The organism is Pseudomonas sp. Z4-20 (genome assembly GCF_051131955.1).
Lineage (GTDB): Bacteria > Pseudomonadota > Gammaproteobacteria > Pseudomonadales > Pseudomonadaceae > Aquipseudomonas > Aquipseudomonas marvdashtae.
In genome coordinates, this window is the sequence record NZ_CP071641.1 from 4,694,462 (window position 1) to 4,750,794 (window position 56,333).

The 56,333-nt window shown below is 61.2% G+C and carries 53 protein-coding genes, 2 tRNA genes, 1 pseudogene and 1 riboswitch (2 of these 57 running past the window's edge); of the genes and pseudogenes, 29 read left to right on the forward strand and 27 right to left on the reverse strand.

Features of this window, described 5'->3' with window-relative positions; genetic code table 11:
* From J3P82_RS21530 to J3P82_RS21550, 5 genes are all read right to left on the reverse strand, one after another.
* Positions 1–2,298, reverse strand: the 5' portion of a protein-coding gene (locus J3P82_RS21530) for a LuxR C-terminal-related transcriptional regulator (RefSeq protein WP_434558592.1). 438 nt of this gene lie to the left of the window's left edge; 2,298 of the gene's 2,736 nt are visible here — the first part of the coding sequence; the start codon lies at positions 2,296–2,298; the stop codon falls past the left edge of the window.
* Between the two features lie 198 nt (positions 2,299–2,496).
* Positions 2,497–3,861 carry a DUF1329 domain-containing protein gene (locus tag J3P82_RS21535; RefSeq protein WP_434558593.1) on the reverse strand — a complete coding sequence of 455 codons (1,365 nt, stop codon included), beginning with the start codon at positions 3,859–3,861 and terminating at the stop codon, positions 2,497–2,499.
* 24 nt (positions 3,862–3,885) lie between these two features.
* Positions 3,886–5,742: a DUF1302 domain-containing protein gene (locus tag J3P82_RS21540; protein ID WP_434558594.1), complete on the reverse strand. Its 1,857-nt coding sequence runs from the start codon at positions 5,740–5,742 to the stop codon at positions 3,886–3,888.
* Positions 5,743–6,029: 287 nt separating this feature from the next.
* Positions 6,030–7,712, reverse strand: coding sequence for a fatty acid--CoA ligase (locus tag J3P82_RS21545; RefSeq protein WP_434558595.1), 1,683 nt, complete (start codon positions 7,710–7,712; stop codon positions 6,030–6,032).
* Positions 7,713–7,857: 145 nt separating this feature from the next.
* Entirely contained in the window at positions 7,858–8,487 is a 630-nt protein-coding gene (locus J3P82_RS21550; protein WP_434558596.1) for a LysE family transporter, read from the reverse strand.
* Positions 8,488–8,612: 125 nt separating this feature from the next.
* On the opposite strand from J3P82_RS21550, the gene J3P82_RS21555 reads away from it, so the two are divergent.
* From J3P82_RS21555 to J3P82_RS21565, 3 genes are all read left to right on the forward strand, one after another.
* Positions 8,613–9,578: a 2-hydroxyacid dehydrogenase gene (locus J3P82_RS21555; RefSeq protein ID WP_434558597.1), complete on the forward strand. Its 966-nt coding sequence runs from the start codon at positions 8,613–8,615 to the stop codon at positions 9,576–9,578.
* A 33-nt stretch (positions 9,579–9,611) separates the two neighbouring features.
* Positions 9,612–10,610, forward strand: coding sequence for a methyltransferase (locus tag J3P82_RS21560; protein WP_434558598.1), 999 nt, complete (start codon positions 9,612–9,614; stop codon positions 10,608–10,610).
* Between the two features lie 51 nt (positions 10,611–10,661).
* Positions 10,662–10,783: riboswitch (yybP-ykoY riboswitch) on the forward strand.
* Positions 10,784–10,873: 90 nt separating this feature from the next.
* Positions 10,874–11,440: a TMEM165/GDT1 family protein gene (locus J3P82_RS21565; protein ID WP_434558599.1), complete on the forward strand. Its 567-nt coding sequence runs from the start codon at positions 10,874–10,876 to the stop codon at positions 11,438–11,440.
* 128 nt (positions 11,441–11,568) lie between these two features.
* On the opposite strand, the gene J3P82_RS21570 is transcribed toward J3P82_RS21565, so the two are convergent.
* The gene (locus tag J3P82_RS21570) at positions 11,569–12,384 is read right to left on the reverse strand and encodes a M48 family metallopeptidase (protein WP_186634598.1); all 816 of its coding nucleotides are present in this window, start codon (positions 12,382–12,384) and stop codon (positions 11,569–11,571) included.
* A 1,394-nt stretch (positions 12,385–13,778) separates the two neighbouring features.
* Between J3P82_RS21570 and J3P82_RS21575 the strand changes: the two are divergent.
* Both J3P82_RS21575 and J3P82_RS21580 read left to right on the forward strand, forming a co-directional pair.
* Positions 13,779–13,835: pseudogene (locus J3P82_RS21575) on the forward strand (hypothetical protein); the annotation flags it as partial.
* 201 nt (positions 13,836–14,036) lie between these two features.
* Entirely contained in the window at positions 14,037–14,741 is a 705-nt protein-coding gene (locus tag J3P82_RS21580) for a methyl-accepting chemotaxis protein (protein WP_434563927.1), read from the forward strand.
* Positions 14,742–14,757: 16 nt separating this feature from the next.
* Here J3P82_RS21580 and J3P82_RS21585 read toward each other — a convergent pair whose 3' ends face one another.
* Genes J3P82_RS21585 through J3P82_RS21595 form a run of 3 tightly spaced genes read right to left on the reverse strand, consistent with a single transcriptional unit; the run spans position 14,758 to position 15,871 of the window.
* Positions 14,758–15,381 (reverse strand): SOS response-associated peptidase, encoded by a 624-nt coding sequence (locus tag J3P82_RS21585; protein ID WP_434558600.1) that lies wholly within the window; start codon positions 15,379–15,381, stop codon positions 14,758–14,760.
* 35 nt (positions 15,382–15,416) lie between these two features.
* Positions 15,417–15,677: a putative signal transducing protein gene (locus J3P82_RS21590; RefSeq protein WP_434558601.1), complete on the reverse strand. Its 261-nt coding sequence runs from the start codon at positions 15,675–15,677 to the stop codon at positions 15,417–15,419.
* Between the two features lie 11 nt (positions 15,678–15,688).
* The gene (locus J3P82_RS21595) at positions 15,689–15,871 is read right to left on the reverse strand and encodes a CPXCG motif-containing cysteine-rich protein (protein ID WP_434558602.1); all 183 of its coding nucleotides are present in this window, start codon (positions 15,869–15,871) and stop codon (positions 15,689–15,691) included.
* A 139-nt stretch (positions 15,872–16,010) separates the two neighbouring features.
* On the opposite strand from J3P82_RS21595, the gene J3P82_RS21600 reads away from it, so the two are divergent.
* Entirely contained in the window at positions 16,011–17,177 is a 1,167-nt protein-coding gene (locus tag J3P82_RS21600; protein WP_434558603.1) for a 1-acyl-sn-glycerol-3-phosphate acyltransferase, read from the forward strand.
* 4 nt (positions 17,178–17,181) lie between these two features.
* Here the strand turns inward: J3P82_RS21600 and J3P82_RS21605 are convergent, their stop codons facing one another.
* Positions 17,182–17,463: a hypothetical protein gene (locus J3P82_RS21605; RefSeq protein ID WP_434558604.1), complete on the reverse strand. Its 282-nt coding sequence runs from the start codon at positions 17,461–17,463 to the stop codon at positions 17,182–17,184.
* A gap of 217 nt (positions 17,464–17,680) precedes the next feature.
* Here J3P82_RS21605 and J3P82_RS21610 point away from each other — a divergent pair, with 217 nt between their 5' ends.
* Positions 17,681–17,887: a hypothetical protein gene (locus tag J3P82_RS21610; protein WP_046063543.1), complete on the forward strand. Its 207-nt coding sequence runs from the start codon at positions 17,681–17,683 to the stop codon at positions 17,885–17,887.
* A 55-nt stretch (positions 17,888–17,942) separates the two neighbouring features.
* Here J3P82_RS21610 and J3P82_RS21615 read toward each other — a convergent pair whose 3' ends face one another.
* The gene (locus J3P82_RS21615) at positions 17,943–18,527 is read right to left on the reverse strand and encodes a YajG family lipoprotein (protein ID WP_186612372.1); all 585 of its coding nucleotides are present in this window, start codon (positions 18,525–18,527) and stop codon (positions 17,943–17,945) included.
* Between the two features lie 206 nt (positions 18,528–18,733).
* Between J3P82_RS21615 and J3P82_RS21620 the strand changes: the two genes are divergently transcribed.
* The gene (locus J3P82_RS21620) at positions 18,734–18,967 is read left to right on the forward strand and encodes a hypothetical protein (RefSeq protein ID WP_434558605.1); all 234 of its coding nucleotides are present in this window, start codon (positions 18,734–18,736) and stop codon (positions 18,965–18,967) included.
* Positions 18,968–19,701: 734 nt separating this feature from the next.
* Positions 19,702–21,210 carry a malate dehydrogenase (quinone) gene (mqo, locus tag J3P82_RS21625; RefSeq protein WP_434558606.1) on the forward strand — a complete coding sequence of 503 codons (1,509 nt, stop codon included), beginning with the start codon at positions 19,702–19,704 and terminating at the stop codon, positions 21,208–21,210.
* A 113-nt stretch (positions 21,211–21,323) separates the two neighbouring features.
* Here the strand turns inward: mqo and J3P82_RS21630 are convergent, their stop codons facing one another.
* Together J3P82_RS21630 and J3P82_RS21635 are read right to left on the reverse strand one after the other, a co-directional pair.
* Entirely contained in the window at positions 21,324–21,611 is a 288-nt protein-coding gene (locus tag J3P82_RS21630; RefSeq protein WP_434558607.1) for a PA4642 family protein, read from the reverse strand.
* A 61-nt stretch (positions 21,612–21,672) separates the two neighbouring features.
* Positions 21,673–22,158: a hypothetical protein gene (locus J3P82_RS21635; protein ID WP_434558608.1), complete on the reverse strand. Its 486-nt coding sequence runs from the start codon at positions 22,156–22,158 to the stop codon at positions 21,673–21,675.
* A 301-nt stretch (positions 22,159–22,459) separates the two neighbouring features.
* Between J3P82_RS21635 and dauA the strand changes: the two genes are divergently transcribed.
* Positions 22,460–24,175 carry a C4-dicarboxylic acid transporter DauA gene (dauA, locus tag J3P82_RS21640; protein WP_434558609.1) on the forward strand — a complete coding sequence of 572 codons (1,716 nt, stop codon included), beginning with the start codon at positions 22,460–22,462 and terminating at the stop codon, positions 24,173–24,175.
* Here the strand turns inward: dauA and J3P82_RS21645 are convergent.
* Positions 24,172–24,645: a WbuC family cupin fold metalloprotein gene (locus J3P82_RS21645; RefSeq protein WP_434558610.1), complete on the reverse strand. Its 474-nt coding sequence runs from the start codon at positions 24,643–24,645 to the stop codon at positions 24,172–24,174. The genes dauA and J3P82_RS21645 overlap by 4 nt on opposite strands.
* 5 nt (positions 24,646–24,650) lie before the next feature.
* Positions 24,651–25,208: a hypoxanthine-guanine phosphoribosyltransferase gene (locus J3P82_RS21650; RefSeq protein ID WP_434558611.1), complete on the reverse strand. Its 558-nt coding sequence runs from the start codon at positions 25,206–25,208 to the stop codon at positions 24,651–24,653.
* 162 nt (positions 25,209–25,370) lie between these two features.
* Between J3P82_RS21650 and upp the strand changes: the two genes are divergently transcribed.
* The gene (upp, locus tag J3P82_RS21655; RefSeq protein WP_186612399.1) at positions 25,371–26,009 is read left to right on the forward strand and encodes a uracil phosphoribosyltransferase; all 639 of its coding nucleotides are present in this window, start codon (positions 25,371–25,373) and stop codon (positions 26,007–26,009) included.
* Positions 26,010–26,011: 2 nt separating this feature from the next.
* Positions 26,012–27,286, forward strand: a complete 1,275-nt coding sequence (locus J3P82_RS21660; RefSeq protein WP_434558612.1) for a uracil-xanthine permease family protein — start codon at positions 26,012–26,014, stop codon at positions 27,284–27,286.
* A gap of 54 nt (positions 27,287–27,340) precedes the next feature.
* Here J3P82_RS21660 and hemH read toward each other — a convergent pair whose 3' ends face one another.
* Positions 27,341–28,366, reverse strand: a complete 1,026-nt coding sequence (gene hemH, locus J3P82_RS21665) for a ferrochelatase (RefSeq protein WP_434558613.1) — start codon at positions 28,364–28,366, stop codon at positions 27,341–27,343.
* A 13-nt stretch (positions 28,367–28,379) separates the two neighbouring features.
* On the reverse strand, positions 28,380–29,279 hold the full coding sequence (locus tag J3P82_RS21670) for a TIGR01777 family oxidoreductase (RefSeq protein WP_434558614.1): 900 nt from the start codon (positions 29,277–29,279) through the stop codon (positions 28,380–28,382).
* Between the two features lie 197 nt (positions 29,280–29,476).
* On the opposite strand from J3P82_RS21670, the gene J3P82_RS21675 reads away from it, so the two are divergent.
* The 6 genes from J3P82_RS21675 (at position 29,477) to J3P82_RS21700 (ending at position 35,214) form a co-directional block, all read left to right on the forward strand.
* On the forward strand, positions 29,477–30,463 hold the full coding sequence (locus J3P82_RS21675) for an NAD(P)/FAD-dependent oxidoreductase (RefSeq protein WP_434558615.1): 987 nt from the start codon (positions 29,477–29,479) through the stop codon (positions 30,461–30,463).
* Positions 30,464–30,636: 173 nt separating this feature from the next.
* A complete protein-coding gene (locus tag J3P82_RS21680; RefSeq protein WP_434558616.1) occupies positions 30,637–31,599 on the forward strand; it encodes a YbgA family protein in 963 nt (320 codons plus the stop codon).
* The gene (locus J3P82_RS21685; RefSeq protein ID WP_434558617.1) at positions 31,599–32,537 is read left to right on the forward strand and encodes a MerR family transcriptional regulator; all 939 of its coding nucleotides are present in this window, start codon (positions 31,599–31,601) and stop codon (positions 32,535–32,537) included. Before J3P82_RS21680 ends, J3P82_RS21685 begins: the two co-directional genes overlap by 1 nt.
* Positions 32,538–32,545: 8 nt before the next feature.
* Positions 32,546–33,976 carry a deoxyribodipyrimidine photo-lyase gene (gene phrB, locus J3P82_RS21690; protein WP_434558618.1) on the forward strand — a complete coding sequence of 477 codons (1,431 nt, stop codon included), beginning with the start codon at positions 32,546–32,548 and terminating at the stop codon, positions 33,974–33,976.
* A gap of 148 nt (positions 33,977–34,124) precedes the next feature.
* On the forward strand, positions 34,125–34,880 hold the full coding sequence (locus J3P82_RS21695; protein ID WP_434558619.1) for an SDR family NAD(P)-dependent oxidoreductase: 756 nt from the start codon (positions 34,125–34,127) through the stop codon (positions 34,878–34,880).
* A 28-nt stretch (positions 34,881–34,908) separates the two neighbouring features.
* Positions 34,909–35,214, forward strand: a complete 306-nt coding sequence (locus J3P82_RS21700; RefSeq protein ID WP_186634544.1) for a YkgJ family cysteine cluster protein — start codon at positions 34,909–34,911, stop codon at positions 35,212–35,214.
* Between the two features lie 46 nt (positions 35,215–35,260).
* Here J3P82_RS21700 and J3P82_RS21705 read toward each other — a convergent pair whose 3' ends face one another.
* From J3P82_RS21705 to hemA, 6 genes are all read right to left on the reverse strand, one after another.
* Complete coding sequence (locus J3P82_RS21705; protein WP_434558620.1) at positions 35,261–35,779, reverse strand: acyloxyacyl hydrolase; 519 nt, start codon at positions 35,777–35,779, stop codon at positions 35,261–35,263.
* Positions 35,780–35,894: 115 nt separating this feature from the next.
* A complete protein-coding gene (murI, locus tag J3P82_RS21710) occupies positions 35,895–36,686 on the reverse strand; it encodes a glutamate racemase (protein ID WP_434558621.1) in 792 nt (263 codons plus the stop codon).
* A complete protein-coding gene (locus J3P82_RS21715; RefSeq protein ID WP_434558622.1) occupies positions 36,679–37,434 on the reverse strand; it encodes a molybdopterin-synthase adenylyltransferase MoeB in 756 nt (251 codons plus the stop codon). Before J3P82_RS21715 ends, murI begins: the two co-directional genes overlap by 8 nt.
* On the reverse strand, positions 37,428–38,258 hold the full coding sequence (gene prmC, locus J3P82_RS21720) for a peptide chain release factor N(5)-glutamine methyltransferase (protein WP_434558623.1): 831 nt from the start codon (positions 38,256–38,258) through the stop codon (positions 37,428–37,430). The genes J3P82_RS21715 and prmC overlap by 7 nt, the downstream gene beginning before the upstream one ends.
* A 14-nt stretch (positions 38,259–38,272) precedes the next feature.
* Positions 38,273–39,355 (reverse strand): peptide chain release factor 1, encoded by a 1,083-nt coding sequence (gene prfA, locus J3P82_RS21725; RefSeq protein WP_186612423.1) that lies wholly within the window; start codon positions 39,353–39,355, stop codon positions 38,273–38,275.
* Positions 39,352–40,641, reverse strand: a complete 1,290-nt coding sequence (hemA, locus tag J3P82_RS21730) for a glutamyl-tRNA reductase (RefSeq protein WP_434558624.1) — start codon at positions 40,639–40,641, stop codon at positions 39,352–39,354. The genes prfA and hemA overlap by 4 nt, the downstream gene beginning before the upstream one ends.
* A 181-nt stretch (positions 40,642–40,822) precedes the next feature.
* Here hemA and J3P82_RS21735 point away from each other — a divergent pair, with 181 nt between their 5' ends.
* The 8 genes from J3P82_RS21735 (at position 40,823) to ychF (ending at position 47,743) form a co-directional block, all read left to right on the forward strand.
* Entirely contained in the window at positions 40,823–42,547 is a 1,725-nt protein-coding gene (locus tag J3P82_RS21735) for a tetratricopeptide repeat protein (protein WP_434558625.1), read from the forward strand.
* 4 nt (positions 42,548–42,551) lie between these two features.
* Complete coding sequence (gene lolB / locus J3P82_RS21740; protein WP_434558626.1) at positions 42,552–43,169, forward strand: lipoprotein insertase outer membrane protein LolB; 618 nt, start codon at positions 42,552–42,554, stop codon at positions 43,167–43,169.
* 1 nt (position 43,170) lies between these two features.
* Positions 43,171–44,022 (forward strand): 4-(cytidine 5'-diphospho)-2-C-methyl-D-erythritol kinase, encoded by an 852-nt coding sequence (gene ispE / locus J3P82_RS21745; RefSeq protein WP_434558627.1) that lies wholly within the window; start codon positions 43,171–43,173, stop codon positions 44,020–44,022.
* Between the two features lie 37 nt (positions 44,023–44,059).
* Positions 44,060–44,134 (forward strand) — tRNA-Gln (locus J3P82_RS21750).
* Positions 44,135–44,181: 47 nt separating this feature from the next.
* Positions 44,182–45,123 carry a ribose-phosphate pyrophosphokinase gene (locus J3P82_RS21755; protein ID WP_003171603.1) on the forward strand — a complete coding sequence of 314 codons (942 nt, stop codon included), beginning with the start codon at positions 44,182–44,184 and terminating at the stop codon, positions 45,121–45,123.
* Between the two features lie 140 nt (positions 45,124–45,263).
* The gene (locus J3P82_RS21760; RefSeq protein ID WP_434558628.1) at positions 45,264–45,869 is read left to right on the forward strand and encodes a 50S ribosomal protein L25/general stress protein Ctc; all 606 of its coding nucleotides are present in this window, start codon (positions 45,264–45,266) and stop codon (positions 45,867–45,869) included.
* Between the two features lie 167 nt (positions 45,870–46,036).
* Positions 46,037–46,621 (forward strand): aminoacyl-tRNA hydrolase, encoded by a 585-nt coding sequence (pth, locus tag J3P82_RS21765; protein ID WP_003185374.1) that lies wholly within the window; start codon positions 46,037–46,039, stop codon positions 46,619–46,621.
* A 21-nt stretch (positions 46,622–46,642) separates the two neighbouring features.
* Positions 46,643–47,743, forward strand: coding sequence for a redox-regulated ATPase YchF (gene ychF, locus J3P82_RS21770; RefSeq protein ID WP_434558629.1), 1,101 nt, complete (start codon positions 46,643–46,645; stop codon positions 47,741–47,743).
* A gap of 49 nt (positions 47,744–47,792) precedes the next feature.
* Here ychF and J3P82_RS21775 read toward each other — a convergent pair whose 3' ends face one another.
* Both J3P82_RS21775 and J3P82_RS21780 read right to left on the reverse strand, forming a co-directional pair.
* Positions 47,793–49,862, reverse strand: a complete 2,070-nt coding sequence (locus tag J3P82_RS21775) for a calcium-binding protein (protein ID WP_434558630.1) — start codon at positions 49,860–49,862, stop codon at positions 47,793–47,795.
* Positions 49,863–50,031: 169 nt separating this feature from the next.
* On the reverse strand, positions 50,032–51,249 hold the full coding sequence (locus tag J3P82_RS21780) for an MFS transporter (protein WP_434558631.1): 1,218 nt from the start codon (positions 51,247–51,249) through the stop codon (positions 50,032–50,034).
* Between the two features lie 332 nt (positions 51,250–51,581).
* On the opposite strand from J3P82_RS21780, the gene J3P82_RS21785 reads away from it, so the two are divergent.
* From J3P82_RS21785 to ggt, 3 genes are all read left to right on the forward strand, one after another.
* Complete coding sequence (locus J3P82_RS21785) at positions 51,582–53,639, forward strand: methyl-accepting chemotaxis protein (protein ID WP_434558632.1); 2,058 nt, start codon at positions 51,582–51,584, stop codon at positions 53,637–53,639.
* Positions 53,640–53,742: 103 nt separating this feature from the next.
* Positions 53,743–53,819, forward strand: a tRNA-Met gene (locus J3P82_RS21790).
* A 189-nt stretch (positions 53,820–54,008) separates the two neighbouring features.
* Entirely contained in the window at positions 54,009–55,862 is a 1,854-nt protein-coding gene (ggt, locus tag J3P82_RS21795; RefSeq protein WP_434558633.1) for a gamma-glutamyltransferase, read from the forward strand.
* Here the strand turns inward: ggt and J3P82_RS21800 are convergent.
* Positions 55,844–56,077, reverse strand: a complete 234-nt coding sequence (locus tag J3P82_RS21800; RefSeq protein WP_434558634.1) for a helix-turn-helix domain-containing protein — start codon at positions 56,075–56,077, stop codon at positions 55,844–55,846. The two genes, ggt and J3P82_RS21800, sit on opposite strands and share 19 nt — an antisense overlap.
* Positions 56,078–56,084: 7 nt before the next feature.
* Positions 56,085–56,333, reverse strand: partial view of a DUF2975 domain-containing protein gene (locus J3P82_RS21805; protein WP_434558635.1) — the 3' portion only. The gene runs 234 nt beyond the window's last position; the window shows 249 of its 483 coding nt (coding positions 235–483); the start codon falls outside the window, past its right edge; the stop codon is at positions 56,085–56,087.

Below are 56,333 nucleotides of genomic sequence, written 5' to 3' on the forward strand. Positions count from 1 at the left end.
CACCATCACGCTGAGCATCTGCCGCCCGGTCTGCTGCGAATGTTCGAGCAACGCATTGAGCCGTCCTTCGGCCTGCATCGGTTGGCCGCGGATCGACTCGAGCAGTGCCTGTTGCAGTTCGACGTGCAGCGGCAGTTGCGGATGGAATTCCGGCGGGGCGGCAGCCCGTTCGCCCGTGTAGGTCTGCCCCAGCCGCACCAGCCAGGCTTCGGCCAGTTCGGTGCGCCCCTGGGCCAGCCAGAGCTCGCATTTGACCAAGGTAATCATCGCCAGGTAATAAACCGGCGGGACGTCCCAGATATGCATCAAGCGCTCGGCTTCGGCCAGTTCGGCAAAAGCCCGGGCGAACTCGCCGCCCTGGCCTTCGACGCGGGCAATCACACAATGGCCGATCAACACGCTGATATCGCGGCAGGCCCGGGCTTCGGTCAGCCCCGCCTGCAACCGCGCCAGCCCGGTCTGGTTTTGCATGCGCAACGTCAGCAAAAATCCCTCATACAAGACCAACCGTGCCCGCACCGCGTACAGCCGTTGGGGTGGCAGTGGGTGCAAGCGTTGCAGTCCCTGCTTGACCTCCTCAAGTGCCCGCAGGATCTCTCCTCGCGCCTGCAAGACCCGGGCGCGATCGTAATGGGCCAGGGCTTCGAAAAGTGGGTTGCCAACCCGCTGCGCCAACTCCAGGGACTCGCGGTTCAAAGTCCGGGCGCGCCAGAGGTCCCCGTCGGCAATCGCCAGGTTCGACAAGGTGGACAAACACATCAGGCGCTGGCCGTAGCGTTTTTGCGGCAGGCTTTCCAGCGCCTCGGTGCAATAGCGCAGCGTGGCCTCACGATCACCACGACCGCGGGCAACAATGCCGCTCAGCGCCAGCCACTGGGCGAGCATGGATTTATGCGCGGTGGCTGACGGCGCCGGCAGGAAGCGGCTCAAATGGGCGGCCAGCTCTTCGGCGGCATCCAATTGACAGGCCAGCCCCAGCGCCCAGCTGTACAGCACGATCAGCCGTGGGCTGCTGATGAGCAGGCTGTCGGGCAAGTCCATTTTCCAGCGCAGCAACATGCCGACGTTCTGTTCGGCCAGCAGTTGCTCCTCCGAGAGGTTCTGTACCAAATTCGCCGCCACGTCCAGATGCCCGGCGCGCAGGGCCTGCTCCACGGCTTCGTCGATCAGGCCCTGGGCGTTGAACCAGCGGCAGGCACGCAAATGCAGGGTCCCGGCCGGCACCATGGCCGGCGCGCTCGGGCGACTGCGCAGCAGGTCGGAAAACAGATGATGGAAGCGATGCCAATGCCCATGTTCATCCAGCGGCACCAGGAACACTTGGTGGGCGGCGAGAAATTTGAGGATTTCGTGACTGTCATGGGCGTCGCGCACCGCATCGCACAGCTCGCTGCAAAAGCGATCCTGGGGGGCGATGTCGTAGAGAAACGCCTGCACCTCGGCGGGCAGGCAGTCGATGACTTCCTCCAGTAGATAGTCGCGGATCAGCCCTTCACCGCCGTGCAACGCTTGGGGCAGTCGCCCTTCGCTACCGGCTTCGGAAGCGGCCAGCAACCAGAAGCGCAGCCCGGCGACCCAGCCTTCGCTGCGCTGGATCAGGCTTTCCAACGCCTCGCCACGCAACGCGCTGCTGTGATGCTGGAGCAAGGTCAACGCTTCGTCGTGGGTCAGACGCAAGTCCTGCTCGTTGAGTTCGAGCAATTGGCGCGACAGGCGCAGGCGCGCCAAGTGCCAGTCAGGCCGCTGACGGCTGGTGACCAGCACCAGCAACCCCTCGGGCAGGTGATTGAGGAAAAATTGCAGGCAGCGATCCAGCACCGGGCTCTGGGCAAGGTGGTAATCGTCGAGCACCAGCAGCAAGGGCGCGCTAGCTGATAAATGCGCGGACAGCTCATCCAGCAAGCCGTCGAGCCATTCTTCGAACGCGAAGGGTTGGTGGCGCTGGCGCATTTTCAGCAAGCCCAAAGCGCGGCCACCCAACTGGGGATAAAACGCCTGGAGTCCTTCGAGCAGCCGCTCCAGGAAACGCCCCGGATCGTTGTCCCTGGCACTGAGTCCCAACCAGAGGCTTCGCCAATGGGCCGGCAACCCCTGGCAGAACTCCACCGCCAGCGAACTTTTACCGAACCCCGCCGGCGCGCTCACCAGCAGCAACCGCCCACCCAGCCCGGCGCTCAGACGCTCGCACAACCGCGGCCGCACGACATGCCCGTCGGGCAGAGGTGGGCGGTAGAAACGCCCTTCCTGTACCGCGATGGCTGCACGGGAAGAATCCGGGGGTGAAGACAAATCAGTCATGGCCGGCTCTTGTTTGAAATGCGGATGGCGGCGTTGCAGATGTCCGCAGACTAGCCGTAAACGGAGAGGTATTGAAGCGAGTGCTACAAATGGCTACAAAAAGGCTACAAGTGGTCAATCTCTGTTGTAGTTTCCAAAAAAAAACGCCCCGAACCAGTCGGGGCGTTTTTTCGAGGATGCGGCCTCGGGTAGCGCTGCTTAGCGAACGCCTTCCTGGCGCAATGCCGCCGGGGTGAAGTCGCTGGTGGACGCGGTGAAGCCGAAGTCGTAGGCCGATTTCTCTTCGTTCTTCATGCCCAGGGCCAGGTAGCGTCCAGACTGCAAGTCGTAGAGGGTCTCCAGGGCGTACCACGGCACTTGCTTGTCGTAGTAGTTCTCGGCATGGGCCTCGGCGACGCGCCACAGTTGGCCACGACCGTCGTAGTGATCGATGACCGCCGCTTGCCAGGTGTCTTCGTCGATGTAGAAGTCACGCTTGGCGTAGATGTGACGCTGGCCTTCCTTCAGGGTCGCGGTCACGTGCCAGACACGACGCAGTTCATAGCGCGCCAGGTCCTGGTTGATGTGGCCGGCCTTGAGGATGTCGGCGTACTTGAGCTGCGGCGAATCGATCTTGTGGCTGTTGGCGGCAATATAGAGTTCTTTCTTGCCTTCAAGCTTCCAGTCGTAACGGTCCGGCGCGCCGTTGTACATGTCCAGGTTGTCGGATGTACGCAAGCCGTCGGCGGCAGTACCCGGGCCGTCGTAGGCGACTTGCGGTGCCTGGCGCACACGACGCTGGCCGGCGTTGTAGATCCAGGCCTTGCGCGGCTCCTTCACCTGGTCGAGGGTCTCGTGCACCAGCAGCACGGTACCGGCCAGACGCGCCGGTGCGGTCACTTGTTGCTTGAAGTAGAACAGCACGTTGCCTGGGTTGGCCGGATCGAAGCCCTTGATCTTGTCGCGGAACACGAACTGGTCCTGGAAGTACACCAGGTTGTACGAACCGTTGGGCTGCGGCGTGGCCTGGGTCACCAGGCGGGTCACGCTGCCGCCGCGATAGCGGGTGATGTGGTTCCAGATCACTTCCAGCCCGCTCTGGGGAATCGGGAACGGCACGGCCGTCTCGAAATTCTCCAGGCCGTTGCCGGCACCCACCAGCTTGGTGTTCACGGCGTTTTTCTTGATGGAGGCCAAGACTTCATCCGGCACGGTGGCGCCGCGATGGGTCGGGTAGACCGGCATCTTGAAGGTTTCCGGGTAGCGTTTGAACATCGCGTACTGGCCTGGGGCGAGCTTGGCCTTGTACTGGTCGACGTTCTGCGAGGTGATGGTGAATACAGGTTTCTCACTGGCGTACGGGTCGGCGAGGAACCCCTTGCCGTCCACGCTGCCGGCGTTCTTGGCCATGGGTTTCCAGGCGGAAATCGACCCATCGGCATTGCCAGCCATCTCGGCGCCCATCGGCGTCAGGCTTTTGCCCAGCTTGTCGGCCTCGGCGGCAGGCACGGCGGCCATGATGCTGGTCGCCAGCAGGGATAATCCCAGCGCACCGACTTGCAACAGATTTTTTGTTATTTTCATAGTGTTCGTCCTGAAATACGGTGCTTAGAAGGTCACGCCGACGCTGAGCGCCAGGAAGTCGCGATCGTCCACGGTGCTGAAGTCACCACCAAAGAAGTTGGTGTAGGCCAGGCTCGCGTTGTAGGTGTTCTGGTACTCGGCATCCAGCCCGAGGCTGACAGCCTTGCGACCTTCCTCGAAGTTGGCGCCAGGGCCTGGCGAGTAGCCTTTTACGTCATGGGACCAAGCCACGTTGGGCTTGAGATTCACGCCGGCGAAAACGTCCGGGTATTCCCAGATGGCACGGGTGCGATAGCCCCAGGAAGTGGAAGTGGTGAAGCCGTCGTTGTTGCAGTTGCTGTTCACGCCACTGATGGTCTGGCCGCCACCGGCCGCCGTCGACGTGTTGAGGGTGTTGCAGAAGCCGCCGGGCAGTTCGCCTGGCCCGAACACGGGGTCACGGCCATAGCGCGCCTCGGAACGGCTTTCCAGGCCGCCCACGTGAGTCACGCCGATTTCGCCGACGAGGGTCAGGCGGCTGGCGCCCATGACTTGATCGAGGAAGTGGGTGAACGTGGTCTGGAACTGGGTGATTTCCTTGCGGCGATAGCCGTGCAGGTCCTGGCCCGGCGCGCCGTCCAGCACGGAGGCGTTGCCAAAGCCCGGGATTGGCGTCACACCGGCGAACAGAATATCGGTGGTGCTCAGTTGAACCGGAGCGTTCGGACGGTAGCTCAGCTCACCGCTCCACGCGGTGCCGGTGGGCAGTGTGGTGGAAAAGCTCAGGCCGTAGAGCCGGATGTCTTCCGGGTATTCGACGAAGTAGTTGGAATTGCCCGCCACGATCACGGGACGCAATGCAGCCAGTGGACCCAGCGGCTGGTTATAGAAACGTGCCGCCGCGCCCGTGGCGCTGAAGATCGGCGCACGGCTGTGGTAGTTCATGAAATAGGCACCGAACTCGGTGTCCAGCGGCTCGAACATGTACTTCAGGGAAGCGCCCCACTGGCCGCTGTCACGGGCATCACGGTCGGGACCACGACGAACCAGGACGCCTTCCTCGTTTACGTTCACGCCCAGGGCGGTCAAGGTTGGCAAGGCGGCGGCTGGAATGCGCGAACGTTTGTTCAGCACGCGCAGGTTGTCGTCACAACCGTCGGCAATCACATCCGGCTGGGAGAAGAACGTCCCGCAGTTATCCACAACCGTCTGGTCCCACTCAATCTGGTAGAACGCTTCGGCCGACAGGTTATCGGTCAGGCTCTGGGACACGTAGAACATGTTGACCGGGATCAGACCTTCCTTGACCTCGGCGCCTGGACGACGGAACGCGGACACATCGACCGGGTTGATGGAGTTGATGCCCCCCTGGATGAAGGTGCTCTCACCCCAGCTGACCACCTGCTTGCCCAGGCGGACCGAGCCCGGTTGATCGGCGATGGCGTAGTTGTGGTAGACGAACGCATCGAGGAGCTGTACGCCGGACGACTTCGCGCCTTCCTTGCGGTTGCTGTCGCTGATGTCCTTGTACAGGCGGTCTTCGTCCTTGAGCTCGAAGTCATACCAGTACTTGCCTCGTACAAACACACCGGTGTCGCCGTACTTCAGTTCCAGGTCATGGATGCCCTTGAAGATCTTCGAGAACGTCTCCCCACGCTTGAAGTTCAGGTGGCCGTCATCGGAGGTCTGGGACAGGCCCTCGCCGCCGTTGTTCACCCCGATCAGGTCGCGGTTGGCCTTGGACGTGGACCAGCTCGCGCCCACCGACAGGGACGAATCGAACTGGCCCTCGATTTCACCGATGTTGAAGCTGACGCCGAATGCCGGGCCGGCGAGCGAGGAGGCAAGACTGACGGCCAGAGGCAGTTTTGCCCGGCGCCAGAAAGTGTTTGCTGAGGTCATCGACGCAACTCCATGTGTTTTATTGTTATGGCAGTGGGCGTTTCCGGAAACCCTTCGCCGTGCTGGCACGCGCGTCCCATTCCGAAAATCCTTGAGCGGACTATAGCCAGCAGGTAGTACGGCTTGATCCCTCTAAAGTGTGATTTGCAGCCTTTGACCACTCTGGAACAGTCCTTTGCCAGGCCGACGGTTGTCGGCACGGCAAGGATGGCTGAATTTTCGGTTTTGACAAGACAAGCGCTTGCTTGGCGGGGCTGCCGTGCCCTTTTCGGGCACGGCGGGGACGCTTAGAGCGTCGAGAGGAAGGTGCTGTTGTTGCTCTGCCATTCGGTGACGTCGGCCCGGATGCGCTTCTTGTCGAGCTTGCCGACGCTGGTCTTGGGAATTTCCGTAACAAGGGCGATCTGACTCGGAATCGCCCACTTGCTCAGGTGCCCCAGTTCGACAAACGGCTTGAGGTGTTCCTTGAGCTCGCGAGCCCCGATCTGATGCCCTTCGCGAATGACCAGCAAGGCAAACGGCCGCTCGCCCCACTGCGGATCGGGGATGCCGACCACTGCTACCTCGCGTACCGCTGCATGCCGGCTGATGAGGTCTTCCAGGTCCAGGGACGAGATCCATTCGCCGCCAGTCTTGATCACGTCCTTGATGCGGTCGCGGATGTCGATGAAACCCATGCCGTCGAGCGTGGCGACGTCGCCGGTGTGCAGCCAGCCGCCCTTCCAGAGCTCGGCGCCTTTCTGCGGTTCGTTGAAGTAACCTTCGGTGAGCCACGGCGCGCGCAGCACCAGTTCGCCCTGGGTCTCGCCGTCCGCCGGCAGGAAACGCCCTTCGCCGTCGACGATCGCCGCTTCCACCAGCGGCCCCGGCACGCCGGCCTTGATCCGGTAAGTGATGCGCTCGTCTTCGCTGCCGGCCATCAGCTCATCGTTGAGATGGGCGCACGACACCAGCGGGCCGGTTTCCGACATGCCGTAGGCGGCGGTGAGCTGGATCCCCTTGGTCTTCGCCGCCTCGTACAGGCTGCGATTGAGCGCGCTGCCGCCGATGACGATTTTCCAACCGTCAAAATCGGTGTCCTGGGCGCCCTTGGCGTTGAGGACCATTTGCAGGATGGTCGGCACGCAATGGGAGAAAGTGACCTTTTCCTTGCGCCACAGCTCGATCAGCAACTCCGGGTCGTAACGGCCCGGGTAGACCTGCTTGAGCCCGAGCATGGTCGCTACATATGGCAAGCCCCACGCGTGGACATGGAACATCGGCGTGATCGGCATGTACACATCGTTGGTGCCCAGCAGCCGCACGCTGTCGATGGACCCCATGATGGTCGACACGCCCATGGTGTGCAGCACCAGTTGCCGATGGGTGAAGTACACGCCCTTGGGGTTGCCCGTGGTGCCGGTGGTATAGAACGTGGTGGCGACGGAGTTCTCGTCGAAGTCTTGGAAGTCGTAGGTGGGAGCGGCGGCGGCCAGCAATTGTTCGTACTCGCCCACGAGGTTCGGCAGGTCGGCGGTCTTGTCCGGCAGGTCGGTCAGCAACAACGTTTTCTTTACCGTGCTCAGCTGGCCGGCGATCGCCTGGTACAGGCCGATAAACTCGCTGTTGACCAGCACGAAGCGGTCCTCGGCGTGGTTCATGGTGTAGAGGATCTGCTCCGGTGACAGGCGCACGTTGATGGTGTGGATCACCGCGCCGATCATCGGGATCGCGAACATGCATTCCAGGTAGCGATGGCTGTCCCAGTCCATCACCGCTACCGTGTCACCGGCCTTCACCCCCGCCTCGGTCAGCACATTGGCCAGGCGCGCGACACGCTCGATCAGCGTCGGATAGCTGTAGCGTATCTGGTCGCGGTAGATGATCTCGCGAGTCTTCTCATAGCGCGCCCCGGACATCAGCAGCCGCTTGATCAGCAACGGGTATTGATAAGCGCCCTCGGCTGGCGGAATAACGCGAGTCTGCAACATAGGAGTCCCTTTTCTGACTGCACGGTCTTGGCTGGAAGGTAAGCACTCTAGAGGGGTTATATGACGATCAAATCAGCCAAAGGAATGATTTGATCCACCCGTAAATACTAGCCTTGAGCCATCCCAGGGACGCTGTCCTACCCGGTCAATGCGCCTCGGTAAACGCCAACTTCACGCCAATGGCAATCAGCACCGCGCCCATGGTCCGGTCGAACCAATGGCCCATGCGGGCGAAACCGGCGCGCACCCGCGCCTGGCTAAACAGCATCGCCACCATGCAGAACCAGGCCGCCGTGGCGACGGCCAGGTAAACACCGTAGCCGGCTTGGACCGCCAGCGGCGTATGGGGATTGATCACCACGGTGAACAGGGACAGGAAGAACAACGTCGCCTTGGGGTTCAGGCCGTTGGTGATGAAGCCCGCCGTGAACGCGCCGCGCGCGGTACGTTTGCCCGCTTCCTTGTGCAGGTTTTCCTCGGTGGCCTTGGCCGGTTGCGCTCGCAATGCCTTGAAGCCGATGTACAACAGGTACGCGGCGGCGGCCCACTTCAGTGCGTTGAACAGTACGATCGATTGGGACACGATCAGGCCGATGCCCAGCAGCGAATAGCCCACGTGCAGGAAAATCGCCGTCCCCACGCCCAGCGCCGTCCATGTCCCGGCACGACGACCGTGGGTCACGCTTTCCCGTACCACCACGGCAAAGTCCGGACCGGGACTGGCAACCGCCAACAGGTGGATCAGGGCGACGGTGAGAAATTCGGCGAGGTACATGATGGGGCTCCTTGCGACAGTCTTGTGTTAAATGCAATCCCACAGGTATGCGGCGCCACGGCCGCAACGCATCTGATAGGCTCGCCACATTACGCCTTCGGTCTTTTAGATAACAGGTACAGCTGATGACGAACACCGCCCGCGCCGTTTTCCTCGACCATCCTTCCCTGGACCTCGGCGACCTTGACTTGAGCCCGTTGCGCCAATGTTTCAGTGAGCTGCAACTGTTCGCCCGGACCACCCAGGATCAAGTGACGGAGCGGCTCAAGGGCGCCACGGTGGCAATCACTAACAAAGTGGTGATCGATGCCGCCGCCATGGCCGCCAGCCCGGAACTCAAACTGATCCTGATCAGCGCCACCGGCACTAACAACGTCGACCTGGCCGCCGCCCGCCAGCATGGCATCACCGTGTGCAACTGCCAGGGCTATGGCACGCCATCGGTGGCACAGCACACGATCATGTTGTTGCTGAACCTGGCGACGCGGTTGGCCGACTACCAAAAAGCCGTTGGCGAAGGCCGTTGGCAACAGGCTCCGCAGTTCTGCCTGTTGGATTTCCCAATTGTCGAACTTATGGGCAAGACCCTCGGCTTGCTGGGTCATGGCGAGCTGGGCGGTGCCGTCGCGCGGCTGGCCGAAGCCTTTGGCATGCGCGTGCTGCTGGGGCAGATTCCAGGTCGCCCTGCCCGCCCCGACCGCGTGCCGCTAGACGAGCTCCTGCCGCAAGTTGACGCCCTGACTCTGCACTGCCCGCTCACCGAGCACACCCGCCATTTCATCGGCGCCCGCGAACTCGCATTGCTCAAGCCCGGCGCGTTCCTGGTCAACACCGCACGCGGCGGACTGGTGGACGAACAGGCCCTCGCCGCGGCCTTGCGCAGCGGTCACTTGGGAGGCGCCGCCACCGACGTGCTGAGCGTCGAGCCGCCGACCCAGGGCAATCCGCTGTTGGCCGGCGACATCCCCAGGTTGATCGTCACGCCCCACAATGCCTGGGGCAGCCGCGAGGCACGCCAGCGGATCGTCGGCCAACTGACGGAAAACGCCCAAGGGTTCTTCAGCGGTACAGCACGACGTGTCGTCAGTTGATAAACTGCCGCACTTTTTTTCAAGGAGCAGCCCATGGATCCGCGCAGTGAAGTACTGCTTCGTCAGGCCGAGTTATTCCAAGGTTCGGTCCTGCTGGCCGGCCTGCCCGCCGATGATCTGCTCGGCCGCTTGCCCGAGGCTCATGGCTGGTGCTGGCACGCCGGCGACCAGGCGGCGCTGGACGCGCGGTTCCCGGAACGCAGCCAGTTTGGCGTGAACGTTCCGGAGCGCGAATTCGACACCGCCGTGGTGTTCCTGCCCAAGGCCAAGGACCTCACCGACTACGTTCTCAATGCCGTGGCGTCACGCTTGGCCGGTCGCGAAGTGTACCTGGTGGGCGAAAAGCGCAGCGGCATCGAAGGCGCCTCCAAGCAGCTAAACCCGTTTGGCAAGCCTCGCAAGCTCGACAGCGCGCGCCATTGCCAACTCTGGCAGGTCACGGTCGCCAATGCGCCCGAAGCCAAGCCCCTGGAAAGTTTGGCCCAAAGTTACGAATTGCCGCTCGCCGAGGGCCCGCTGACGGTGATCAGCCTGCCGGGCGTGTTCAGTCACGGTCGCCTGGATCGCGGCAGTGCGCTGCTGCTGGAACACCTGGACAAACTACCCAGCGGCCATTTGCTGGATTTCGGCTGCGGCGCCGGGGTGCTGGGAGCAGCAGTCAAGCGCCGCTACCCGCACAACACGGTGACGCTGCTCGACGTCGACGCTTTTGCGGCCGCCAGCAGTCGCCTGACCCTGGCCGCCAACGGCCTGGAAGCCGAGGTTTTGACCGGCGATGGCATCGATGCCGCGCCCATGGGCTTGAGCGCGATCCTGAGCAATCCGCCGTTCCATGTCGGCGTCCACACCGATTACCACGCTACGGAAAACCTGCTGCGAAAAGCAGCCAAACATCTGAAAAACGGCGGCGAACTGCGCTTGGTGGCGAACAGTTTCCTCAAGTACCAGCCACTGATCGAAGAGCATCTGGGCATCTGCGCAATCAAAGCCGAAGGCCAGGGTTTTCGCATCTACTGGGCCAAGCGCGGCTGATGCGTTTGTGAAAAACATCGCTTGCCCATTCGGATTTGCCTAGGCAGAATCCGCACCGTCCTAGGGGAGTAGTCTCCCGCGAGCGCCACGCTCGCCCGGCATACGTCAACATACTTGGTCAGCAGACCATGGCGTATGCGGCCCAAGCGTCCCCATAGAGGGTCGCTGGGTTTGACAAGACCTATGACACGCACACCTTACCCGGGGCGGGGAGGCTGTACGTGTCATAGCCGTGTCGACCCGCCCCTCTTAGGAATCCCCTGATGCTGGACTCTTTCCTCGTACCGACCGCTATCGTTGCGCTGGCCGAAATCGGCGACAAGACGCAACTGCTCGCGCTGATCCTTGCCGCTCGTTTTCGTAAACCCTGGCCGATCATCGCCGGCATCGTCGCCGCGACCCTGGCCAACCATGCGGCGGCTGGCGCGGTCGGCGCCTGGGTCGGCGGGTTCTTCTCGGACTCGGTGTTGCACTGGATATTGGCGGCCAGCTTCGCGGCCACGGCGCTGTGGACCCTGGTGCCGGACAAGCTGGACGACGAAGAAGCCAATACCGCCCGCAAGTTCGGCCCTTTCCTGACCACGCTGATCGCCTTCTTCCTCGCGGAAATCGGCGACAAGACCCAGATCGCCACAGTCATGCTCGCTGCGCAATACCCTGAACTCTGGCTGGTGATCATTGGTACCACCGTGGGCATGTTGATTGCCAACGTTCCGGTGGTACTGGCCGGCAACTTCGCTGCCGAGAAACTGCCGCTTACCCTCATCCGCCGCCTGGCCGCCTCGGCGTTCTTCATCCTGGCGATCGTGGCGGTGTATAGGGCGTTGTAGCAGCGGCAAGCTTCAAGCTGCGAGCTGCAAGCAAAGGCGGTTCTACTTCGCTTGTAGCTTGTAGCTTGTAGCTTGTAGCTTGTAGCTTGTAGCTTGTAGCTTGTAGCTTGTAGCTTGCAGCTCGAAGCTTATTTCTTGGCCTGCTGATAAAGCGGCATAACCTTCGGAATCGCCGCCTGCAACGAAGCGATCCGGCTGCTCGACGCAGGGTGGGTGCTCATGAACTCTGGTGGCGCCCCCTCCGAAGCCTTGGCCATCTTATTCCACAGGGTGATTGCGGCGTTCGGGTCGTAGCCGGCCCGGGCGGCCAGTTCGAGGCCGATCAGGTCGGCTTCGTTCTCGTTGCCACGACTGTTGGGCAAGGTCATGCCGTAGTTGGCCACGGTATCGGCCAGCGCCAGGCTGTCCTGGCCCAGGCCGAATATGGCACCGGCACCCTGCTTGGCCATTTCGATGCCATAGGCCTTGGACATCGCTTCACGGCCGTGTTCGCGCAAGGCATGGGCGATTTCATGGCCGATGATCGCGGCGATTTCATCGTCGTTGAGCTTCAGCTTTTCGATCAAGCCGGTGTAGAAAATGATTTTCCCACCAGGGCCGCAGCTGGCGTTGAGCTCGTCGCTCTTGATCAGGTTCACTTCCCAGTTCCATTGCGCCGAATCCGGACGGAACACCGGTGCCTGGGCGATCAACCGGCTGGAGATGGCCTGGACGCGCTTGGCATCGCTGCTGGTCTTGTCCAACACGCCCTGGGCTTTCGCTTCGCCCATGCTTTTCTGATAGGACTGCGCATACATCTGGTTGACCTCAGCGGTCGACAACATGCTGAACATGTACTGCTTGCGCTCCACGCCCACGGCTCCGCCGCTGGTGGTGTTGACCGACTGGCAACCGGCGAGCAGCAGGCCCGCGCTCAAGGCACTCACGATCAAAGTCTTGTTCATACAAAAGAAGCTCCATGGAATCGTGGGCGTATCCTAGGCGTTGATTGGTATCCGCGCCAGATACACAGAGGCGGATTACAAATTTTTCAGTCAGTTTCCAACGCGGCCATTTGCGACACCGACGAAGCCAAAACAGTCATCCGACGAACAGCGCCTCATGTCCGGCCCGGGAAACGCCGATAAAAATTCCAGACGTCATTTCCGCGTCCGGAGCCTTTATGAAATTCAAATCGATCCAGTTTTCCGTCGCCGCCCTGGCCGGAGCCATTGTGCTCAGCGTGGTCGGCGCCCTGGTGCTGTATGCATTGTTCGCCGGCGCCCGTACTCAGGAGATGGTGCAACAGCGGACCAAGGCGCAGTTTGAACAACTCATCGAGCAACGCCTCAGCGCCCTCGCCCATACCCAGGCCAGCTTGATCCAACGGGAGCTCGAAGCGCCACTGTTGCTTGCCCGGGGCCTGGCAACTTCCAACGCCTTGATGGGCATGAGCGGCGCGGATGGCAGCCCGCAGTTGAAGATCCCTCGTGAACAAATGATCAGCCTGCTGCGGGAAAGCGTGGTGCGCAACCCGAAAATCCTCGGTGCCTACATCGCCTGGGAACCGAACGCCATCGACCACGACGACGCCAACTACGTGAACAGCCAAGTGCTGGGCATGGAAACCAACGGGCGCTTCCTGCCGTGGTGGTTTCGCAATCAGGACGGCACCCTGGGCCTGGAAAAGCTCGCCGACGTGACCGACCAAAAGCTGCTGTCCACGGGTATTCGCGCCAGTGAGTACTACCTGTGCTCCCGGGACAGCAAGAAAGCCTGCGTGATCGACCCGGCGCCCTACCGCGTCGGCAATACCATGACCATGCTCGCCTCGTTCATCGAACCGATCCTGGTCGATGGCAAGTTCCAGGGCATCGTCGGCGCCGACCTGTCGGTGAACTTCATCCAGGACATGCTCGTTGCCGCCGACGCCAAGCTGTATGACGGCGCCGGGGAAATGGCCTTGCTCTCTAGCAACAACCGGTTGGTGGCCTTCACCAAAGACCCGAGCAAGCTCGGCGAGAAAGCCAGCGACCTGCTGGACGCCAGCGAGTTGGACAACCTGACCAAGCTCGGCATTGGCGAAGTGCGTTACGACATCGATGAAGAGCACGGCCACATTGAGGTGTACATGCCCTTCGGCATCGGCCAGGCCGAAGCGCGCTGGACGCTGATGATGCAACTGCCGCTGAGTGCGGTCATGGCTGACTTGCAAGCCTTGCAGAAGGACTTGGACGATCAGCGCGAGACCGATATTTTCGGCATGGCGATGGTCGGGCTGGCGATTGCCGCGCTCGGCCTGCTGGTGATTTGGCTGGTGGGCCACGGCATCGCCCGACCGCTCAAGCAAATGGTGGCAATGCTCGATGACATCGCCCAGGGCGAAGGCGACCTGACCCGCCGCCTGACCAGCGACCGCGCCGATGAACTGGGGGCCATCGCCAAGGGCTTCAATACGTTCCTGAGCAAGTTGCAGGGGATGATCACCCAAGTGGTGACGTCGGTGCAGAGCGTCAGTGACTCATCGGAGCACACGGCCGACATCGCGATCCGCACCAACCAAGGTGTGCACAAGCAAATGTCGGAGATCGACCAGGTCGCCACCGCCGTGCAGGAAATGACTGCCACTGCGCAGGATGTGGCGCGCAACGCAACCCAGGCCGCCCAAGCCGCCAGTCACGCCGACCAGGCTGCCAGCCAGGGCATGCAAATTGTCCGGGATACCTCGACGTCCATCGGCGCACTGGCCGTGGAAATCGGCAAGGCGGTGGGCGTGGTGCAGACCCTGGCCAAGGACAGCGAGAACATCAACGCAATCCTCACCGCCATTCGCGGGATCGCCGAGCAGACCAACCTGTTGGCGCTCAACGCGGCCATCGAAGCCGCCCGTGCCGGTGAACAGGGCCGTGGTTTTGCGGTGGTCGCCGATGAAGTGCGCAACCTGGCACAAAAGACGCAGCAGGCCACTGAAGAGATTCAGTCGATGATCCAGCAATTGCAGCAAGGCACACGGGACGTGGTGCGCGTGATGGAGGACAGCCAGCACCGTACCGATGAAAGCGTGCAGCACGCGGCGAAAGCAGCCCAGGCCTTGGAGACGATTACCCAGGCCGTATCGGTGATCAACGACATGAACACCCAGATCGCCAGCGCCGCCGAGGAGCAAAGCGCCGTGGCCGATGACATCAACCGTAACGTGATCAACATCGGGCAGGTGGCGAACGAGGTGGCTAGCGGCGCCGACGAATCCAGCGCGGCCAGCGCCGGGCTGACCAAGCTGGCGGAGCAGCAGCGGCGGTTGATCAATCAGTTCAAGGTCTGATGGGCAGTTGCAGGGCTCAAGCCGGAGTCAGGCACTCCGGCCCATTGAGTTTCGGGTCGTTGACCATGTTCGCCAGCACCCGTTCGCGCAGTTGCCCCGGCTCGCTCGCCAGCAGTCCTTGCAAGACATGCAGCGGTGTCTCGGGGTCGAGCCACTGGCGCTGGCCCTCTTCATCGAGAGTCAGTGGCCGGCGTTGACCGGCCGCCGGTTGAGTGATGACAGCGGTGCTCAGCCACACTTGCTCCTGCACCGGATAGGCTTCCCAGATCGCCGCGAAAAACAGCGACGAACCCTCGCCTGGCGTCAGCCAGTACGGACGCTTGCGGGTGCCGCCGCGCCATTCATAAAACCCGTTGGCGGGCAGCAGGCAACGCCGCAAACGCAAGGCTTCGCGGAACATGGGCTGCTCGGCGACGGTTTCGGCCCGGGCGTGAGCCGGCGTGCGGGACAGATCGGTCAGCCACGGCGGCGTCAGCCCCCAACGTGCCCGGGCCAATTCGCGCTGGCCATCGGCGCCGGCGCGCAGCATCAGCACCGAGTCATTGGGCGAAATGTTCCATTGGGCCTTCTGGTCGGCGGGGAAGCCGGGCAAGGCCGCAAAGGCGGGGTTCCAACGAAACAGGGCATAACGTCCACACATGGGGCAAAACGACTCTTGATCAAACTGCGGCCAGCCTAACAGACCAGCGTACCGGGGTAACTGTCGGGTTCATCGCCGGGCACCGGCAGCGCGGCATTGTAGGCGCTGATCAATTCCCGGGCGTATTGTGCCTGATCGTCCTCAACCGCCAGCCCCAGCAGGCCGTACATCGGCAACTCACCCGCGCCACCCACCAGGTCGCGGCCGACCAGGTGCGCCGTGATGCCTTCGCTGGCAAGCATGCCTTGGAGCAACTCGCCTTCCATCAGGTTTTCCAACTCGTAGATTCGCTGCATGGTCGCCCCAATCACTCGTTTTCGCTGAAGACCTCAAGGTGCCATTCGTCTTCGTGGACCTGCAGGACGAAGGTAATCGGTCGGCAGCAGACCTGGCAGTCTTCGATGTAGGTCTGGTCGCCGCCGGACAAATCCACGGAAGACTCCACCTCTTCCCCACAATACGGACATTCATAATGAGCAGCTTCCAGCATCGCGGTCTCCCAAGTGACTTGTGCGTATAATCGCCGGTCTATTTGCAGGGCTATTTTTGCCTGGACTATCTTCCAGGTCGTGCCCCGTCGGTTTTTCGATCGAACCTTTACTTACCCTAGCCGTTTCCAACAAGAGAGCATGATGGGCGAATTCGATGCCATCCGACCTTACAACGACAGCGAAGTCCCAGCGGTGCTGGCACGGCTGCTCAGCGACAAGGCGTTTCTAGATATCCTCACCCACTTCCGCTTCCCGCGCCTGGCCGGCGCTTTCGGCTGGATGCTCAAACCTCTTATAGCGCAGAAGTTGCGTCGAGAGTTCGCCGGTGTGACATCGGTCGCCACCTTGCAGGACAAAGTGGAGTTCTATGTCGACCACACCATCGAACGCGCCACCGATGGCGTGACATACACCGGGGTGGAGCAATTCAAGTCCGGCAACGCCTACCTGTTCATCGCCAACCACCGCGACATCGTGATGGACCCGGCCTTCGTCAATTACGCCGTGTACCACGCCGGCCTGCCGACCCCGCGCATCGCCATTGGCGACAACCTGCTGCAGAAGCCGTTTGTCAGCGACCTGATGCGCCTGAACAAGAGCTTCATCGTGCACCGCTCCATCACCGGGCGCCGGGAAAAAATGGCGGCGTACCAATTGCTGTCGGCGTACATCAACCACTCGATTCGCAACGATTGCGCGTCGATCTGGATCGCCCAGGCCGAGGGCCGCGCCAAGGACGGTGATGACCGGACCGAGTCGGCGATCCTGAAGATGTTCCACATGAGCCGCAAGGACGAGCCATTCGGCGAAGTCATCCGCTCGCTGAACCTCACTCCGGTGTCGATCAGCTACGAATATGACCCGTGCGACCAGGCCAAGGCCCGCGAGCTGTACATCCGCGCCACCACCGGCACATACACCAAGGCGCCGGGCGAGGATGACGTCAGCATTGCCAAGGGCATCACCGGCTACAAGGGCCGGGTCCACGTGAATTTCGCCCCGCCGATCAGCGAGTTGTTCGAGGACACCAAGCAGCTGGCCTTGGAGATGGACCGGCAGATTCTCGGCGGCTATCGCCTGTTTCCGGCGCACTACCTGGCCTACGCCCAATGGGCCGATGCCGACCCACAATTGCAGGTGCCGACGGCGGCCGAGGTATTCGGCGCCGAGGAACTGGCCAAGGCTGAAGAAGAATGGCAGCGCCGATTGGACGCTTGCCCGGAGGAACACCGACCGTTCCTGGTGCTGCAATACGCGACGCCGGTGCGCAATCAGTATCGGGTCAAGGCGGGGTTGGCGCTTTAGGGAGTCAGAGCTGAGTGCTGATCCACGACATCAGCAGTGCCAACCCCAGGCAGGCAAAACCGAACCGATAGAAAAACCGGTTCATGCGCTGGGTGGCCAGGTCCAGCAGCGCTTCGAATCGTTCATTGCTTTCGCTGCTACGCGCTTGGAGACAGGCCCGCGCCCGCTGTTCGCGGCGACGCGTTGCATGCAGCACCCAGCCACCCGGGCAGGCAAACAGCAGCGCAAGCAGGTTGATCAGTTTGGCGGGGTGGGCAGCGAACAACGAGAACAGTTGCAACGACATCACAAACCTCAAGGGAAAAACGGACGCCTGGCGCCCGGGGACCTACGAACAGGGCGCGGATTCTACCGAAAGCCCGCCGCCCTGCGCCGTTTTTTCCGACCAATAACGATCCCCGCCACGCCCCAGGGGTCGGGCTCATTTTTCTAATTTCAGCCGTCACGGTTTCGTCATATGGATAGGCCACCCTGTCGCCCTCCAAACCCACACGGAATCCGTCATGCTGCACGCCGAAAACCAGGACCGCCTCTACCTCATCAGCCCGAGCGATGAGCAACAAAACCTCGTCGGCAGTCTGTCCTTCAACGTACAGGATCGGCACTGGCTGGTGTATTGCGCCCTCGGCGGTCATCAACATGCCGATCTTCCCGAGACCGACCTGTTGACCGGGATCAGCGTGCTCGAATTCTATTCCCAGGCGGCGTGAAGATCGCGCCGACAAAAAAGCCCGCGTAAGCGGGCTTTTTCATGAGGCCAGAACCTTACTCAGCCAGCACCTGACCGATGGTCGGGTCCTTGAACAGACGGGTCAGGGCGTCGCTCAATACATCGCTGACCAACTTGGTGTTGGTGTCCTGGTTGGGCGCCATGCCGAAGCGCTGGTCCAGCGAAGCACCGTAGCGACCGCTGTAGCGGCGGCTCGCGTTCTGCACGTCGGAGCGGAAGGTCGCACCGATCGTCGCTTCGGTCACGTACATGCCTTCCTTGGGCGACTGATATTTCAGCTCGGCCAGGGTCACGGTCAGTTGCGGCGCGTTCATTGCGTTGGCGGTCGGGGTGAAGCCCAGCAAACGCACGGCCGCCTCGGCCTGGGCCTGCAACTTGGGCAGGATCTGCGCGCCCTGCACCGTGATCACGCTGGTTTCCGGGTACAACCCGCCACGGGTACCCAGGGTCGGCGACGGACGACCGTCGACAACCCGCACCACCACCGGCTGACCACGACCCACCGGTGCCAGCTGGGCGTTGAGCTTGGGTTCCGGGTTAAGTTGTTGCGGGCTGTGGGCACAGCCGACAAGGGTCAGACTGGTCACGGCGATCAAACCGAACAACAGGCGTTGCAACATGCTTTTCTCTCCAGAATCGGGCACAGACAGGCCGGCAGTATAGCGGTGCGCCATCGCGGCGAACTAGCGTCGCCGCATGAATACTGCAAAGTCTGACATGGGCCGCGCCGGGCGGTTCCTGTCACCCGGTTGTCATGGTCCTTACACCGGTGTGTCATGGCCGGCTGTCAGGCTGTCCTCAAGCTCCTTCGACACGGTATCCGACCATGCGCTATCTCATCTCCCTGTTCACCCCACGCCCACATCACCGCTGCTTTGCCCTGCTGGACCGCAGCGGTCGTTGCCAGGCATTCAAGCAATGCAGCTTGCAGCCCATGGGCGATGGCTGGGTGGAAATCGAAGAGATCCGTCTCAACTGGCTGCATCAACCATTGCCCGCCAGCGCCTTGGTACAAGCCCCCCGCGCTCGTTCGCGCAGCCGGCAACTGTTGGCCGTCTGACCGCAAGGCTAATAAAAGTCATAAAACCCGACCATTTCCGCGCGTTTCTTCGTTACAATCTCCCCCCGATTATAAGGACGTCTCCTGATCGGGCCCCGCAACGCCGCTGATGCGCTTGTATTGGCACCCCGCACCGCCCACAGAGAGCCGCCCACACAGATCGAGTGAAGCTGGCGCGCTTGCTGTTTCCCTGGCAAATCACCACTTTTCGCGAATCTGCAGAGCTGTCATTACGCTCGGTCACTGAGCTGTCTGCCCGTTTTGCCTGTCATGTACTTCATGGGGGCAACCAAACCGGGCACGGTGCCAGGCTGGGACAGCCCTTTTTTGAGGTTCACGTCTTCAAAAGAGCGTGAAAAAACGGGTTTTCACAACTTCACAAGAGTGTGGCGAGCAAATGAAGAGTTTTGCGTCTGAACAAGCACCATTGGCGTCTGGAACAGCCCAACGACACAGGACCGGATATCGCTCAAGAACCGGCGCCTGAAGCCTGTCCGCTACGGATTTGGTTGCACGAACGGATGTCTCGGCCATAAGTCGAATTGCCTGCCCGGCGCTTAAATGAGTTCATGGGACTCTTGAGGCCAGGCTGCATGCATCCGCAGTGTTGCGAAGAATTGCGAAGATTCGGACATGGCGATCCTGGCCATGGATACCTGGGGCGCAACTGACCTGCCCCGCTTCCTGGCCGCTATGCCGACAATTTGGTGCTGCAGATTTTGGAGACGCGTTAAATGGCGCATAACGAAGCAGTCGATGTAGTTCTGGTAGGGGCCGGCATCATGAGTGCCACCCTGGCCGTGCTGCTCAAGGAGCTCGACCCCGCGATTTCGCTGGAAGTCGTCGAGCTGATGGACTCGGGTGCCGCGGAGAGTTCCAATCCCTGGAACAACGCCGGTACCGGCCACGCCGGGCTGTGTGAGCTCAATTACACGCCCCAGGCCGCCGATGGCAGTGTCGACATCAAGAAAGCCGTGCACATCAACACCCAGTTTGAAGTGTCGAAGCAGTTCTGGACGTACTTGACCAGGAAAGGCACGTTCGGCTCCTCGAAATCCTTCATTGCCCCGGTGCCGCACCTGAGCTTCGTGCAGGGCGAAAAAGGCGTTGAGTTCCTGAAGAAGCGCTTCGAGCTGATGAGCCAGCATCACGCCTTCGCCGACATGGAATACACCGAAGACCGCGACCAGATGGCCGAGTGGATGCCGCTGATGATGCCAGGCCGCCCGGCTGACGAAGTCATCGCCGCCACACGCGTCATGAACGGCACCGACGTCAACTTCGGCGCCCTGACCAATCAGTTGCTCCAGCACCTGGGTAGCGCACCGGACACCCAGATCAAATACTGCAAGCGCGTTACCGGCCTCAAGCGCAACGGCAGCGGTTGGACCGTCAGCATCAAGGACGTCAACAGCGGCAACACCCGGGAAGTGGACGCCAAGTTCGTGTTCCTCGGCGCCGGTGGGGCGGCATTGCCGCTGCTGCAAGCCTCGGGCATTGAAGAAAGCAAGGGCTTCGGCGGCTTCCCGGTCAGCGGCCAGTGGCTGCGTTGCGACAATCCGGAAGTGGTCAAGCACCACCAGGCCAAGGTCTACAGCCAAGCCGCGGTAGGCTCGCCGCCGATGTCGGTGCCGCACCTGGACACCCGCGTGGTCGACGGCAAGAAATCCCTGCTGTTCGGGCCATACGCCGGTTTCACCACCAAGTTCCTCAAGCACGGCTCGATCATGGACCTGCCATTGTCGGTACGCGCCGGCAACATCGGCCCGATGCTGGCCGTGGCCCGGGACAATATGGACCTGACCAAGTACCTGATCAGCGAAGTGATGCAGTCGATGGAGCAACGCCTGGAATCCCTGCGTCGCTTCTACCCCGAGGCGAAAGCCGAAGACTGGCGCCTGGAAGTGGCCGGCCAGCGGGTACAGATCATCAAGAAAGACCCGAAGAAAGGCGGCGTCTTGCAATTCGGTACCGAACTGGTCGCGGCCAAGGACGGCAGCCTCGCCGCCCTGCTCGGCGCCTCGCCAGGCGCTTCGGTCACCGTTTCGATCATGCTGGAACTGATCGAGCGCTGCTTCCCGGACAAAGCCAAGGGTGAGTGGGCGGCCAAGCTCGCGGAGATCTTCCCGGCCCGGGAAAAAGTGCTGGAAACCGATGCGGCGCTGTATCGCAAGGTCAGCGCGCAAAACAACGTTGCGCTGGAACTGGTTGAAGAAAGTAGCGAGACCCAAAGCTACGCTTGATTCGACTGGATAAAAAAACGCCCCGTTCTCCTTGAGAGCGGGGCGTTTTTTTTAGACGCTTTCGTGGCGAGGGAGCTTGCTCCCGCTGGCCTGCGAAGCAGGCCCTGAATCAATCAGCCACGCGCCTTCTTGATCAACTCGATGTATTCCTCGGCATTACGCTGGTCCTGGGTCAACGCAACGAAATCATTACCGTGCTCATCCTTGCCGTTGAGGTCGTGACCGGCCTCGACGAAGAACGTCAGGAAGCGCTCGAAGTCGTCGACACGCAGCCCACGGTAGGCCTTGATCAGTTTGTGCAGCGACGGCGAAGTGGCATCGACCGGCTCGAAATTGAGGAACAGCTTGATCTGTTCGTCGCCAATCTCGTCACCAATCACTTGTTTCTTGTCTTTACGCATTGCCGGCTCCAGCTCGCACAGTTCACGGGGCGGGCAGTTTACCCCCGGCGGGCCTCGCGGCTCAACGCAGGCGTGCGGCGCCGGTGTGCAGGTCCGCCCAGATATGGCCGTTGGCGTAGCTGAGAAACTGCACGTACACCGTGTCGTTGCGCAACAGATCGATCACCACCCGGTACTGGGCCTGTGGATAAGACAGCGTCAGGGTCTTGCTCGCCTCGTCGTAGACCGGTTTCTTCAGGCTTTTGCTTTCACCGTCGAAATTGAGGATCACCTGGCTGATGGTGGCCCCCTTGTTCAACGGCTTGCCCTTGAGGCGCACCATCAACGGCGACGTGACCGGGATCGGCTGCTGGTTGGACGGCCGCTGGTTGCCCAGCACCACCGAGTAATCGGTGACTTGCAGCAACTGCTGCTGTTCAGGCTGTTCCTGGCGCGCCACCAGATCATCGGGAGGCAGGAACTGGCTGTGCATCGGCGCGGCAATGGCCAGCAACGGCAAGCTGGTTAGCAGCAGCAAGGTGGCGCAGCGGCGGATCGATACACGCATGACAGGCTCCGGAGTCTTGGGCGGGCACTCTAGCATGCGCACGGACGGTAAAAATAAGCGACCCGGATCAATACATCCGGGCAGCGGGCGCGGCATACTCGATGTGCCATCAGTCCCGGCGCCGAACCGATGCCGTTGTGGCGAGGGAGCTTGCTCCCGCTGGGTTGCGCAGCAGCCCCAAAAAGCCTGACGCGATTCCCCAGACGGAACGCGTCAACCGGTTTTACGACGGCTGCGCCGCCGAGCGGGAGCAAGCTCCCTCGCCACGGGGCCAGTGCCACCCCCCTTGCGAGGAGTATTCATGTCTTTCTCCGCCCCTCCGTTATTCTCCGCCTGGCGCCAAGCCTGGCGTGCCGGCTACACGCTGGAACGCTTGCGCGGCGATCTGGTGGCCGGGCTTACGGTCGGCATCATCGCCATCCCCCTGGCCATGGCCCTGGCAATCGCCGTTGGCGTGCCACCGCAGCATGGCCTGTACACGGTGCTGGTGGCCGCCCCCTTGATTGCGCTGACCGGCGGCTCGCGCTTCAACGTGAGCGGGCCAACGGCGGCATTCGTCGTCATCCTGCTGCCTATCACTCAGCAATACGGGCTGGGCGGCCTGCTGTTGTGCACCATGCTTGCCGGCCTGATCCTGATCGCCCTGGGCCTGGTGCGCGCGGGGCGATTGATCCAGTACATTCCTTATCCAGTGATCCTCGGTTTCACCGCAGGCATCGGCGTGGTCATCGCGACCCTGCAACTGAAGGATTTGCTCGGCCTGAGCACCGCAGGCCACGCCAAACACTACATCGAGCAATTGGGCGAGTTGATCGTGGCGCTGCCCGGTGCCCGTCTTGGCGATGGGGTCATCGGCGTCGTGTGCCTGGCGGTGCTGATTGCCTGGCCGCGCTGGGTGCCACGGGTTCCCGGGCATTTAGTGGCGTTGCTGGTCGGCACACTGTTGGGCCTGGCGATGGAGCGCGCGGGATGGCCGATCGCGACGCTGGGCGAACGCTTCAGTTATATCGTCGATGGCGTCGCCTACCCCGGCATCCCGCCATTCTTACCGAGCTTCGACTGGCCCTGGAATCTGCCGGATGGCCAAGGCCGGCCGTTGATCCTGTCCTATGACCTGCTCCGCCAATTGCTGGCGCCCGCCTTCGCCATCGCCATGCTCGGCGCCATCGAATCGCTGTTGTGCGCCGTGGTGGCGGATGGCATGACCGGCAGCAAACACGATCCCAACGCCGAACTGATAGGCCAGGGCCTGGGCAATCTCGTCGCCCCGCTGTTCGGCGGCATTACCGCCACCGCCGCCATTGCCCGCAGCGCCACCAACGTGCGCAGCGGCGCGTCGTCACCGCTGGCGGCGATCATTCACAGCCTGGTGGTGCTGGTGGCGATTGTGCTGTTGGCGCCGCTGTTCAGTTATTTGCCCATGGCTGCATTGGCGGCGCTGCTGGTGATAGTCGCGTGGAACATGAGCGAGGCCGGGCATGTGCTGCATACGCTGCGCATCGCTCCGCGCAGCGACGTACTGGTGCTGCTGACCTGCCTGAGCCTGACTGTGCTGTTCGACATGGTGCTGGCCGTCGCTGTCGGCCTGTTGCTGGCCGCCGGGCTGTTCATCAAGCGCATGAGCGAACTGACCGACAGCGCCGAGTTGCCACGCCATGCCCACCAGGCCCTGCTGAACCTGCCCGAACACGTTCGTTGCTACGCCATTCGCGGGCCGCTGTTTTTTGGCGCGGCGGAAAAGGCCTTGGACGTATTGCGCCGGTTCGACCCCGGCGTTCGGGTGGTGATCGTGGACATGAGCGCCGTGCCGATGCTGGACATGACTGCCCTGGTCGCGCTGGAAAATATCCTGCGCGATTATCGCAAGCAGGGCATCGGCCTGATCCTGGTGGGGACAGCGCCACGGGTGCGCCTGAAGCTGCGCCGCGCGGGGCTTCATCGCGAACAGCGTCAATTGGTGTATGTACAGAGCCTGGAGCAGGCGCGGGTCAAGAGCGAGAAATGGCTCGCCGCCTAGTCGAACTGGGCGCGCATCCAGGCTTGGTACTGCGCCACGCCCGCTTCGCCTTCGCGCGGCGCCCAGTGGGCCAGTTCGCCGTCGCCGACGGGCCGGTAAGGGCCGGCCTTGCATTCGAACATCAGGCTGTCCGCTTCGAGCACCACCAGGCCGTGATACACGCCTGCCGGCAGGTCGACACCGAGGCAATCGCCGCCGGCCTGGAGGATTCGCTTGTCGATTACCGTCCCGGCTTGGTCAAAAATCAACACACCGAGCCGGCCCTTGAGCACCAGCAGGGTTTCCGCCTTGTCGGCGCTCAAGTGGCGATGCGGCGGGATGTAGGTCGACGGTTGCAAGCCAACCGCCAGGCGATGGCATGGCTCATCCATCTCATGGAAGTTATGGTGCTGTCGCCCGCGAGGACTGGCCGCGGCTTTCCCGGCCAGCTCATCGAACAAGGCTTGATCCAGGAAGGCCGGCGCAGTCATTGGATTTACATCCCTTTGACGGCGAAAATACCGTTGGCGTTGCGCCAGTAGCCTTTGTAGTCCATGCCGTAGCCGAAGATGTAGCGATCGATGCACGGCAAGCCGACGAAATCGGCCTTCAGGTCGGGACGGGCCTTGCGGTCGTGGTCCTTGTCGATCAGCACAGCAGTGTGCACCGCGCGAGCGCCGGCGTGTCTGCAGAAATCGATGATCGCGCCCAAGGTATGCCCTTCGTCGAGGATGTCATCGATGATCAGCACGTCGCGGTCGATGAACGAGACTTCCGGCTTGGCTTTCCAGAACAGATCGCCGCCGCTGGTTTCGTTGCGATAACGGGTGGCGTGCAGGTAGGACGCTTCCAATGGGAAATTCAGGTAGGTCAGCAGCTTGCCGGAGAAAATCAGCCCGCCGTTCATGACACAGAACACCACCGGATTGCTCTCGGCCAACTGATCGTTGATTTGCGCACCGACACGGGCGATGGCCGCTTCGACTTCAGCTTCGGTGTACAGGCAGTCAGCCTCTCGCATGACTTGACGGATATGCTCGAGATCAGCGGACATGGCGCTCTCCAAGGGTGGCGTTTGCGGAAAAGCCGGCAAAGGTACGCATCCCGCCCGGCCAGATCAAGCGTTTGTGGACTAACGTTCTGTATTGTCTATAGGACAACACCCTCGGATAGATTAATCTAGGCCGGTTTTTTGCCCGCCGCCGGAGCCTTCCCCATGCCCATCCTCGAGATCCGCCACCCGCTGATCAGACATAAACTCGGCCTGATGCGCCGCGCTGACATCAGCACGAAGAACTTCCGCGAACTCGCCCAGGAAGTCGGTGCCCTGCTCACCTACGAAGCCACCAAGGACCTGCCGCTGGAATCCTACGAGATCGCCGGTTGGGCCGGCACGGTACAAGTGGAAAAAATAGCCGGGAAGAAAATCACCGTGGTACCGATCCTGCGCGCCGGCATCGGCATGCTCGAAGGCGTGCTCAGCCTGATCCCAGGCGCCAAGGTCAGCGCTGTCGGCGTGGCTCGCAATGAGCAGACCCTGCAGGCCCACACCTACCTGGAAAAACTGGTGCCCGAGATCGACGAGCGCCTGGCGATGATCATCGACCCGATGCTCGCCACGGGCAGCTCGATGGTCGCCACCATCGACCTGTTGAAGAAGGCCGGCTGCCGGGACATCCGCGCCATGGTGCTGGTCGCTGCGCCCGAAGGCATCAAGGCCGTCGAAGATGCCCACCCCGACGTGACCATCTACACCGCGTCCATCGATGAGAAACTCAACGAGCACGGCTACATCATCCCCGGCCTGGGCGACGCCGGCGACAAGATCTTCGGCACCAAGCAGAAGGACGCTTGAGCATGCAGGACGAATTCAACGATCCGCTCTGGCGCCAAGTGCTGTCCGGTGCGCAGATGCTCTTCGTCGCCTTTGGCGCGCTGGTGCTGATGCCGTTGATCACCGGCCTGGACCCGAACGTGGCGCTGTTCACCGCGGGCCTGGGGACGATCCTGTTCCAGATCGTCACCGGGCGCCAGGTGCCGGTGTTCCTGGCGTCGAGTTTTGCCTTTATCACGCCGATCATCCTCGCCAAGGGCCAATTTGGCCTGGCGGCGACCATGGGCGGCGTCATGGCGGCGGGTTTCGTCTATACGTTCCTGGGCCTGGCGGTGAAGATCAAGGGCACCGGGTTCATTGATCGGCTGCTGCCGCCGGTAGTCATCGGCCCGGTGATCATTTCCATCGGCCTGGCAATGGCGCCGATCGCCGCCAACATGGCGATGGGCAAGGCCGGCGACGGTTCCGAGCTGATTCCTTATCAAACCGCGATGCTGATTTCGATGCCGGCGTTGCTCACCACCCTGATCGTGGCAGTGTTCGGCAAAGGTATTTTCCGCCTGGTGCCGATCATCTCCGGCGTACTGGTGGGCTTTGCCATGGCGTTTTATTTCGGCGTGGTGGACACCGCGAAAATCGCCGCCGCGCCCTGGTTCGCCGTGCCGGCCTTCACCGCGCCGGAGTTCAACTGGCAAGCCATCCTGTTCATCGTGCCGGTAGCCCTCGCGCCGGCCATCGAGCACATCGGCGGAGTAATTGCCGTGGGCAGCGTGACCGGTCGCGATTACTTGAAGAAGCCCGGGCTGCATCGCACGCTGTTTGGCGACGGCATCGCCACCACCGCCGCCGGCCTGTTCGGCGGCCCGCCCAACACCACCTATGCCGAAGTCACTGGCGCGGTGATGCTGACCAAGAACTACAACCCGAAGATCATGACCTGGGCGTCTATTTTCGCCATCAGCCTGGCGTTCATCGGCAAGTTCGGTGCGCTGCTGCAAAGCATCCCGGTGCCGGTGATGGGCGGCATCTTGTGCCTGCTGTTCGGCTCGATCGCGGCGGTGGGCATGAACACCCTGATCCGTCATAAGATCGACCTGGGCGAAGCCCGCAACCTGGTGATCGTTTCGGTGACGCTGGTGTTCGGCATTGGCGGCGTGCTGGTGGGCACCGGCACGGGCCCGGACGATTTCGGCCTGAAGGGCATCGCGTTGTGCGCCGTGGTGGCGATTGCGCTGAACTTGATCTTGCCGGGCAATGATGGTTGGAAGCAGAAGAAGGCGGATGAGCCGCTGCTGTAAATCAACCAGTACCTAATGTGGCGAGGGAGCTTGCTCCCTCGCCACAGGTTTGTATTACAGCGCGATCGGCGCTCGCTCGCACAAGGTGCTCAACGCCTGCGCCCACTGCGGATCGTCATTGAGGCACGGCACCAGCACCAACTCCTCCCCTCCCGCTTCGCGGAACTGCTCGCGCCCACGGTCGCCGATTTCTTCCAGGGTTTCGATGCAATCGGCGACGAACGCCGGGCACATCACCAGGATTTTCTTCACGCCACTCTTGGCCAGCTCGTCCAGGCGCGCTTCGGTATAGGGTTCGATCCACTTGGCGCGGCCCAGTCGCGATTGGAACGACACCGACCATTTGCCATCGGCCAATCCCATGCGCTGGGCGAACAGCTCGGCGGTGCGAATGCACTGGGCGCGGTAACACGTCGCCATGACTTGCGGCGGCGCATTCTTGCAGCAATCGGCGTCCTTGAAACAATGAAAACCCGTGGGGTCGAGTTTGGTCAGGTGCCGTTCCGGCAGGCCGTGGAAGCTCAGCAACAAGTGATCGTAATCCTGCATCAGGTACGGCTTGGCGCTGGCAACCAGCGCATCGAGGTATTCCGGTTGATCATAAAAAGGCTGGAGAATCGAAAACTCGACATCGAGCTTCTTCTCAGCCACGACCCGCTTGGCTTCTTCGATGACCGTCGTGACGGTGCTGTCGGCAAACTGTGGATACAACGGCGCCAGCGTGATGCGCTTGTGGCCCTGGCTCGCCAGGCGCACCAGGGTTGATTCAATGGACGGCTCGCCGTAACGCATCGCCAGTTCTACCGGACCCTGCGTCCATTGGGCGGTCATGGCCTGTTGCAAGCGGCGACTGAGCACCACCAGCGGCGAGCCCTCTTCCCACCAGATCGACGCATAAGCGTGGGCCGACTGCTCGGGGCGCTTGATCAGGATCAGCGACACCAACAACCGTCGCACCGGCCATGGCAGGTCGATGACGTACGGGTCCATCAGGAATTGGTTGAGATAGCGGCGCACATCGGCCACCGAGGTGGAGGCCGGCGAACCCAGATTCACCAGAAGCAACGCGTGATCGGTCATGCAACGTCCTATTTCAAAGGCGACCCGACAAATCTTCCAGGGCCGCAGGCAAATCAGTGAACCGGAATGAAAACCCCGCCGCCTGCAATCGGGCCGGCGTGGCGCGCTGGCCGCCCAGCAACAGCAATGACAACTCACCCAGCGCAATTTTCAGCGCCAGCTCCGGCATCGGCACCACGGCCGGCCGATGCAACACGTGCCCCAGGGCCTTGGCAAAATCTCGGTTGCGCACCGGGTTCGGCGCGCACGCATTATAAGGACCGCTGGCGTCACTGCGGTGCAGAAGAAAATCAATCAAAGCGATTTGATCGTCGATATGAACCCACGGCATCCACTGCCGCCCATTGCCGATACGCCCGCCCAGCGCCAGTTTGAACGGCAGCAACAGCCGCGACAAAAAGCCGCCCTCGGCGGACAGGACCAGACCCGTGCGAATCAGCACCACGCGTATGCCCATGGCCTCGGCTCGCTGTGCGGTCTCTTCCCAGGCGATGCACAGCTGGCTGGCGAAATCCTCGCTGACCGGCCCCGACTCCTCCGTCAATTCTCGCTCGCCACCGTCGCCGTACCAGCCCACGGCGGAACCGGAGATCAACACCTGCGGCTTTTGCTCACAACGCTCCAGCCAAGCGAGCAAAACCTCAGTCAACGTGACGCGGCTGCTCCACAGCAACATCTTGCGCTTGTGCGTCCAAGGCCGGTCGCCGATGGGCGCGCCAGCCAGGTTGACCACCGCATCGACCGGCTCGCCAATCTCGTCGAGCTTGGCAATGCCTTGCACCTGCGCCCCGCAGATTTCTGCCACTTGTTCGGGTCGACGACTCCATACTGTCAAGCGGTGTCCCTGCTCCAGCCAGTGCCGGCAGAGCTGACGTCCGATCAAACCAGTACCGCCGGTCAGCAATATGTGCATGAGGTGTTCCTCGCATCGCGTTTTACCCGGCCCATTAGTCTATTTTTATAAGTAGGCATTTTTCATATCGGACAGGGTCTGTGTTTAAACAATAGGACAACCTGCCAAAACGCGAACGGTAAAACTTATACCAAAAACCAAAATTGTACAGGATTAAACGACGGCGTAGTCTGTACAGAAAGGTAAACGAGGCGCTCATGACTGTACCTATCGCAATCATCGGCACCGGCATCGCCGGTTTATCAGCCGCCCAGGCCCTGACGGAGGCTGGGCATGTCATCCAACTCTTCGATAAAAGCCACGGCAGCGGCGGACGCATGTCGAGCAAACGCAGCGACGCCGGCGCCCTGGACATGGGCGCGCAATACTTCACCGCCCGCGACCGACGCTTCGTCACGGAAGTGCAGCGCTGGCAAGCCAACGGCTGGGCGGCTGAATGGAATCCGCAGCTCTATCACTTCCAGGACGGGCAGATGAGCCCCTCGCCCGACGAGCAGACCCGCTGGGTTGGCACCCCGCGCATGAGTGCGATTACCCGCGCCCTGCTTGGCGACCTGCAGGTGCAGTTTTCCTGCCGCATCACGGAAGTGTTTCGCGGCCAGGAACATTGGCATTTGCAGGACGCGGAAGGTTTCACCCACGGTCCCTTCGGCCAAGTCGTGATTGCTACGCCTGCGCCCCAGGCCACGGCATTGCTCGCGGCCGTGCCGAAGTTGGCCGGCGTTGCCGCCGGGGTAAAGATGGACCCCACCTGGGCCGTGGCGCTGGCCTTCGAAACACCGTTGGATACGCCCATGGAAGGCTGCTTCGTACAGGACAGTCCCCTCGACTGGCTGGCGCGCAACCGCAGCAAGCCGGGGCGCGACACCCGGCTCGATACCTGGGTGCTGCACGCCACCAGCGACTGGAGTCGCCAGCACATCGACATGTCCAAGGAAGCCGTCATCGAACACCTGCACGGCGCCTTCGCCGAACTGCTGCACAGCGCGATGCCTGCACCGAGCTTCAGCGTGGCTCACCGATGGCTGTACGCTCGCCCTGCCGGCAGCCATGAATGGGGAGCGCTGGCCGATGCCGACCTGGGCTTGTACGTATGCGGCGATTGGTGCTTGTCCGGCCGGGTCGAAGGGGCTTGGCTCAGTGGCCAGGATGCCGCCCGTCGTTTGCACGCCAGCCTTCAGTAAATCGTGTCACCTGCGTTGTTCGCTGCTGTCGAGTCAGACAGCAGCCCCTCTGCGAACGCATCCACCGCGCCTCACTACGTATTTCCCGGTTGACATGCACGCATTCGGACCTATGATGAAAATATTGTACATAAATTGCAACATGTACAAGATTTACTCATCAGAGGTAGCCCATGCCCAGCGAAACGATCGCCAAACCCAGAATCGCCGTCAGCGCCTGCCTGATGGGGGCAGAAGTTCGCTTCAATGGCGGGCACAAGCAATCGCTGTTGTGCAGCCGCACGCTCATCGAATACTTCGATTTCGTCCCGGTGTGCCCTGAAGTTGCCATTGGCCTGGGCATCCCTCGCGAGCCGATCCGGCTGGTGGGCGACCCTGAACACCCCAACGCTTTGGGAACAGTGAATCGCGACCTCGACGTGACGCGGCCGTTGGCCGAGTACGGGCAGCAAATGGCCGGCGAACTGGACGATGTATGCGGTTATATCTTCATGCAGAAATCCCCTTCTTGCGGGCTGGAACGGGTCAAGGTTTATGGTCACAACGGCGCTCCCCAGGACGGTGGCGGTCGCGGTATTTATGCCCAGGCCTTTTGCGAGCGCCATCCTGACCTGCCGGTGGAGGAAGACGGCCGCCTCAACGATCCGGTCCTGAGGGAAAACTTCCTGACGCGGGTATTCGCCTATGCCGCCTGGCAATCACTTCGCCAACGCGGCCTCACCCGACGCGACCTGACGCAATTCCACTCGCGCTACAAATACTTGCTGATGGCGCACAACCCGGTTCAGTACAAGGCCCTTGGCTACCTGTTGGGCAACATGGGCAAGACCGACCCCAACGAGTTGGGCCCACGTTATTTCAGCGCGCTGATGGCGGCCCTGAAGAAATGCGCCACCCGTCGCACCCATGCCAATGTCCTCCAGCACCTGAGCGGCTACCTCAAGCGCGTCATCAATGCGCAGGACAAGCAGGAGGTCCAAGAGCTCATTGGTCAGTATCGGCTCGGCATCGTGCCATTGGTGGTACCGCTGACCTTACTCAAGCACCACTTGCGCCGACATCCCGACGCCTATCTCGCGCAGCAGGTCTACCTTCAACCCCACCCGGAAAACCTCAGCTTGCGAAACGCCATTTGATGAACAGCAAACCCGACTCCAGCGCCAGCGAAGACCTCGGCGCCGACTTTGCCAAGGCGCTGGCGCAGGGCTGGCTTCCCATACGGGAAGTCGCCCGGCAAACCGGCGTCAACGCCGTCACGCTGCGGGCGTGGGAGCGCCGTTATGGCTTGGTCGTGCCGCACCGCACGCCCAAGGGCCACCGGTTGTTCAGCCCCGAGCACGTGCAACGCATCCAGAGCATCCTCACCTGGATCAATCGTGGCGTGGCGGTGAGTAAGATCAAGCCGTTGCTCGACACACCACAGCCGCCCGGCGAACCCTTGGAAGACGATTGGCAGCGCCAGCGCCATGCGCTTGTGTTGGCGGTAAGCCAACTGGCCGAGCGCCAGATCGATGACCTGGTCAACCAGGCCATGGCCCTGTACCCGCCGTGGACCGTATGCGAGCAGCTGCTGTTGCCTTTGCTGGTCGAATTGCAAATGCGTTGGCAGGGCCAGTTCGGCGCGCAAATGGAGCAGGTATTCTTTTATACCTGGTTGCGCAGCAAATTCGGCAGCCGGATCTACCACAACAACCGCCAGCTGCATGGGGCGCCGTTGCTGCTGGTCAATCACTCGCAATCGCAGGAGCCTCACTTGTGGCTCATCGCCTGGCTCGCCAGCAGTGCCGATTGTCCGGTGGAAATATTCGATGGGCCTCTGCCTGCGGGCGAGTTGGCCTTGGCCGCCGAGCGTATGAAGGCTCGCGCCGTGCTGTTGTATTCCAGCAACGCCATGAACCTTTCCCAACTGCCCAAGCTGCTGAGCGCCATAGACTGCCCAATCGTCATTGCCGGCCCGGCGGTATCGATCCATCACGCAAAGTTATCCACAGGCGTCTCGATGATGAACGTCAGTTGGGCCGAAGACCCGCTCGCAGCTCACCGCGAACTGAGCCGCAGAGCACTTCTCCAATGAGCAAGCCAATGCAACTGATCTGGCTGCGCAGCGATTTGCGCCTGCACGACAATACCGCCCTGGCAGCTGCTGCGGCCCGCGGCTCATGTGTCGCGGTGTATTTGCCCAGCCCCGGGCAATGGCGTGCCCACGATGACGCGCCGTGCAAAATCGACTTCTGGCTGCGCAACCTCGCATCGTTGAACACGGCCCTGGGCCTGTTGAACATACCGCTGCTGATCCGTCATGCGTCGCATTGGAACCACGCGCCGCAGGTACTGGCCACCCTGTGTCGGGAGTTGAACATCAGCGCCGTGCACGTCAACGAAGAGTATGGCCTGAACGAAACCCGACGCGATGCCGAAGTGGCTCAGGCACTGAATGATCAAGGCGTTGAGTTTCATAGCCATCTCGACCAACTGCTGTTCAAGCCCGGCAGCGTTCTGACCAAGTCTGGCAGCTACTTCCAGGTGTTCAGCCAGTTCCGCAAGGTCTGTTACAGCCGCCTGCATTTCTCTGTGCCTGGTCTCGTCCCTGCACCCACGACGCAGGCGCCCGTCCCGATTGCCAGTGACCCGGTGCCGACCCGGGTCGAAGGGTTCGCCCCGCCCAGCGAAGCACTGCGCGCGCTCTGGCCTGCCGGTGAAGCTGAAGCCCGCCGGCGTCTTGACACTTTTGCCGAACAGCATCTGGACTATTACCAAAGTGAGCGGGATTTCCCGGCCAGGCCAGGCACGAGCCAGCTTTCGGCTTATCTGGTGGCTGGAGTCATTTCCCCCCGCCAATGCCTGCACGCCGCGCTGCGAGCCAATCAGGGCGAGTTCGAAAGCGGTAGCGCCGGGGCGGTGACATGGATCAACGAATTGCTCTGGCGCGAATTCTATAAACACGTATTGGTGGGATATCCACGCGTCTCACGACACCGCGCCTTCCGCCCGGAGACCGAAGCGCTGGCCTGGCGCAACGCCCCCGATGAACTGGCGGCTTGGCAACAGGCGCGCACCGGCCTGCCGATCATTGATGCGGCCATGCGCCAGCTGCTCGAAACCGGCTGGATGCATAACCGTCTGCGAATGGTAGTTGCCATGTTCCTGACCAAGAACTTGCTGATCGACTGGCGCGAGGGCGAGCGTTTTTTCATGCAACACCTGATCGATGGCGACCTGGCCGCCAACAATGGCGGATGGCAGTGGAGCGCCTCCACCGGGACGGACTCGGCGCCTTGGTTTCGCATCTTCAATCCGTTGAGCCAATCGGAAAAATTCGATCGAGAAGGATTATTCATCAGACGCTGGTTACCGCAATTGAACGATCTGGATACGCAGCGGGTCCACAATCCCAATGCCCAGCAAGAATTGTTTGGGGTAACGGATTACCCGGCGCCGATCGTCAAACTGCCTCAGTCTCGGGCACGAGCATTGGAGGCCTTCAAGCGACTTGCGCCACGTCAGCAAGGATGAAACCGAACGAATGGGCGCTTACCGAACATGAAATTGCTGAAGATTGGGTGCAAATCCACGATGGCCCGATATAGTCCTATTAGTATCAGGGTCTTTACCATGCAGGCGGCGTGCTAGAGCGCTGTCGCAATTGGAATGGGGGAAGAAAATGGGGCGGAGGTATTGGCTGACCGGTGCAGGAAACGGCTTGGGCGAATCGCTGGCCGAGGCGCTGCTTGAAACCGGCGCCAGGTTGGCCATCAGTGCGCTCCAATCCTACCAAGCCCTTTCCCAGCGTTATCCAGGACAGGTGCTGGCGGTGCCCGGCAATCTGACCGACAGCCAGACTGTCCGGGAAGTCTGCCAGCAGATTACCCAGCAGTGGGGCGCGTTGGACACCGTCATCATCAATGCCGGTACCGCTGAATATGTTGCTGAACAGTTGGTTGACCACACGGTTATCGAACACATCGTGCGCAGCAACGTGTTGGCGACCAGCCTGTGCATCGACGCGGCCTTGCCGTTGCTGCGCGCCGGAACAACGCCCCATCTGGTGGGCATTACCAGCCCGCTCACTCATTTACCTCCGTCGCACATCGAGGCCGGTGGCAACGGGATACGCTATCTGTTCGAGACGGCTCGCGCCGACCTGGCGGGTGACGGTATCGATGTGACATTGGTGCACCCCGCCTTCGACATCCCGTCGCCAAATCTCGATGATTGTTTCGTCGCCCCGGTTCATTGGTCAGCCGAAACAGCAGCGAACCACATATTGACGCGACTGGGCGACCATCCTCAAGAACTGGCCTTCCCAGCCGCCGCCATGACGAATCTCTGGCCACTGCCTTCATCGACCGAGGCAGGCCAGACAGGCACCGCTTCAGGCAGGGCGAGAAACGGGTCCCCGATCAAGGGCCAACCTTGAGCCGTCCGGTTGCCTTACACTGCGCACCATGAAAACCATTCCCCTTGTTGAGCTTCCCGCGCCGGTCGTTACCTGTTCGACATGCGCAGCCTGCTGCTGCCAGCTTGAAGTGCTGCTGATCACCGATACTGGCGTTCCGGAGCGTTTTATCGATACCGACGATTGGGGTGGGGAAGTCATGCTGAGGCTTGACGATGGCTGGTGCGCGGCTCTGGATCGCGACAGCATGATGTGCACGATCTACGAAAAGCGCCCGCTGATCTGCCGGGAGTTCGAAATGGGTGCGCCGGAATGCATCGAAGAGCGCTTGGGGATTGCGACGGCGTATCGCTAGGTGTCCATTGTGGGAGCGAGACTGCTCGCTCCCACTATTTCGAGTGTTACAGCGGCATCGTGTAGTGCAGCGCGTAGCTTTCCACACCGTCATTGGTCGACTTGATGCCGGCGTTGGAGTAGTGAGTGGCGCGGATGCCAACTTCATGTCCACCGTTGAAGCGCAGGCCAAAACCGATTCGGTCCTCGAACTGGAACGCCGTGCCGAGTTTGTTGGATTCCACCTCGGTGTTTTCAAACAACGCAACACCCACACCCGCCTCGATGTAGGGTTTGACGTTCTGGCCAGCGAACTCATACACAAGGACAGGCGAGAACGACAAACTGTGATTGCTGGAGGTCTCATCACCCTCCCAGTAAGTGTAGGCCCCGCTCCAATACCCCGTCAGGCGACCGACATCGCTCTGCAGCCAGCTTTTGTCCCAGTCGAACTGCATGCCCAGGCGATAGGTCATGGTCGAGTCGCCGGTCTGGCCAACTCCAAACTCCACGCCCGCTGCCTGTGCGGTGTAAGTGTGCCCCAGCAATGCAGCCGCAATCGCGGCAAAGCAGAATAAGCGCTTCATTAGAAACATCCTTTTCCGACAGACTTAGTTAGTTTTTTCTTACAAACAGACACAGCTATAGAAATCCGCGATAAACCAGAAGTTCAGCACGATTTACACAATTTTCACGATTTCTTTACAGACCGAAGCTTCGCACAATGTCAGACGAATTCCATAGCATCGGTAGGATTTTTCTTAAATGTATCGGATCAGCGCTGGTCCAGAACTGGGTTTCGCTGGCGGGCCCGTCTGCCGATAGCGCTCGTTCAGCCAAGAGCCGCTGAAGTTGACGAGCCACTGCGGCGCCGGTATCGATCAGAATGACAGACTCGGGAACCATCTGTCTGAGCAGCGGCTTGAGGAAGGGATAGTGCGTACAGCCCAGGATCAATGTGTCGCAGCCGGCCGCCAACAGCGGCGTGACGTAGCCTAGCAGCAGTTGGTGCAAGGCCGGACTGTGCAAGTCGCCCGCCTCGATCAGTTCCACCAGCCCCGGGCAGGGCTGCGTGATCACGCGCACGTCCGAGGCGAACCGGTCCAGTAGCGCGGCGAATTTGGCGCTCTGCAAGGTGCCTGTCGTCGCCAGCACACCGACGATGCCGCTTCGCGTGGCGGCGGCAGCCGGCTTGACCGCCGGCTCCATGCCGACGATGGGCCAGTTGGGATAATCGCGCCGCAGCTCAGCCACCCCGGCGACGGTTGCGGTGTTGCACGCCACTACAAGCGCCTTGGCCCCCTCACGCCGAAGAAAATCGGCAATGATCGTGCATCGCTGTCGGATAAATTCCGGGCTTTTTTCCCCGTAGGGAATATGCCCGCAGTCGGCAACGTACAGCAGGGACTCATTGGGCAGCAGCCGACGGATTTCTCCCAGCACCGACAGCCCGCCGACGCCCGAATCGAACACACCGACCGGCGCTTCACTCATGTCGGCTACCGCAGACACTGCAACCCGGATCGCGCTTGACTCGCAATTCCCGGAAGCGCGTGCCCAGCGCATCGATCAGCAGCAAGCGCCCCACCAGCGGCTCGCCGAACCCCGCCAACAGTTTCAAGGCTTCGAGCGCCTGCAGACTGCCCACCAGCCCCACCAGCGGGCCAAGCACACCGGCTTCGCTGCAGGTCAGTTCGGCTTCGCTGCCGTGCCCATAGAGGCAGTGATAACAAGGACTTTCGGGACGACGCGGGTCGAATACCGACAGCTGCCCCTCCAGACGAATCGCCGCGCCGCTGACCAGTGGCTTGCCTGCGGCGACACAGGCTGCGTTCACCGCTTCGCGGGTGGAAAAATTGTCAGAACAGTCCAGCACCACATCCACTGCCGACACTGCACTTTCCAGGGAATCTTCATCCATTGCCGCCGGATGCGGAACCAGTCGAACCTCAGGATTGATGGCCGTCAGGCGTCGCAGCGCCGAATCGACCTTGGTCAGGCCGACGCTATCGGTGTCATGGATGATCTGCCGTTGGAGATTGGTCAGGTCGACCGTGTCGAAATCCGCCAGGTGCAACTCGCCGACGCCTGCGGCGGCCAGGTACAACGCGACCGGCGCGCCCAGGCCACCCAGGCCGATGATCAGTACGCGGCCCTGCTTGAGGCGCAGTTGCCCGTCGATGTCGATGTGCTGCAACAGGATCTGGCGACTGTAGCGCAGCAGCTCTTGATCATTCAGCACGGCAGGCGTCCCAGGCTGATGCGCTCGTGATTGCCCAGGTCCTTGCGGCTATGGACTTCGACAAATCCCTGGTCCTGCAGCAGCCCACGCACCGCGTCGGCTTGATCGTAACCGTGCTCGAGCATCAACCAGCCATCCGCTACGAGATGCTGGGGGGCCTGGGCAATGATTGAGCGCAAGTCGTCAAGGCCGTCCGGCCCCGCCACCAGCGCACTGGCCGGCTCGAAACGCACGTCGCCTTCGGCCAGGTGCGGATCGCTGGCGGCGATGTACGGCGGATTGCTGATGATCAGTTCGAAACGTTCGCCGTCCAGTGCACTGAACCAGTGACTGCTCAGTACCGTGACATTGCGCAAGCCCAGGCGCTGGCGATTGCGTTCGGCCAGGGCCACGGCTTCCAGCACGCGATCAACCGCCGTGACCTGCCAGGTCGGACGCTCGCTGGCCAGTGCCAGGGCAATCGCGCCGCTGCCGGTGCCCAGGTCCAGCACCCGGGCTGGTGTCGCGGGCAACAAGGCCAACGCGGTTTCCACCAGCAGTTCAGTGTCGGGACGGGGGATCAGCGTATGGGGCGCCACTTCCAGGTCGAGCTTCCAGAAGCCCTGTTGCCCGAGGATGTAGGCCACCGGCTCGCCGGAACGACGGCGCCGCAAGTATTCGGAAAACAGCAGCGCCGCCTCGCTCGGCACGATTCGCTCGGGCCAGGTGTGCAGGAAGCTGCGGGACTTGCCCAGCGCAGCGGCCAGCAGCAACTCGGCGTCCAGGCGTGACGTGGGCGAGTCCGGTAATTCGGCGGCGCGTAGCAAACTGGCGATGATGGTCATTTATTCACCTGTGCTTACTCGCCAATCGCGGCCAGTTGGTCGGCCTGGTATTCAGCGAGCAGAGGCTCGATGACGGCGTCGACACCACCGGCAAGAATTTCGTCGAGGGAGTACAGGGTCAGGTTGACGCGGTGGTCAGTGACCCGGCCCTGGGCAAAGTTGTAAGTGCGGATCCGCTCGGAGCGGTCGCCCGAGCCCACCAGCAGCTTGCGCTCGCTGGCGATGGCGTTGGCGGCGGCGCTGGTCTGCTGATCGTTGAGCTTGGCCGACAACCAGGCCATGGCTCGTGCGCGGTTCTTGTGCTGGGAACGTTCTTCCTGGCACTCGACCACGATGCCCGAGGGTAAGTGGGTGATGCGGATCGCCGAATCGGTCTTGTTGACGTGCTGGCCGCCCGCCCCGGAAGAACGGTAAGTATCGACCCGCAGGTCCGCCGGGTTGATCTCGATGGCCTCCTGTTCGTCCGGCTCGGGCAATACCGCCACGGTGCAGGCCGACGTATGGATGCGGCCCTGGGATTCGGTGGCCGGCACACGTTGCACGCGGTGGGCGCCGGACTCGAACTTCAGCTTGCCGTAGACGTTGTCGCCTTCGACCCGGGCGATAACTTCTTTATAGCCGCCATGTTCGCCTTCGTTCTCCGACAGGATCTCCACCCGCCAGCCACGGCGTTCGGCGTAGCGCGAATACATGCGAAACAGGTCGCCGGAAAAAATCGCCGCCTCGTCGCCGCCGGTACCGGCGCGGATCTCGAGAAACACGTTACGCCCGTCGTTCGGATCCTTGGGCAGCAGCATGCGTTGCAGGTCGCTTTCCAGCTCGACCAACCGGTCCTTGGCTTCGCGCACTTCCTCGACCGCCATTTCACGCATGTCCGGGTCGCTGTCCTTGAGCAGCGCCTGGGCGCCCTCAAGGTCGCCTTGCACCTTCAACAACTGTTTATAGGTCGCGACAATCGGCTCGACCTCCGCGTACTCCTTGGAATAGGTGCGGAATTTGTTCTGGTCGGAAATGACTTCGCCATCGCCCAGCAAGGCGGTCAGTTCCTCGAAACGGTCCTGGAGAATGTCCAGCTTATTGAGCAGTGACGCTTTCATTGCGGTTTTTTATCCGAAAAGCTATCCGGTGAAGCTTCACCGAGAGCGAAAAGTTCCTGGGCCATGGCCAACGCATCGAGGCGGCCTTCGGCGGTCAGCTTCTTGAGCTGGACACTGGGCGCGTGGAGCAATTTGTTGGTCAGGCCGCGCGCCAGCTGCACCAGCACCTCTTCGGCGCTGCCGCCATTGGCAAGCAGGCGCTGGGCTTTTTGCAATTCTTCGTCGCGCAGGCGTTCGCCTTGCTGACGATACGCCTTGAGCACGTCCACCGCCGCCAGTTCGCGCAGGCGCACCATGAAATCGTCGGCGCCGACGGTGATCATTTCCTCCGCCGCCTGCGCCGCGCCTTGCCGGCTCTTCAGGTTTTCGGCGACGACTTCATGCAAATCGTCGACGCTGTAGAGATAAACGTCGTCCAGTTCGCCTACTTCGGGCTCGATGTCACGGGGAACCGCAATGTCGACCATGAAGATCGGCTTGTGTTTGCGCAGCTTCAAGGCGCTTTCCACCGCGCCCTTGCCCAGGATCGGCAATTGGCTGGCGGTGGAGCTGATGACAATGTCGCTGTGCACCAGCTCAGCCGGAATATCCGACAGCAGCACGGCGTGTGCACCGAACTGCTCGGCCAAGGTACTGGCGCGCTCCAAGGTACGGTTGGCGACCACGATACGCTTCACGCCCAGCTCATGGAGATGGCGGGCGACCAGGGTGATGGTCTCGCCGGCACCAATCAGCAGCGCCTGGCTGCGTTGCAAGTCACTGAAAATCTGCTTCGCCAGGCTGACGGCGGCAAACGCCACGGACACCGGGTTTTCGCCGATAGCAGTGTCGGTGCGTACTTGCTTGGCGGCGTTGAAGGTGGCCTGGAACAGGCGCCCCAGCAGCGGACCGACGGTGCCGGCCTCGCGGGCCACGGCGTAGGCCGACTTCATCTGGCCGAGAATCTGCGGCTCGCCCAGCACCAGCGAATCGAGCCCGGAGGCGACGCGCATCATGTGACGAACGGCCGCATCATCTTCGTGCACATAAGCACTGGCACGCAGCTCTTCGAGGCTCAAATCATGGTATTCGGCCAGCCAGCGCAACGCTGAATCGGCCGAAACGTGATCCTGCTCTATATAAAGCTCGCTGCGATTGCAGGTGGAAAGGATCGCAGCTTCGCGACTGTCGGTGAGTCGGCAGAGTTGCTGCAGGGCCTCCACCAGCTGCTCAGGCGTAAAGGCCACGCGCTCGCGGACGTCTACTGAAGCAGTCTTGTGGTTGATACCAAGTGCAAGGAAGGCCATTCAAGGTCGCTGATGGTGACGTGAAGCCGGCAATTGTCCTACTTCGCCAGATTCAGAACAACCACCACCGGCTATTGTCACAATTACCTGTGCCTATAAAGCATCCGCCGAGACTCGGTTATGTTTGACCGATGGCTTGTGTCATGATGATCCGACCGCAGGTAAGTCGTCCTCTTCCTATATGAATAGATTTTTCGCGTTGCTCCTCGCTTTTGCCTTCCTCAGCGGCTGCCAGTCCATGGCCCCCGTATCGACGGAGGGTACGCCACCGGTCGAAGGCAGCACCCCGCCCCCCGAAAAGCCAAAGGTCTACGGCTCGTTCAGCGAAGAAACCGTCTTCAGCCTGCTGAGCGCCGAGCTGGCAGGCCAACGCAATCGATTCGATATTGCGCTGGACAACTACGTGACCCAGGCGATCAACACCCAGGATCCAGGCATCTCCGAGCGGGCCTTTCGCATTGCCGAATACCTGGGCGCCGACCAGCCGGCGCTGGATACCGCGTTGATCTGGGCCAAGAACGCCCCGGATGATCTCGAAGCGCAACGCGCCGCCGCCGTGCAACTGGCGCGTGCCGGGCGTTATGACGACTCTATGATGTATATGGAAAAAGTCTTGCTGGGCAAGGGTGACACCCATTTCGACTTCCTTGCGTTGTCTGCAGCCGATACCGACCAGGAGACCCGCAACGGCCTCATGAAGAGTTTCGATCGCTTACTGCAGCGCCATCCGAACAACGGCCAGCTGATTTTCGGCAAAGCGCTGCTGCTGCAACAGGACGGCGACACCCAAGGCGCCCTCACCCTGCTGGAAAACAATCCGCCGGAAGCGGGCGAAGTGGCCCCCATCCTGTTGCGCGCGCGCCTTCTGCAAGGCCTGAACCGTGGCGACGAAGCCTTGCCGCTGCTTGAAAAAAGCATCAAGAAATACCCGGACGACAAGCGCCTGCGCCTCACCTACGCGCGCATGCTGGTGGAAAACAACCGCATGGACGATGCCAAGGTCGAGTTTTCCAGCCTGGTGCAGCAGTACCCCGAAGATGACGACCTGCGCTATTCCCTGGCGCTGGTCTGCCTGGAAGCCAAGGCCTGGGAAGAAGCCAAGGGCTATCTGGAAGACTTGATCGCCCGGGAAAGCCATGTCGATTCGGCCCATTTGAACCTGGGTCGCATCGCCGAAGAACGCAACGATCCCGAGAGCGCACTGATCGAGTATGCGCTGGTCGGCCCAGGCAACGATTATTTGCCAGCGCAATTGCGCCAGGCCGACATCCTGATAAGCAATGGCAAGACGGCCGAAGCCCAGAGTCGCCTGGCCGTCCAGCGCGACACGCAGCCGGACTATGGCATCCAGCTTTACCTGATCGAGGCCGAGACCCTGGCGGCCAACAACCAGGGCGACAAAGCCTGGAGCGTGCTGCAGCAGGCGTTGAAGCAATACCCGGACGATCTGAACCTGCTGTACACCCGTGCCATGCTGGCGGAAAAACGCAATGACCTGGGCCAGATGGAAAAGGATTTGCGCCTGATCATCCAGCGGGACCCCGACAACGCCATGGCCCTCAACGCGCTCGGCTACACGTTGTCGGATCGCACCACCCGCTACGCCGAAGCCAAGGTATTGATCGAACAGGCCCACCAGATCAATCCGGAAGACCCGGCTGTGCTCGATAGCCTCGGCTGGGTGAATTACCGCCTGGGCAATCTCGACGAAGCCGAGCGTCTGTTGCGCCAGGCCCTGGAGCGCTTCCCCGACCAGGAAGTCGCCGCTCACCTGGGTGAAGTCCTGTGGGCCAACGGCAAACAACGCGAAGCCCGGCAGATCTGGAGCAGATTCCTCAAGGAACAGCCCGACAGCCAGATCTTGCGCAGCACCATCAAACGCCTGACCGGATCAGAGACTCTTTAAGATTATGTTCTTGCGCCATTTCATTGTTTTCAGCTTCATCGCCCTGCTCGCCGGTTGCGCGGGCTTCGGCGCCCGTGAATCCGTCCAGGGCCAAGGCAACCAGGCCCAGTGGCGCGTACACAAAGAACAACTGAGCGGCCTCGACGGCTGGCAGATCGACGGCAAGATCGGCATCCGCGCGCCAAAAGACTCGGGCAGCGGCACTTTGTTCTGGCTGCAGCGCCAGGATTACTACGACATTCGCCTCTCCGGCCCGCTGGGTCGTGGCGCGGCACGCTTGACCGGCCGGCCCGGCCAGGTTTCGCTGGAAGTCGCCAACCAGGGCCGCTACGAGGCGCCCAGCCCGGAAGCGCTGCTGGAGGAACAGCTGGGCTGGAAACTGCCGGTTTCGCACCTGACCTGGTGGGTTCGCGGGCTTCCCGCACCGGACAGCAAAAGTCGCCTGACCCTCGACGCCGACAGCCGGCTGTCCAACCTGGAACAGGATGACTGGCAGATCGAGTACCTCAGCTATGCCCAGCAGAACGGCTATTGGTTGCCCGAGCGCATCAAGCTGCACGGCAGCAACCTCGACGTCACGCTGGTCATCAAGCAATGGCAGCCGCGCAAGCTGGGGCAGTGACATGAGTGCAACACGCCTGACGCTGCCGTCCCCGGCAAAGCTCAACCTCATGCTGCACATTCTCGGCCGCCGCCCGGACGGCTATCACGAGTTGCAGACGATTTTTCAGTTCTTGGACTACGGCGACGAGATCACCTATGCCGTGCGCGATGACGGCGTGATCCACTTGCACACCGAACTCGACGGTGTGCCCCATGACCGCAACCTGATCGTCAAGGCTGCGAGAAAACTCCAGGAGCAGTCCGGCTCCTCGCTGGGTGTCGACATCTGGATTGAAAAAATCCTGCCCATGGGCGGCGGCATCGGTGGCGGCAGCTCGAACGCGGCCACCACGCTGCTGGGGCTCAACCACTTGTGGCAGCTGGGCTGGGACATGGATCGCCTGGCAGCCCTGGGCCTGACGCTGGGGGCCGACGTGCCGGTTTTCGTCCATGGCCACGCGGCTTTTGCCGAGGGCGTCGGGGAAAAACTCACTCCGGTAGAACCCGAAGAACCTTGGTACTTAGTGCTGGTGCCGCAAGTATCTGTAAGTACAGCAGAAATTTTTTCAGATCCGCTGTTGACACGTAACTCTCCGCCCATTAAAGTGCGCCCCGTTCCCAAGGGAAACAGTCGAAATGACTGCTTACCGGTGGTAGCAAGGCGTTATCCAGATGTTCGTAACGCATTGAATTTGTTAGGTAAATTTACCGAAGCAAAACTCACCGGAACTGGAAGTTGTGTGTTTGGGGGCTTCCCAAGCAAAGCTGAAGCTGATAAAGTCTCGGCCCTTCTGACAGAGACCCTTACGGGGTTTGTAGCAAAAGGAAGCAACGTTTCGATGTTGCATCGCAAGCTGCAAAGCCTGCTCTAAAAGGAATCGAGTGCTGGGCACTCGCAGCAACAGATACAGGGGCGTCGCCAAGCGGTAAGGCAGCAGGTTTTGATCCTGCCATGCGTTGGTTCGAATCCAGCCGCCCCTGCCATTTTCCTATACTCATCCAGGTATACCCTCAGCCTTCAGGTACTGCGCGTGTCCAAGATGATGGTCTTTACGGGGAACGCCAACCCCGATCTGGCTCGGCGTGTAGTACGTCAGCTGCATATCCCTCTCGGTGACATTTCTGTCGGTAAGTTCTCCGACGGCGAAATCACTGCCGAGATCAATGAAAACGTTCGCGGTAAAGACGTCTTCATTATTCAGCCGACTTGCGCTCCGACCAACGATAACCTGATGGAACTCGTCGTGATGGCTGATGCCTTCCGCCGCTCCTCGGCTACTCGTATTACTGCTGTTATTCCTTACTTTGGTTATGCCCGCCAGGATCGCCGTCCGCGTTCCGCACGTGTGGCTATCAGCGCGAAAGTCGTGGCTGATATGCTGACCGTAGTCGGCATCGATCGTGTCCTCACGGTCGATCTGCATGCTGACCAGATCCAGGGCTTCTTCGATATTCCCGTGGATAACATCTACGGCTCCCCGGTACTGGTGGATGACATTGAAGATCAGCGCTTCGAAAACCTGATGATCGTGTCCCCGGATATCGGCGGCGTCGTGCGTGCACGGGCCGTTGCCAAATCCCTGGGTGTGGATCTGGGTATCATCGACAAACGCCGCGAGAAGGCCAATCACTCGGAAGTGATGCACATCATCGGCGACGTCGAAGGGCGTACCTGTATTCTGGTCGATGACATGGTCGATACCGCCGGCACCCTGTGCCACGCGGCCAAGGCCCTCAAAGAGCATGGCGCTGCAAAGGTCTTTGCCTACTGCACACACCCTGTGCTGTCGGGTCGAGCGATCGAAAATATTGAAAATTCCGTGCTGGACGAGCTGGTGGTGACCAACACCATCCCGCTGTCCGCTGCAGCACAAGCCTGTGCGCGTATCCGTCAACTGGATATCGCACCGGTAGTTGCCGAGGCGGTTCGCCGCATCAGCAACGAAGAATCGATCAGTGCGATGTTCCGTTAAGGGCCCTGCCCTTTCCAGGATATCTCGTTGACGAAAAGCGCCCCGCCCCAACACTCATGTTGGGGCGGGGCTTTTTTGCCCATACCGCTTTGGCGTCGGTCGCAGACGTCATTCGGAAATGGCTATTTTGGAGATACAACATGAACGATTTTACTCTGAATGCTGAAGTGCGTTCCGACCTGGGGAAAGGTGCGAGCCGCCGCCTGCGTCGTCTCGCAAGCCTGGTTCCAGCTGTAGTCTACGGTGGCGACAAAGCCCCTGAGTCCATCAGCATGCTGGCCAAAGAAGTTGCCAAACTGCTCGAAAACGAAGCGGCCTACAGCCACATCATCGAGCTGAACGTTGGCGGCACCAAGCAAAACGTCGTGATCAAGGCCCTGCAGCGTCACCCGGCCAAAGGCCACGTGATGCACGCCGACTTCGTCCGCGTTGTTGCCGGTCAGAAGCTGACTGCCATTGTTCCAGTGCACTTCCTCAATGAAGCTGCCCCGATCAAGAAAGGCGGCGAAATCTCGCACGTAACTTCCGAGCTGGAAGTTTCCTGCCTGCCGAAAGACCTGCCTGAATTCATCGAAGTCGACCTGGCTGACGCCGAAATCGGCACGATCATTCACCTGTCCGACCTCAAGGCTCCTAAAGGCGTTGAGTTTGTTGCCCTGGCGCACGGCGATGACAAGGCTGTTGCCAACGTCCACGCTCCACGTGTTGCTCCAGAAGCTACTGAAGAAGAAGGCGCTGCAGAGTAATTTCACTCTGTCGCCGGAGTGACCGGAAACATCGCGGACTGGAACGTAGCGAGACAGCGGGCGAGAACGCGAAGTTTACTTAACGGTAAGATCCGCACTTTTCGTCCACTGTCGCAACACCGTTTGAGCGCGACGTTGTTATCCACACTCCAGGAAGGGCCCCTATCGTGACTGCCATCAAACTGATCGTTGGCTTGGGAAATCCAGGCGCTGAATACGAACAGACCCGGCATAACGCAGGGGCCCTTTTTGTTGAGCGCATCGCGCACGCACAAGGCGTCAGCCTGGCCGCCGATCGCAAATATTTCGGCCTGACCGGGCGCTTTTCGCATCAGGGTCAGGATGTTCGTCTATTGATCCCCACCACCTACATGAACCGCAGCGGCCAGGCCGTGGCGGCATTGGCCGGTTTCTTTCGCATCAAGCCTGAAGAAATCCTGGTGGCCCACGACGAACTCGATCTGCCTCCGGGCGTTGCCAAGCTCAAGCAGGGCGGCGGCCATGGCGGTCACAACGGGTTGCGCGACATCATCGCGCAGCTGGGTAATCAGAATACCTTTCACCGCCTGCGGCTCGGCATCGGCCACCCGGGTGTTGCCAGTATGGTTTCAAATTTTGTCCTGGGTCGTGCGCCTCGCGCCGAACAGGAAAAACTCGATGCCAGCATCGACTTTGCCCTCGGCGTGCTGCCGGATATCCTCGCCGGTGAATGGAACCGCGCGATGAAAAACCTGCACAGCCAGAAGGCCTGACTCTTACCGAGGGGAAATACCATGGGATTCAATTGCGGCATCGTCGGCCTGCCTAACGTCGGCAAGTCTACCCTTTTCAACGCCCTGACCAAATCCGGGATCGCGGCCGAGAACTTCCCCTTCTGCACCATCGAGCCGAACACCGGTATCGTCCCGATGCCTGACCCACGCCTGGCGGCATTGGCGGCGATCGTCAACCCCAAGCGCATCCTGCCGACGACCATGGAATTCGTCGACATCGCAGGCCTCGTGGCTGGCGCCTCGAAGGGTGAAGGCCTGGGTAACAAATTCCTGGCCAACATCCGTGAAACCGATGCCATCGCTCACGTGGTGCGCTGCTTCGAAGACGAGAATGTGATTCACGTTTCCAACAGCGTCGACCCGAAACGCGACATCGAGATCATCGATCTGGAACTGATCTTCGCCGACCTCGACAGCTGTGAAAAACAACTGCAGAAAGTCGCCCGCAACGCCAAGGGTGGCGACAAGGATGCAGTCGTTCAGAAGGGCCTGCTGGAGCAGTTGATCGCCCACTTCACCGAAGGCAAGCCTGCGCGCAGCCTGATGAAGAAGATGAGCACCGACGAAAAGTTGGTGATCAAGGGCTTCCACCTGCTGACCACCAAACCGGTCATGTACATCGCCAACGTCGCTGAAGATGGTTTCGAGAACAACCCGCACCTGGACGTGGTCAAGGCCATTGCCGAAGAAGAAGGCGCCTTGGTTGTTCCCGTCTGCAACAAGATCGAAGCGGAAATCGCCGAGCTGGACGACGGTGAAGAGAAGGACATGTTCCTCGAGGCCCTGGGCCTGGAAGAGCCTGGCCTGAACCGCGTGATCCGCGCCGGCTACGAAATGCTGCACCTGCAGACCTACTTCACCGCTGGTGTCGAAGAAGTCCGTGCCTGGACCGTACGCGTCGGCGCCACCGCCCCGCAGGCTGCTGGCGTGATCCACACCGATTTCGAGAAAGGTTTCATCCGCGCCGAGGTCATCGCCTACGACGACTTCATTCAGTACAAGGGCGAAGCCGGAACCAAGGAAGCGGGTAAGTGGCGTCTGGAAGGCAAGGAATACATCGTCAAGGATGGCGACGTGATGCACTTCCGCTTCAACGTCTGAGATGAAAACACACCGCGTGGCAGCGACTCTGCCACGCGGTGTTTTTCTGTCAGCCTAACAAATGCCACTGGTCGACTTCTGGCGCTACCCCAACCAGCCCTAACTCGGCATCCGGCGCGGGCGCAAAGACCAGGTTTTCCTCGCCAAGGCTTTCCCGCCAGTCCCCAGCAAGCGCAATCTGGAACCAGTGCCCCTGTGCGTCGACCTGCGCATCCTTCAGATAAGTGCGGTCCAGTTCCTCGTTGTAAGCCATCTTCAGCGTGCTGTCCGTACCGTCGCCAAAGCCGGTATAACCCAAAGCCGATACATCAATCCGGTCGTCAACCGTAAAGCCTTCGATCAGGTCGGCAAAGCTCTGGCTGTCGGTGCGGTAGCTGTCCTCGGTAGAGAGATAGCGGAACACGTCGGCGTTTTCACGGTTATCTGTCCACAACGAAATGTCGGCCCTGTCCCCGCCGTTGAGACGATCTGCGCCCGCACCGCCTATGATGACGTCAGCCCCAGCGCCACCGTTGATGCGGTCATTGCCGTCCAGTCCATGGATGATTTCCGACAAGGCAGAACCGGTGATCCTATCGTTGGCAGACGTCCCTTCGACAGTGGGTGCCGTGAACACCAGGTGGGTGCTGTCCAACTGCCCCACCAGGTTACCGTCCAAGGCCAGTTCAAACCGTTGCCCAGAGGCATCCGCGTCGTAGTTCTTGAGGTAGGTGCGAGTACCGTCTGCGCTCGCCATGATAGCCAAGGTACCGTCATGGCCGTCGCCGATCCCGGTGAAGCCCAGGCCAATCAGGTCGATACGGTCCTGCGAGACGTCGAAGTCCCGGACCCGGTCGCTGTTGTTCAGCGCAGCCGTGCGGAAACTGTCGCCCAGTTCGCTGAAGCGAAAGATGTCCGCGCCATCGCCACCTTGCAGAACGTCGCGCCCGCCGTTGCCTTGGAGCACATCGTCACCGGCCAGGCCGCGGATGATTTCGGCAGCATCGGTACCCCGCAGGATTTCCTCACCGGCGTATCCATCTACATGGAGCTTGCCATCCTGGCTGCCGAAACTGCTGTCCAGACTGCCATCGGCGTTCAAGCGGATGACACTGAAATCCCCGTTGTTTGCGCCGGCGGCCAGGATCCTGCCATCTGCCTGTACCGTCAAAGCCACCGGCGTGTCGGCCTCGAAGGTTACCCTGCCATCGTTGCCGAAATGGGTGTCGAAGGATCCGTCAGCGTTAAGCCGCGCGATGGTCGCCAAGGTATCGCCTTGACCATGGCCCATGACAATGATCTTGCCGTCAGCCTGCACGGTGACCGTCGAGTCTTCACCAAAACCCATCGCAGCGCTCAAGTGCAGGACACCGTTGTCACCGAAACGGGTATCCAACTGACCGTCGGGGTTGAAGCGCTGCAAGGCGAACGACGGCTCGCCCACACCGGCGGCATTGTAGGCGGCCCCGACCACGACACCTCCATCTGCCTGCACCGCAGTAGAGATTGCTCCGTTGAAATACGGGTCTTCGGCAATGTTGACGGTCAGCACGCCCTCGTTGCCAAAGCCGTTGACGTAGGTCCCGTCATTGTTGAGCCTGGTGACTGAAGCCTGGTCAAACCCTCGCGCGCTGACCTGGAAGGTGCCATCGTTATTGGCCGTCAGGTCGATGTCCTTGAAGTCATGGCTGATGGCGACCGTCACGGCGCCGTTTTGACCAAAGGCCGCATCGCGTGTCCCGTCGCTGTTGAAGCGCTCCACCTGGATGCCGGTGTTCAGCGCGACCGCGACAAGCACCTTGCCATCGGCCTGCACCGCCGTCAGCTCGTAGCGGGACGCCGGGGCTATCGTGGCAGGCACGATGTCGATGCCGCCGTCATGGAAGCTGGTGTCCAGGCTACCATCGGCGTTCAGGCGGATAACGGAATGGTTTTGTTCGTAGCCGTAGCTTTCCTCGCCTGGCGCTCCGGGGTATCCCCACGCCAGGTACTCGGTATAGCCGCCAACCAATATCTTGCCGTCCGGCTGGATAATGATGCTCTGGTTATCGTCGGACTGGCCGGTGAGGTCGACCTGGACAGTGCCGGGGCCAGTTCTAACGGTATGGGTACTTGCCATCGTGCTATCGCTGGTTGCCATGGGTTAATCCTTTAACGGGTGTTGAATCCGTCACTCTAGTAGAGCAGTAAGGATTTGCACGCCGTCCCGTCGTTGGCAAAGCAGAGTTCGACCGATGGTTGTTGAGCCGCGTTGATTCGCGGCTTCTCTATGGGTGCTTCCTCAGTCCGACTGCGACAATTAGGCCGTCTCAGGCCTTTTTCGTCCGGGGCAGGAATATCGCCAACGCCCCGAGCAACGGCAGGAACGAGCACAACCAATACACATATTCGATGCCATGGATGTCTGCCAGATGCCCTAGCAGCGCGGCACCAATCCCGCCAAAACCGAACATCAGCCCGAAGAACACGCCGGCGATCATCCCGACGTTGCCCGGTACCAACTCCTGGGCGTACACCACGATGGCAGAGAAGGCCGAGGCCAGGATAAAGCCGATTACCACGCTGAGGATGCTGGTCCACAGCAGGTCAACGTGAGGCAGGATCAGGGTGAATGGCGCCACGCCGAGGATCGAGAACCAGATCACCGCCTTGCGACCGATCTTGTCGCCGATCGGACCGCCGAAGAACGTCCCCGCTGCTACCGCGCCGAGAAACAGGAATAGGTGCAACTGCGAAGAGGCCACTGACAGGTCGAACTTCTCGATCAGGTAGAAGGTGAAGTAGCTGGTAAAGCTGGCCATGTAGAAATACTTGGAAAACACCAACAGCCCAAGCACCACCAGCGCACAGGTCACGCGCCCCTTGGATAACCCGTGAGTCGCCGCCTGGCCTTGCTTGAGCTTGAACAGGTTCAGGTGATTGGCGTACCAGCGGCTGATGCGGTACAGCACGAACAACGCAAACACCGCGAACAGCCCAAACCAGGCCACATTGCCCTGCCCGTAAGGAATGATGATCGCCGCGGCCAACAACGGACCGAAGGCGGAGCCGGCGTTCCCACCTACCTGGAACGTCGATTGCGCCAAGCCATAGCGACCGCCAGAGGCCAGTCGGGCCACGCGTGACGCCTCGGGGTGGAAGGTTGACGAGCCGATCCCGATCAACGCCGCCGCCACCAGGATCAAGGCAAAACTACCGACCATGGACATCATCACGATGCCAATCAATGTGCACACCGTTCCCGCCGGCAAAAGCCAAGGCTTGGGATGCCGATCGGTGTGATAACCCACCCAAGGCTGAAGCAGGGACGCGGTGAGCTGGAAGGTCAGCGTAATCAGGCCGACCTGGGTGAATGTCAGGCCGTAGCTCTCTTTTAGCATCGGGTAGATCGAAGGCAATACGGCCTGGATCAGGTCGTTGATCAGGTGCGCCAATGCCACCGCACCAATGATGCGCATGACCAGCGGGCTGCTTTGAGGCGTGGCGGCTACCGACGTCGTGTCGGCCTGGGTGTTGCTGATAGCCATGGGAAGTTTCCATACGGCAGATGAGTGCACACGGGCAGGTCCATCAATGTGCCATTTTTCAGTGCGACAAGGCTATCCCCTTAGCTTGCTATCGACCTATAAAAATAGTCGCCGAACAAGGTGATAGCGCAACGCCATGGTCTGAATCTTGCCTGGCTAATGCTCTACGACGCGGCCCCTTACAAAGGGGACCGAGAATGGGAAGTTTCGCTACAGAGCAGGCCTACAGAGCCGGCCTGGACAAGCTTTCGAGGCCTTTTAAAAGGGCACCTGCTTCAGCACTGTGTAAAAACGCACAAAAACAGTGCAGAGGTGTTCAGGGGAGTATGGGCATGCAGGCTTTTTTATCACCGGGAATCCGGTTGCTGGGGCATTTTGGTTTCGCCCGCAAATTCCAATTGTTGTTCCTGTTGTTCATCCTGCCCCTCATGGGCAGCCTGTGGCTCATCGGCCAGGACTACCGCGACAAGCTCAACCTGATTTCCGGCGAGCGCGCCGGGGTCCGTCAGTTGTTGGCCCTGGATAACCTGGACAACCTGCTCGCCGCCCAGCGCAATCGCGCGGCTCGCTGGCGGGCCACGGAAACCAATCGACAACCGACGCCCGCGACGCTTGCCGCCATGGCCGCGTTCGATGCCGTGCAGCCGGCGCTCAACCAGGCCGCCGACGGCCTGGGCGCGACCCTTCAGGCCGAAGGCGCCGAAGCCGCCACCCTCGCCCGCTACCAAACCTTGCAGACCAGTCTCAAGGGCCTGGACTCCAAGAGCCTGGGGACCGTGGGGTGGTGGCCGGATGGCTACGATCGCTTCACCTCGGCACTCGGCGCGCTGCAAGCCCTGCGCGAGCAGATCGTCATGGACAATCGCCTGACCCTTGCCTCCTGGCTGGAAACCTACCTGCTGACCCAGATCTCGACCCAGCAGACACCTGAGCTGATCGAACGGGTCGGGCGCCTGGCCAGCGTTGGCCAGGCCTCGGTAGTCTCGGGCCAATTCACCCTGCAGAGTCGCCTGCAATTGCGCGACTTGCGCAGCCGCATGGGCGACGCTCGGGATCAGTTGGTCAAGACCGGCGCATTGCTGGAAACACGCTTGCCCAGCGAATTGCAAACCTGGGCCGGCCAGTTCCAAGGCAGCGTCAAGCGTCTGGACGCGGGTTTGAAGGTCCTCGATGACGGGGTGTTCGGCGGCTCCATCAATCTCAAGCCGGAAGACTTCGAGAAGCAGATGGACAGCCTTCTTCTGGATCTAGCCACCCTGCGCCAACAATCGTTGGTGGCGCTGGATTCTCGGCTTGACCATTATCACGGCTCGGCGATTCGCCAATTCACCCTGGTCGCCACCGTGCTGGGTTGCCTGCTGCTGGCGGCGCTTTACCTGTTCATCTGCCTGCAAGCATCCATCCGGCGCAGCGCCAGCGGCATCATGCTGCTGGCCGAAGCCTTGCGCGATGGCAACCTGAGCCTGCAAGTGCCGGTACAAGGCCGTGACGAGCTGGCGGCGATCAGCACCGCCCTCAATGTCGCTGTGGTGCAGTTGCGCAACAGCCTGCTGGGCGTGGACCACGAAACGCTGCAACTGAGCAACGCCGTGCGCACCCTCAATACTCATTCCAGCGGTGCCCTGGGCGAAGTCGAGGCGCAACAGATACAGATCAGCCAGATCGCCGCCGCTGCGACGCAGTTGGCCGCGACCTCCCAAGGCGTCGCCAGGAGTTGCGAGCAAGCCTCCGACAGCGCGCAGCAGACCCGCCGCATCGCCGCCGACAGCAGCCGTGACAGCCAGCGCACCACGGCGAGTATCCAGCAGCTCAATCAACGACTCAACGAAACCGCCGCCGCGCTGGGCCGGGTCAGCGAACAGGGCCAGCAGATCCAATTGGTGGTAGACACCATTCGTGGCGTGGCCGAGCAGACCAACCTGCTGGCGCTCAACGCCGCCATCGAGGCTGCTCGCGCCGGGGAACAGGGCCGCGGATTCGCCGTAGTGGCTGATGAAGTGCGCAGCCTGTCGCAACGCACCCAGACCTCCACCCAGCAGATCGCCGGTACCGTCGACAGCTTGCGCGCCACGGTCAACGAAGCCGTAAGCCTGATGGAAGCCGCCTGCGGCCAGGCCCAGACCGATGCCCAAGCCGTCACCGGCCTTGGCGAACGGCTGGGCGAAATTGCCAGCGCCGTGCAAAGTGTTACCGATACCCTGGCGCAAATCGCCACGGCCGTAGACGAACAGGCCAGCACCGCCGACGAGGTCAGCGGCAATATCCAGCAGGTAGACCAAGCGGCCATGCGCCTGCTCGAAGGCGCCCGCGCCGTGAACCTGGCGGCCGACACCTTGAGCCAAGGCAGCCAGGCCTTGAGCGCGAACACAGGGAGATTTCAACTCGGTTGACGGGTATTTGCAGCGGGGACGGATAAGCAGTTGAAAGTGCAGAGAAATATTTTAGGTTTGCGCTTGACACATCTCCGTTACCAGCGAATAATGCGCGCCACTTGGCTACATAGCTCAGTTGGTTAGAGCATAGCATTCATAATGCTGGGGTCCGGGGTTCAAGTCCCTGTGTAGCCACCAAGTACTAAAAACGGCTTATCGAAAGATAGGCCGTTTTTTTATGCCTGGAGAAAAACACCTGCCCCGTCAGGATTTGTTTGCCCTCCTGCAATGAGGGATAAGGCAACACCGGGCTTTGTTCCGTCTCGTGTTGATTTGCGCCATACGCCTCGCATCGCTACAGTCGATCTCTATATCCCAAGCCCACGGATGGAGCGACACGTGCTAACAGATCTGAAACCAAACCTTCATCGCCTGTCTGCCGTCTCGTTGCTGGCTATCGCGTTAACGCTTGGCGCCTGCAAGGCCCCGCCCTCCTCGACCGCCACACCGGCATTGCCCGCCCCGCCGGAAATCACCTCCGGCTACCGCACCGATTTGCAAACCCGTTACGCCGACAAGCACATGGCGGCCGCGGCCAACCCACTGGCGGCCGAGGCGGGGCGGGAAATGTTGCGGCGCGGCGGCTCGGCCATCGATGCGGCAATTGCGATGCAAGCGGTGCTGACCCTGGTGGAGCCGCAATCGTCGGGCATTGGCGGCGGTGCGTTCATTGTGCTGTGGGATGGCAAGGCCGTGCGCACCTACGACGGCCGCGAAACGGCACCGGCCGGCGCCACCGAAAGACTTTTCCTGCAGGCCGACGGCAAACCCATGCCGTTTACCGCCGCGCAGATCGGCGGTCGTTCAGTCGGTACACCCGGGGTATTGCGCGGACTGGAACTGGCCCATCGCAAACATGGCCGTCTCGAATGGGCGAGGCTGTTCGAGCCGGCCATCGCGCTGGCGGAACAGGGCTTCGCGATCTCTCCAAGACTGTACGCCTTGATCGCTTCCGACCCGTCGTTACCGGGCTCGCCCGACATGGCAGCCTACTTTCTCAATGCCGATGGCAGCCCGAAGGCAGTTGGCACCGTCCTGAAAAACCCGGCATTGGCAGGCGTGCTCAAGCGCATCGCCAACGAAGGTCCCGATGTTTTGTACAAAGGGCCGGTTGCCGAGGAGATCGTCGCCAAGGTGCAGGGACATGCCAACCCCGGCAGCCTGTCGCTAAAAGACCTTCAGGACTACACCGCACGGGAGCGGCCCGCGTTGTGCACCGACTACAAGCGCTGGCAAATCTGCGGCATGCCACCACCGTCTTCGGGAGGGGTTGCCGTGGCACAGATCCTCGGGACGTTGCAGGCCCTGGAACAGCGCGACAGCAACGCGGCCCTCGCCCCCTTGAAACCCCTCAAGACCGTTAAACCCGCCGGCATTGAACCCTCCCCCGAAGCAGTGCACCTGATCGCCGAAGCCGAGCGCCTGGCCTACGCCGACCGCGCCCAATATATCGCCGACCCAAATTTTGTAGCCGTGCCACTCCAAGGACTGGTCGATCGAGGTTACCTTGCCAGCCGAGCTAGCCTGATCGGCCCTCGTAGCATGGGTGTCGCCAAGCCCGGCACACCACCGGGCATCCAGGTAGCCTACGCCCCGGACCGTTCACCCCTGCGTATTTCCACCTCACAAGTGGTGGCGGTGGATGACCAGGGTGGCGCGGTGTCCATGACCACGACGGTGGAGTCGGCGTTCGGCTCGCACTTGATGGTCCAGGGTTTCATGCTCAACAACCAAATGACCGATTTCTCGTTCATTCCGGAAGAGAATGGGCAAAAAGTCGCCAACCGCGTCGAACCTGGCAAACGCCCACGCTCGTCCATGGCGCCGACGCTGATTTTCGATCATCAGGGCAGACTGCTGGCTGCTGTCGGCTCCCCCGGCGGCTCGCAAATCATCGAATACGTCGCCAAGTCAGTCATTGGTCTGCTGGATTGGGACCTGGACCCGCAAACCGCCATCAACCTCCCCAATTTCGGCAGCCGCAATGGTCCCACTGAACTGGAAAAGGGGCAGTTCAGCCCGGCGCTGGTCCAGGCGTTGAAAGACAAGGGCCACGCCGTGAGCGAGATCGACATGAACAGCGGCACCCAGGCCATTGTCAGGGTACGTGACGCTCAGGGGAAAACCTCACTGGCCGGCGGTGCGGACCCAAGGCGCGAGGGTCAAGCACTGGGCGACTGATCGAACTCGTCCTGCGGTTGGTAGACCAGCAGATCCGCGGGCTGGCATTGCAGGTAGCTGCAAATGGCTTCAAGGGTTACCAGGCGGATACCCTTGACCTTTCCTTGTTTCAACAAGGAAAGGTTGGCTTCAGTAATGCCGATTGCAGCAGCAAGGTCCTTGGATTTGACCTTGCGCATTGCCAGCATCACGTCGAGTTGAATAACGATGGGCATGAGGATCTCAAACGAATGTTCTGTTTTCTGAATCGACTTCACTGGCCTGGGACAAAATCCGGGCAATGATCGCAATACAGGCGGCAAGAAATAAAGCGACGAACGATGGTGCGGTAATACTGAAGCTAAGCAATCGCTGGCCGACCGGCGCATTGATCGTCACCAGCAGGCTGAGAAACGGCTCGCAGATGAAATCCAGCAGCACCCACACCGCCACAGCGCGCCCCGCATTCCCCAAATACACCGCTGCTGCGTT

Coding starts and splice junctions, on each gene's coding strand:
- hemA (WP_434558624.1), bottom strand. CDS start 40,641: ATGGCCTTCCTTGCACTTGGTATCAACCACAAGACTGCTTCAGTAGAC.
- J3P82_RS21580 (WP_434563927.1), top strand. CDS start 14,037: ATGACTGCCACTGCGCAGGATGTGGCGCGCAACGCAACCCAGGCCGCC.
- ggt (WP_434558633.1), top strand. CDS start 54,009: ATGGAGCGACACGTGCTAACAGATCTGAAACCAAACCTTCATCGCCTG.
- J3P82_RS21535 (WP_434558593.1), bottom strand. CDS start 3,861: ATGAAAATAACAAAAAATCTGTTGCAAGTCGGTGCGCTGGGATTATCC.
- J3P82_RS21800 (WP_434558634.1), bottom strand. CDS start 56,077: ATGCCCATCGTTATTCAACTCGACGTGATGCTGGCAATGCGCAAGGTC.
- J3P82_RS21540 (WP_434558594.1), bottom strand. CDS start 5,742: ATGACCTCAGCAAACACTTTCTGGCGCCGGGCAAAACTGCCTCTGGCC.
- J3P82_RS21775 (WP_434558630.1), bottom strand. CDS start 49,862: ATGGCAACCAGCGATAGCACGATGGCAAGTACCCATACCGTTAGAACT.
- prfA (WP_186612423.1), bottom strand. CDS start 39,355: ATGAAAGCGTCACTGCTCAATAAGCTGGACATTCTCCAGGACCGTTTC.
- J3P82_RS21780 (WP_434558631.1), bottom strand. CDS start 51,249: ATGGCTATCAGCAACACCCAGGCCGACACGACGTCGGTAGCCGCCACG.
- J3P82_RS21700 (WP_186634544.1), top strand. CDS start 34,909: ATGAAAACCATTCCCCTTGTTGAGCTTCCCGCGCCGGTCGTTACCTGT.
- J3P82_RS21565 (WP_434558599.1), top strand. CDS start 10,874: ATGCTGGACTCTTTCCTCGTACCGACCGCTATCGTTGCGCTGGCCGAA.
- J3P82_RS21685 (WP_434558617.1), top strand. CDS start 31,599: ATGAACAGCAAACCCGACTCCAGCGCCAGCGAAGACCTCGGCGCCGAC.
- J3P82_RS21585 (WP_434558600.1), bottom strand. CDS start 15,381: ATGTGTGGACGTTATGCCCTGTTTCGTTGGAACCCCGCCTTTGCGGCC.
- prmC (WP_434558623.1), bottom strand. CDS start 38,258: ATGACCATCATCGCCAGTTTGCTACGCGCCGCCGAATTACCGGACTCG.
- J3P82_RS21610 (WP_046063543.1), top strand. CDS start 17,681: ATGCTGCACGCCGAAAACCAGGACCGCCTCTACCTCATCAGCCCGAGC.
- murI (WP_434558621.1), bottom strand. CDS start 36,686: ATGAGTGAAGCGCCGGTCGGTGTGTTCGATTCGGGCGTCGGCGGGCTG.
- J3P82_RS21680 (WP_434558616.1), top strand. CDS start 30,637: ATGCCCAGCGAAACGATCGCCAAACCCAGAATCGCCGTCAGCGCCTGC.
- J3P82_RS21675 (WP_434558615.1), top strand. CDS start 29,477: ATGACTGTACCTATCGCAATCATCGGCACCGGCATCGCCGGTTTATCA.
- J3P82_RS21635 (WP_434558608.1), bottom strand. CDS start 22,158: ATGCGTGTATCGATCCGCCGCTGCGCCACCTTGCTGCTGCTAACCAGC.
- J3P82_RS21760 (WP_434558628.1), top strand. CDS start 45,264: ATGAACGATTTTACTCTGAATGCTGAAGTGCGTTCCGACCTGGGGAAA.
- J3P82_RS21670 (WP_434558614.1), bottom strand. CDS start 29,279: ATGCACATATTGCTGACCGGCGGTACTGGTTTGATCGGACGTCAGCTC.
- J3P82_RS21695 (WP_434558619.1), top strand. CDS start 34,125: ATGGGGCGGAGGTATTGGCTGACCGGTGCAGGAAACGGCTTGGGCGAA.
- J3P82_RS21545 (WP_434558595.1), bottom strand. CDS start 7,712: ATGTTGCAGACTCGCGTTATTCCGCCAGCCGAGGGCGCTTATCAATAC.
- lolB (WP_434558626.1), top strand. CDS start 42,552: ATGTTCTTGCGCCATTTCATTGTTTTCAGCTTCATCGCCCTGCTCGCC.
- phrB (WP_434558618.1), top strand. CDS start 32,546: ATGCAACTGATCTGGCTGCGCAGCGATTTGCGCCTGCACGACAATACC.
- J3P82_RS21595 (WP_434558602.1), bottom strand. CDS start 15,871: ATGCTGGAAGCTGCTCATTATGAATGTCCGTATTGTGGGGAAGAGGTG.
- J3P82_RS21645 (WP_434558610.1), bottom strand. CDS start 24,645: ATGACTGCGCCGGCCTTCCTGGATCAAGCCTTGTTCGATGAGCTGGCC.
- J3P82_RS21620 (WP_434558605.1), top strand. CDS start 18,734: ATGCGCTATCTCATCTCCCTGTTCACCCCACGCCCACATCACCGCTGC.
- J3P82_RS21570 (WP_186634598.1), bottom strand. CDS start 12,384: ATGAACAAGACTTTGATCGTGAGTGCCTTGAGCGCGGGCCTGCTGCTC.
- J3P82_RS21555 (WP_434558597.1), top strand. CDS start 8,613: ATGACGAACACCGCCCGCGCCGTTTTCCTCGACCATCCTTCCCTGGAC.
- J3P82_RS21650 (WP_434558611.1), bottom strand. CDS start 25,208: ATGTCCGCTGATCTCGAGCATATCCGTCAAGTCATGCGAGAGGCTGAC.
- J3P82_RS21705 (WP_434558620.1), bottom strand. CDS start 35,779: ATGAAGCGCTTATTCTGCTTTGCCGCGATTGCGGCTGCATTGCTGGGG.
- ychF (WP_434558629.1), top strand. CDS start 46,643: ATGGGATTCAATTGCGGCATCGTCGGCCTGCCTAACGTCGGCAAGTCT.
- J3P82_RS21785 (WP_434558632.1), top strand. CDS start 51,582: ATGCAGGCTTTTTTATCACCGGGAATCCGGTTGCTGGGGCATTTTGGT.
- J3P82_RS21590 (WP_434558601.1), bottom strand. CDS start 15,677: ATGCAGCGAATCTACGAGTTGGAAAACCTGATGGAAGGCGAGTTGCTC.
- J3P82_RS21560 (WP_434558598.1), top strand. CDS start 9,612: ATGGATCCGCGCAGTGAAGTACTGCTTCGTCAGGCCGAGTTATTCCAA.
- J3P82_RS21735 (WP_434558625.1), top strand. CDS start 40,823: ATGAATAGATTTTTCGCGTTGCTCCTCGCTTTTGCCTTCCTCAGCGGC.
- J3P82_RS21615 (WP_186612372.1), bottom strand. CDS start 18,527: ATGTTGCAACGCCTGTTGTTCGGTTTGATCGCCGTGACCAGTCTGACC.
- ispE (WP_434558627.1), top strand. CDS start 43,171: ATGAGTGCAACACGCCTGACGCTGCCGTCCCCGGCAAAGCTCAACCTC.
- mqo (WP_434558606.1), top strand. CDS start 19,702: ATGGCGCATAACGAAGCAGTCGATGTAGTTCTGGTAGGGGCCGGCATC.
- J3P82_RS21550 (WP_434558596.1), bottom strand. CDS start 8,487: ATGTACCTCGCCGAATTTCTCACCGTCGCCCTGATCCACCTGTTGGCG.
- J3P82_RS21600 (WP_434558603.1), top strand. CDS start 16,011: ATGATGGGCGAATTCGATGCCATCCGACCTTACAACGACAGCGAAGTC.
- J3P82_RS21630 (WP_434558607.1), bottom strand. CDS start 21,611: ATGCGTAAAGACAAGAAACAAGTGATTGGTGACGAGATTGGCGACGAA.
- dauA (WP_434558609.1), top strand. CDS start 22,460: ATGTCTTTCTCCGCCCCTCCGTTATTCTCCGCCTGGCGCCAAGCCTGG.
- upp (WP_186612399.1), top strand. CDS start 25,371: ATGCCCATCCTCGAGATCCGCCACCCGCTGATCAGACATAAACTCGGC.
- J3P82_RS21605 (WP_434558604.1), bottom strand. CDS start 17,463: ATGTCGTTGCAACTGTTCTCGTTGTTCGCTGCCCACCCCGCCAAACTG.
- J3P82_RS21660 (WP_434558612.1), top strand. CDS start 26,012: ATGCAGGACGAATTCAACGATCCGCTCTGGCGCCAAGTGCTGTCCGGT.
- hemH (WP_434558613.1), bottom strand. CDS start 28,366: ATGACCGATCACGCGTTGCTTCTGGTGAATCTGGGTTCGCCGGCCTCC.